General features: G+C 64.5%; 43 protein-coding genes and 2 pseudogenes. 27 read left to right on the forward strand and 18 right to left on the reverse strand.

Translation table 11 applies throughout. From position 1 onward, the window contains the following. The 3 genes from DIE22_RS34365 to DIE22_RS34375 all read right to left on the reverse strand — a co-directional run. The coding region (locus DIE22_RS34365; RefSeq protein WP_124492242.1) for a GntR family transcriptional regulator at positions 1–155 on the reverse strand (155 nt) is incomplete at its 3' end. A gap of 667 nt (positions 156–822) precedes the next feature. Beyond that, the gene (locus tag DIE22_RS34370) at positions 823–1,275 is read right to left on the reverse strand and encodes a phosphate-starvation-inducible protein PsiE (protein WP_124501654.1); all 453 of its coding nucleotides are present in this window, start codon (positions 1,273–1,275) and stop codon (positions 823–825) included. Further along, complete coding sequence (locus tag DIE22_RS34375; RefSeq protein ID WP_124607203.1) at positions 1,272–1,643, reverse strand: LysR family transcriptional regulator; 372 nt, start codon at positions 1,641–1,643, stop codon at positions 1,272–1,274. The genes DIE22_RS34370 and DIE22_RS34375 overlap by 4 nt, the downstream gene beginning before the upstream one ends. A gap of 439 nt (positions 1,644–2,082) precedes the next feature. Here DIE22_RS34375 and DIE22_RS34385 point away from each other — a divergent pair, with 439 nt between their 5' ends. From DIE22_RS34385 to DIE22_RS34405, 5 genes are all read left to right on the forward strand, one after another. Continuing rightward, the gene (locus tag DIE22_RS34385; RefSeq protein ID WP_124607177.1) at positions 2,083–3,147 is read left to right on the forward strand and encodes a Dyp-type peroxidase; all 1,065 of its coding nucleotides are present in this window, start codon (positions 2,083–2,085) and stop codon (positions 3,145–3,147) included. Continuing rightward, entirely contained in the window at positions 3,140–3,955 is an 816-nt protein-coding gene (locus tag DIE22_RS34390; protein WP_124501652.1) for a family 1 encapsulin nanocompartment shell protein, read from the forward strand. Before DIE22_RS34385 ends, DIE22_RS34390 begins: the two co-directional genes overlap by 8 nt. Before the next feature lie 96 nt (positions 3,956–4,051). Next, positions 4,052–4,321 (forward strand): hypothetical protein, encoded by a 270-nt coding sequence (locus tag DIE22_RS34395; protein ID WP_124607178.1) that lies wholly within the window; start codon positions 4,052–4,054, stop codon positions 4,319–4,321. Between the two features lie 613 nt (positions 4,322–4,934). Beyond that, positions 4,935–7,766 (forward strand): ATP-dependent Clp protease ATP-binding subunit, encoded by a 2,832-nt coding sequence (locus tag DIE22_RS34400; protein WP_124607179.1) that lies wholly within the window; start codon positions 4,935–4,937, stop codon positions 7,764–7,766. A gap of 132 nt (positions 7,767–7,898) precedes the next feature. Beyond that, positions 7,899–10,178: an FdhF/YdeP family oxidoreductase gene (locus tag DIE22_RS34405; protein WP_124607180.1), complete on the forward strand. Its 2,280-nt coding sequence runs from the start codon at positions 7,899–7,901 to the stop codon at positions 10,176–10,178. 139 nt (positions 10,179–10,317) lie between these two features. On the opposite strand, the gene DIE22_RS34410 is transcribed toward DIE22_RS34405, so the two are convergent. Further along, the gene (locus DIE22_RS34410) at positions 10,318–11,739 is read right to left on the reverse strand and encodes a cytosine permease (protein ID WP_124607181.1); all 1,422 of its coding nucleotides are present in this window, start codon (positions 11,737–11,739) and stop codon (positions 10,318–10,320) included. 391 nt (positions 11,740–12,130) lie between these two features. Between DIE22_RS34410 and DIE22_RS34415 the strand changes: the two genes are divergently transcribed. Continuing rightward, positions 12,131–13,054 (forward strand): LysR family transcriptional regulator, encoded by a 924-nt coding sequence (locus DIE22_RS34415; protein WP_124607182.1) that lies wholly within the window; start codon positions 12,131–12,133, stop codon positions 13,052–13,054. Positions 13,055–13,115: 61 nt separating this feature from the next. Here DIE22_RS34415 and argE read toward each other — a convergent pair whose 3' ends face one another. The 4 genes from argE to DIE22_RS34435 all read right to left on the reverse strand — a co-directional run bounded on the left by argE (position 13,116) and on the right by DIE22_RS34435 (position 16,830). Continuing rightward, complete coding sequence (argE, locus tag DIE22_RS34420; RefSeq protein WP_124607183.1) at positions 13,116–14,279, reverse strand: acetylornithine deacetylase; 1,164 nt, start codon at positions 14,277–14,279, stop codon at positions 13,116–13,118. Continuing rightward, positions 14,272–14,949: a DUF1028 domain-containing protein gene (locus tag DIE22_RS34425; protein ID WP_124501644.1), complete on the reverse strand. Its 678-nt coding sequence runs from the start codon at positions 14,947–14,949 to the stop codon at positions 14,272–14,274. The genes argE and DIE22_RS34425 overlap by 8 nt, the downstream gene beginning before the upstream one ends. An 8-nt stretch (positions 14,950–14,957) precedes the next feature. After that, a complete protein-coding gene (locus DIE22_RS34430; RefSeq protein ID WP_124501643.1) occupies positions 14,958–15,395 on the reverse strand; it encodes a RidA family protein in 438 nt (145 codons plus the stop codon). 97 nt (positions 15,396–15,492) lie between these two features. After that, positions 15,493–16,830 carry an NAD(P)/FAD-dependent oxidoreductase gene (locus DIE22_RS34435; RefSeq protein WP_124607184.1) on the reverse strand — a complete coding sequence of 446 codons (1,338 nt, stop codon included), beginning with the start codon at positions 16,828–16,830 and terminating at the stop codon, positions 15,493–15,495. A 559-nt stretch (positions 16,831–17,389) separates the two neighbouring features. On the opposite strand from DIE22_RS34435, the gene DIE22_RS38420 reads away from it, so the two are divergent. Then, positions 17,390–17,545, forward strand: a complete 156-nt coding sequence (locus tag DIE22_RS38420; protein ID WP_162840566.1) for a hypothetical protein — start codon at positions 17,390–17,392, stop codon at positions 17,543–17,545. Between the two features lie 207 nt (positions 17,546–17,752). Then, positions 17,753–18,766 carry a tryptophan--tRNA ligase gene (gene trpS / locus DIE22_RS34440; RefSeq protein WP_124501641.1) on the forward strand — a complete coding sequence of 338 codons (1,014 nt, stop codon included), beginning with the start codon at positions 17,753–17,755 and terminating at the stop codon, positions 18,764–18,766. A gap of 119 nt (positions 18,767–18,885) precedes the next feature. On the opposite strand, the gene DIE22_RS34445 is transcribed toward trpS, so the two are convergent. From DIE22_RS34445 to DIE22_RS34465, 5 genes are all read right to left on the reverse strand, one after another. Then, the gene (locus DIE22_RS34445; RefSeq protein ID WP_124607185.1) at positions 18,886–19,299 is read right to left on the reverse strand and encodes a VOC family protein; all 414 of its coding nucleotides are present in this window, start codon (positions 19,297–19,299) and stop codon (positions 18,886–18,888) included. Between the two features lie 114 nt (positions 19,300–19,413). Then, on the reverse strand, positions 19,414–19,800 hold the full coding sequence (locus DIE22_RS34450; protein WP_124501639.1) for a VOC family protein: 387 nt from the start codon (positions 19,798–19,800) through the stop codon (positions 19,414–19,416). A gap of 28 nt (positions 19,801–19,828) precedes the next feature. Then, entirely contained in the window at positions 19,829–20,749 is a 921-nt protein-coding gene (locus DIE22_RS34455) for a bestrophin family protein (RefSeq protein WP_124501638.1), read from the reverse strand. Between the two features lie 169 nt (positions 20,750–20,918). Continuing rightward, the gene (cydB, locus tag DIE22_RS34460) at positions 20,919–21,926 is read right to left on the reverse strand and encodes a cytochrome d ubiquinol oxidase subunit II (protein ID WP_124501637.1); all 1,008 of its coding nucleotides are present in this window, start codon (positions 21,924–21,926) and stop codon (positions 20,919–20,921) included. A gap of 3 nt (positions 21,927–21,929) precedes the next feature. After that, on the reverse strand, positions 21,930–23,330 hold the full coding sequence (locus DIE22_RS34465; RefSeq protein WP_124501636.1) for a cytochrome ubiquinol oxidase subunit I: 1,401 nt from the start codon (positions 23,328–23,330) through the stop codon (positions 21,930–21,932). A gap of 408 nt (positions 23,331–23,738) precedes the next feature. Here DIE22_RS34465 and fdhD point away from each other — a divergent pair, with 408 nt between their 5' ends. From fdhD to DIE22_RS34525, 10 genes are all read left to right on the forward strand, one after another. After that, positions 23,739–24,608, forward strand: a complete 870-nt coding sequence (gene fdhD / locus DIE22_RS34475; protein ID WP_124607186.1) for a formate dehydrogenase accessory sulfurtransferase FdhD — start codon at positions 23,739–23,741, stop codon at positions 24,606–24,608. Beyond that, complete coding sequence (gene glp / locus DIE22_RS34480) at positions 24,608–25,822, forward strand: gephyrin-like molybdotransferase Glp (RefSeq protein WP_124607187.1); 1,215 nt, start codon at positions 24,608–24,610, stop codon at positions 25,820–25,822. Before fdhD ends, glp begins: the two co-directional genes overlap by 1 nt. A 184-nt stretch (positions 25,823–26,006) precedes the next feature. After that, the gene (moaA, locus tag DIE22_RS34490; protein ID WP_124607188.1) at positions 26,007–27,128 is read left to right on the forward strand and encodes a GTP 3',8-cyclase MoaA; all 1,122 of its coding nucleotides are present in this window, start codon (positions 26,007–26,009) and stop codon (positions 27,126–27,128) included. Positions 27,129–27,173: 45 nt separating this feature from the next. Next, a complete protein-coding gene (locus DIE22_RS34495) occupies positions 27,174–27,737 on the forward strand; it encodes a molybdenum cofactor biosynthesis protein MoaE (RefSeq protein ID WP_124607189.1) in 564 nt (187 codons plus the stop codon). A 61-nt stretch (positions 27,738–27,798) separates the two neighbouring features. Further along, complete coding sequence (gene moaD / locus DIE22_RS34500; protein ID WP_124501631.1) at positions 27,799–28,056, forward strand: molybdopterin converting factor subunit 1; 258 nt, start codon at positions 27,799–27,801, stop codon at positions 28,054–28,056. Positions 28,057–28,393: 337 nt separating this feature from the next. Continuing rightward, positions 28,394–29,002, forward strand: a complete 609-nt coding sequence (locus tag DIE22_RS34505; protein ID WP_124607190.1) for a glutathione S-transferase family protein — start codon at positions 28,394–28,396, stop codon at positions 29,000–29,002. A 153-nt stretch (positions 29,003–29,155) separates the two neighbouring features. Beyond that, on the forward strand, positions 29,156–30,037 hold the full coding sequence (locus DIE22_RS34510) for an NmrA family NAD(P)-binding protein (protein WP_124501629.1): 882 nt from the start codon (positions 29,156–29,158) through the stop codon (positions 30,035–30,037). 46 nt (positions 30,038–30,083) lie between these two features. Beyond that, entirely contained in the window at positions 30,084–30,542 is a 459-nt protein-coding gene (locus DIE22_RS34515) for a MarR family winged helix-turn-helix transcriptional regulator (RefSeq protein WP_124607191.1), read from the forward strand. Between the two features lie 525 nt (positions 30,543–31,067). Continuing rightward, positions 31,068–33,653 (forward strand): bifunctional aconitate hydratase 2/2-methylisocitrate dehydratase, encoded by a 2,586-nt coding sequence (acnB, locus tag DIE22_RS34520; RefSeq protein ID WP_124501627.1) that lies wholly within the window; start codon positions 31,068–31,070, stop codon positions 33,651–33,653. A gap of 305 nt (positions 33,654–33,958) precedes the next feature. After that, positions 33,959–35,308 (forward strand): IS4 family transposase, encoded by a 1,350-nt coding sequence (locus tag DIE22_RS34525; RefSeq protein WP_124607192.1) that lies wholly within the window; start codon positions 33,959–33,961, stop codon positions 35,306–35,308. Between the two features lie 224 nt (positions 35,309–35,532). Here DIE22_RS34525 and DIE22_RS34530 read toward each other — a convergent pair whose 3' ends face one another. Both DIE22_RS34530 and DIE22_RS34535 read right to left on the reverse strand, forming a co-directional pair. Then, complete coding sequence (locus tag DIE22_RS34530) at positions 35,533–37,089, reverse strand: ATP-dependent endonuclease (protein ID WP_260426841.1); 1,557 nt, start codon at positions 37,087–37,089, stop codon at positions 35,533–35,535. A 652-nt stretch (positions 37,090–37,741) separates the two neighbouring features. Beyond that, positions 37,742–38,329 (reverse strand): J domain-containing protein, encoded by a 588-nt coding sequence (locus DIE22_RS34535; protein ID WP_185640759.1) that lies wholly within the window; start codon positions 38,327–38,329, stop codon positions 37,742–37,744. Between the two features lie 663 nt (positions 38,330–38,992). Here DIE22_RS34535 and DIE22_RS34540 point away from each other — a divergent pair. Next, the gene (locus DIE22_RS34540) at positions 38,993–40,321 is read left to right on the forward strand and encodes an ImmA/IrrE family metallo-endopeptidase (RefSeq protein ID WP_124607194.1); all 1,329 of its coding nucleotides are present in this window, start codon (positions 38,993–38,995) and stop codon (positions 40,319–40,321) included. A 406-nt stretch (positions 40,322–40,727) separates the two neighbouring features. Here DIE22_RS34540 and DIE22_RS34545 read toward each other — a convergent pair whose 3' ends face one another. Further along, on the reverse strand, positions 40,728–41,531 hold the full coding sequence (locus DIE22_RS34545; protein WP_124501623.1) for a hypothetical protein: 804 nt from the start codon (positions 41,529–41,531) through the stop codon (positions 40,728–40,730). 380 nt (positions 41,532–41,911) lie between these two features. Between DIE22_RS34545 and DIE22_RS34550 the strand changes: the two are divergent. The 6 genes and pseudogenes from DIE22_RS34550 to DIE22_RS34575 all read left to right on the forward strand — a co-directional run. Then, positions 41,912–42,362, forward strand: a pseudogene (locus DIE22_RS34550) (transposase); the annotation flags it as partial. 345 nt (positions 42,363–42,707) lie between these two features. Next, entirely contained in the window at positions 42,708–43,025 is a 318-nt protein-coding gene (locus DIE22_RS34555; protein ID WP_124607195.1) for a hypothetical protein, read from the forward strand. A gap of 64 nt (positions 43,026–43,089) precedes the next feature. Further along, entirely contained in the window at positions 43,090–43,341 is a 252-nt protein-coding gene (locus DIE22_RS34560) for a DUF1488 domain-containing protein (protein WP_124607196.1), read from the forward strand. A gap of 594 nt (positions 43,342–43,935) precedes the next feature. Next, a complete protein-coding gene (locus tag DIE22_RS38425) occupies positions 43,936–44,091 on the forward strand; it encodes a hypothetical protein (RefSeq protein ID WP_185640760.1) in 156 nt (51 codons plus the stop codon). A gap of 196 nt (positions 44,092–44,287) precedes the next feature. Further along, a pseudogene (locus DIE22_RS34570) lies at positions 44,288–44,551 on the forward strand (DUF1488 domain-containing protein); the annotation flags it as partial. 106 nt (positions 44,552–44,657) lie between these two features. Next, positions 44,658–46,256 (forward strand): SagB/ThcOx family dehydrogenase, encoded by a 1,599-nt coding sequence (locus tag DIE22_RS34575; protein WP_124607199.1) that lies wholly within the window; start codon positions 44,658–44,660, stop codon positions 46,254–46,256. 304 nt (positions 46,257–46,560) lie between these two features. Here DIE22_RS34575 and DIE22_RS34580 read toward each other — a convergent pair whose 3' ends face one another. Beyond that, a complete protein-coding gene (locus DIE22_RS34580) occupies positions 46,561–47,484 on the reverse strand; it encodes a LysR family transcriptional regulator (RefSeq protein WP_124607200.1) in 924 nt (307 codons plus the stop codon). Positions 47,485–47,551: 67 nt separating this feature from the next. Here DIE22_RS34580 and DIE22_RS34585 point away from each other — a divergent pair, with 67 nt between their 5' ends. Further along, positions 47,552–48,169 carry a LysE family translocator gene (locus DIE22_RS34585; protein WP_124607201.1) on the forward strand — a complete coding sequence of 206 codons (618 nt, stop codon included), beginning with the start codon at positions 47,552–47,554 and terminating at the stop codon, positions 48,167–48,169. Between the two features lie 215 nt (positions 48,170–48,384). Continuing rightward, positions 48,385–49,509 (forward strand): aminotransferase, encoded by a 1,125-nt coding sequence (locus DIE22_RS34590; protein ID WP_124607202.1) that lies wholly within the window; start codon positions 48,385–48,387, stop codon positions 49,507–49,509. 88 nt (positions 49,510–49,597) lie between these two features. Here DIE22_RS34590 and DIE22_RS34595 read toward each other — a convergent pair. Beyond that, on the reverse strand, positions 49,598–50,293 hold a 696-nt coding region (locus tag DIE22_RS34595; RefSeq protein ID WP_148093206.1), incomplete at its 5' end, for a PLP-dependent aminotransferase family protein.

A 50,293-nucleotide genomic window follows, 5' to 3' on the forward strand; every position in this document is an offset into this window, starting at 1 on the left:
CTTTCGAGCAACAGGTATGCATGCAGCACGGTCGTGATGCTGATCCGGTGCTGCTGGCTCGCCTGCCGCACCGACGGCACACGATCGCCATGTCGATACACGCGTTGCCGGATGAGCCTCTCGATGTCGTTCGCGAATTTCTCGTAGAGCTTCATCCGCCTCGCCCCGCCAGCGGTGAACCAGGCTGCGACGCGTGCATGCGCGTGCCGCGCCGCTGCGCGAAGCCGGATAGCCGTGCGCGGCCGCGGGCATCCCGGTGCGAGCGTCGTCCGTTACCGAAATTGAAGGCGGATAGCAATGCGGAACCCATCGTGACAAGGATCGGCATCCTACTGCGTCAATTCGGTGAATGTAAGTGACAGTTTGGCGATCGAACGCCAAATCGCGCGGGTGTGGTGAACAGATGGAAAATCAGCGGCACGCCAGCATCCCGTGCCTTCCGTATCGCCGCGCGGATGCCGGGCACACACGGCCGGCGGCACGCAGGTCGGCACCCCGGCGCGGCACGTGCAATCGCACGGCAACGATTTGCCCCCTGCCCTACAGGCACCGACGCTCGGTATTCCCGACGGCCTTCGGGCCGCGACGGCGGCATGCATGTCGGCGGTTTCACACAGCGCGGCGTGGCGCGGCGCGATGCGTCATCAACACGGCGACGATCAGTTGCCGAGGCGTTGGACACCTCTCGTGTCGCTGATCCACGCGACCGCCGCCAGCCGACGATCGTCCGCGGAAGGTTCGGACCGCGAGCACGCGACGGCCGATATCCCGATGTTCGACATGCGTGCCCGTCGCTGCGTCACACGCAGTGCGAGCCGCGCGTTATCGCCGCGCGTGCGCATCCTCCTCGACATCGTCGACTTCCGCCGGAAAGCGATGCTGGCCGAAGCTCAGGATCAACACGCCCACCGCGAGCAGCACGATCCCGAACGTGGTCATCAGCATCCGCTCGGGACTATCCGTCGCGCCGCGCAGAATAAGGTCGCGCGCGAGCGACGTCATCGCGATGAACAGCGGAAAGCGCACCGGCAGCCGGCCGAGCCGCAGGTACCGCACGTCCATCGCGAGCACCTCGAGATACAAGAACATCAGCAGCAGGTCGGTGAGCGACACCTCGCCCGCGAGCACGACCTTCCACGCTTCCTGCGCCATCGCGAACGCGGTCGCGAGACCGATCACGATCAGCCCGGCCAGCTCGGCCGCATGGAGGAAGTATCCGAAGCGGCGGCGGATGCGCTCGGCGGCCGTATCGGCGGAAGCAGTGGACGTGTTCAAGGCGATGACCGGTGCAATGACGTAGGTGCCGCGCTCGACGCTGCGTCGACGCGGCGGACGGTATCGGACAGCGGGAAGCCCGCGACGCGCGCATCGGAACCGGTTGCGCACGCACCGGCTGTGCTGGCGGACTGCGCGACCGCGGACAGCGTCCGCCGGCAGCACTGGGCGAATGCGACACCGGCATCGGTGCACGCCACGCCGTCGCTCGCGCGATCCAGCAACAGCCGGCAGCCGAGATACCGTTCGAGGGCGTCGAGGCGCTCGCTCACCTGCGCATCGCCGAGCTTCAGCTCGGACGCCGCGCCGGACAGCCCGCCATGCTCGACCACCGCGACAAAAATGCGCATCGCTTCCAGCAGGTTCATCATGACGGTCCTCTTCGGCGGGCAGGGCGAACCTAATCTACTGCACGCGTCACGCACGCTCAAGAGCACAGCGCCGCGGGCTTCAGGAGTACAGCTGCACGCACGCGACGCAAAATCGGACCCCGATCAACCCATTCGAATGACAGATCGTCGATACGTGTTCCAAAGACCCGCCGAAGCTGCTAGATTGCAGGCTCGACGACGTTACGCGGTGCGGACAGGTCACGCGCCGGGCGAACGCGCGGCCTTCCCGCCCGCCTCCCCTTGCGCGCCCGGGCGGCAGGCGCCGCCGCCGCGGCCCGTTGCGCGATGCCCGCGCAACGTCCTTCATCCGCATGTCACAAAGAGAACAGCCGCATGACACAGTCCAACCGTTCGTCTTCGCGCGCCGCGGCATCCGCGGCCCGTCCGTCCCGACACGACTGACCGGCAGGCCGCGATGCAAACCCGTCCCCCGCTTTCCCAGGCCGTTCACAGCCCGATCACGCGCAGCGCGATCTTCCTCGTCGCAACCGTCAACCCCGGCGCCGACCGCGCCGACACGATCCGTTCGTGGTGCGGCGACATCGCCGCGCTCGTGCGCTCGGTCGGCAAGCGCGTGCCGGGCGGCAACCTGTCCTGCGTATGCGGTTTCGGCGCCGGCGCATGGGATGCGCTGTTCGGCGATCCGCGTCCCGCGTCGCTGCATCCGTTCCGCGAATTCGGCGCCGGCCAGCGCGTCGCGGTCGCGACGCCGGGCGACATCCTGCTGCACATCCGCGCCGACGCGATGGACCTGTGCTTCGAACTTGCAACGCAACTGCTCGGCGCGCTCGGCGATGCGGTCACGGTCGTCGACGAGGTGCACGGCTTCCGCAACTTCGACCAGCGCGCGATGATCGGCTTCGTCGACGGCACGGAGAACCCGGAAGGCCGCGAGGCGGTCGACTTCACGGTGATCGGCGACGAAGACGCGGAATTCGCGGGTGGCAGCTACGTGATCGTGCAGAAGTACCTGCACGACATGGCCGGCTGGAACGCGCTCGCGGTGGAGACGCAGGAGCGCATCATCGGGCGCACCAAGCTGTCCGACATCGAACTCGCGCCGGACGTGAAGCCATCGTGCTCGCACAGCGCGCTGACCACGCTCGACGAAAACGGCCAGGAAGTGAAGATCCTGCGCGACAACATGCCGTTCGGGCGCCCCGGTTACGGCGAATTCGGCACCTATTTCATCGGCTACGCGCGTTCGCCGGCCCCGATCGAGCAGATGCTCGAGAACATGTTCGTCGGCCGCCCGCCCGGCAACTACGACCGGCTGCTCGACTACAGTCGCGCGGTCACCGGCTCGCTGTTCTTCGTGCCGTCGGCCGACCTGCTCGAAGCACTCGCCGATCGCGCCGCACCGGCCGACGCCGCCGCCACCACCGCCACCGCCGCGCAGCCGGCACCCGCATCGCCCGAGTCGCGTCGTGACGGCTCACTGAACATCGGATCGCTGAAAGGAGCCAAAGCCCATGAATAACCTGCATCGCGAACTCGCGCCGATTTCGTCGTCCGCCTGGGAGCAGATCGAGGAAGAAGTCGCACGCACCTTCAAGCGCTCGGTGGCCGGGCGCCGCGTGGTCGACGTCGAAGGCCCCGCCGGCCCCGAGCTGTCGGCCGTCGGCACCGGGCATCTGCGCGAGGTCGCCGCGCCGCGCGAGCTGGTGGGCGCACGGCTGCGCGAAGTCCGCACGATCGTCGAGCTGACGGTGCCGTTCGAGCTGAGCCGCGATGCGATCGACAGCGTCGAGCGCGGCGCACGCGACGCCGACTGGCAGCCGGCGAAGGACGCCGCGCAGCGCCTCGCATTCGCCGAAGACGGCGCGATCTTCGACGGCTATCAGGCCGCGGACATCGTGGGCATCCGCGAAGGCACGTCGAACCGCAAGCTCACGCTGCCGGCCGACGTCAGCGCGTATCCGGACGCGATCAGCGACGCGCTCGAAGCGCTGCGGCTCGCCGGCGTCGACGGCCCGTACTCGGTCGTGCTCGGCTCGGACGCCTACACGGCGCTCAGCGAAGCGCGCGACCAGGGCTATCCGGTGCTCGGCCACATCAAGCGCATCGTCAGCGGCGAGATCATCTGGGCGCCGGCGATCAGCGGCGGCTGCGTGCTGTCCACCCGCGGCGGCGACTACGAGCTGCACCTCGGTGAAGACGTGTCGATCGGCTACACGAGCCATACCGACAAGGTCGTTCGCCTGTACCTGCGCGAAACGTTCACGTTCCTGATGCTGACGAGCGAGGCATCGGTGGCCGTGGCGCCGCAGGGCAGCGCGGCGACCTGACGTCCCGCGCGCGATGCCTGCCGGGCGTCGCGCGCACTGGCCGCATTGCCGGCCGCACGTTCGTCGCCTTCCGAACCCTCCTGCATGGAGCGTGAAATGAGCGATTCGAATGAAGCATTGCAGGCGCTGCAAGCGTCGGTCGACGGGCTGAAGCAGGCCATCGACGCGAACGCGAGCCGCCAGGTCGGCGACACCGCCGTACTGTTCACCGTCGTGTCGCTGATGCTGGCCGAACTGCCGCCCGACACCCGCAACCTGATCGAGGATTCGTTCTCCGTCTGGGCCAATGATCTGCAGGATGCGGCGCTATCCACCGACGTGAAGCAGATCGCACGGCAGCGGCTCGCGATGAAACGCTCCGACTGACGCCGGTGCGCCATGGTTGCGCCAGGTCCGGCCGGCACCGTGCAACCCTCCTTCTTCGTCATCGGCCCCGCGCGACGCACCGGGTGCGGTGCGCACGGGCCCCGGCGTACCCCACCCGAGCACGCCGCCGCGCCGCGTAATCGCACCGATGCGCTTGCGCGGCCGCGTTTCACTTCGCGCGCCCTTCCGTTTGCTCTCCACCGGCGCCCTGCGCGCCGATGTCGCACCGCGCTTCGCGCGCGTCGCGCGCCGTCACGTTTCTGCGTCCCGCACGCCGCGCCCGCATGCACGCTCGCCTGTACTCCTTGCAACGCGCGCACGTGCGCATGTGAGGGTGCAATTCCCGGCCTGGCCGATGCGGAACTGTGTCTTGGAGGCCCTGGGCCGATTCGCTATTTTGAACGCAGTCGAAGTGATGCCGCGGACGCCGCGAAGCGCCGGTGTTGCCGGCGTCGAGCGCGGGCGGCGGCCGCGCCGGCTTGCGCTGCGCTGCGCGATGGCGCCGGCGCGGCGCGCGCGCGGCCGGTCGCGTCGTGCGGCGAGCACACCCCGGCGCCGTATCGCATCGGGACTTCCCTTTCGATCTACGTTCATTGACAGGAGCCAGACCACCATGCCCGCACTTTGCGATATCTGTCACGCCCGGCCGGCCGTCGCGCGCGCCACCGTGATGCAGGACGGCGAGCGCAAGACGATCTCGATCTGCGACTATCACTTCCGTCAGCTGATGCGGCATCAGAGCATGCTGAATCCGTTCGATTCGCTGCTGGGCGGCGGTGCGTCCTCGCTGTTCGGCGCGTCCGGCGACGCATCGCCGCTGGCCGCCGAGATTCCGCGCGAATCGGTCGACCCGACCGACGCATTCAGCGAGCAGACGCTCGAACTGCTGCAGCACGCGGCCGAGAAGGCGCACGAACTGCGCCGCAGCGAACTCGACACCGAACATCTGCTGTACGCGCTCGCGGATACCGACGTGTGCGCGGCACTGCTCAAGGAACTGAAGCTGTCGCCGCAGGACCTGAAGGCCTACATCGACGAGCATGCCCAGACCGGCACCGCCTCCCCCGACGCGTCGCTCGACAAGCTGTCGATCTCGCCGCGCGTGAAGAAGGCCGTGCAGTACGCATTCCAGGCCTCGCGCGATCTCGGCCACTCGTACCTCGGTCCCGAGCACCTGCTGATCGGTCTCGCGGCGGTGCCGGACAGCATCGCCGGCACGCTGCTGAAGAAATACGGCGTAACGCCGGAAGCGCTGCGCCAGAAGGTCGTGAAGGTCGTCGGCAAGGGCGCGGAAGACGGCCGCGTCGACGCGCCGACCGGCACGCCGAATCTCGACAAGTTCGGCCGCGACCTCACCGCGATCGCGCGCCAGGGCAAGCTCGACCCGGTGCTCGGCCGCGCGCAGGAAATCGAGAGCACGATCGAGGTGCTCGCGCGCCGCAAGAAGAACAACCCGGTGCTGATCGGCGAGCCCGGCGTCGGCAAGACCGCGATCGTCGAGGGCCTCGCGCAGCGGATTGTGAACGGCGACGTGCCCGAGGTGCTGCGCGGCAAGCGGCTCGTCGAGGTCAACATCAACTCGATGGTGGCCGGCGCAAAGTATCGCGGCGAATTCGAGGAACGCGCGAAGCAGCTGATCGACGAAGTGACGGCCAAGCATGACGAGCTGATCCTCTTCATCGACGAGCTGCATACGATCGTAGGCGCGGGCCAGGGCGGCGGCGAAGGCGGGCTCGACATCGCGAACGTGCTGAAGCCGGCGCTGGCGCGCGGCGAGCTGAGCCTGATCGGCGCGACCACGCTCAACGAATACCAGAAGCACATCGAAAAGGACGCGGCGCTGGAGCGGCGCTTCCAGCCGGTGTTCGTGCCGGAGCCGAGCGTCGAGCAGACGATCGTGATCCTGCGCGGGCTGCGCGACAGCCTCGAGGCGCACCACCAGGTCACGTTCGCCGACGACGCGTTCGTCGCGGCCGCCGAGTTCGCCGACCGCTACATCACCGCGCGCTTCCTGCCCGACAAGGCAATCGACCTGATCGACCAGGCCGCCGCGCGCGTGCGGATCGGCGCGACGTCGCGCCCCGTCGACATCCAGGAAGACGAAGCGCAGATCGCGCAACTGAAGCGCGAGCAGGACTACGCGACGTCGCGCAAGCGCTTCGACGAAGCGAAGCAGTTCGAGGAGCAGATCGGCGCGAAGCAGAAGTCGCTCGATGAAAAGATGGAGGCGTGGCAGCGCAAGACCGGTTCCGAGACGCTGGAAGTGACCGTCGAATCGGTTGCCGAGGTCGTGTCGCGGCTGACCGGCATTCCGGTGTCCGAGCTCACGCAGGAAGAGCGCCAGAAGCTGCTGAAGATGGAGGAGCAGCTGCGCGAGCGCGTGGTCGGTCAGCACGACGCGGTCGTCGCCGTCAGCGACGCGGTGCGGCTGTCGCGCGCCGGGCTCGGCCAGACGCACCGGCCGATCGCGACGTTCCTGTTCCTCGGGCCGACCGGCGTCGGCAAGACCGAGCTCGCGAAGGCGCTGGCCGAGACCGTGTTCGGCGACGAGCAGGCGATCATCCGCATCGACATGTCCGAGTACATGGAACGGCACGCGGTCGCGCGGCTGATCGGCGCGCCGCCCGGCTACGTCGGCTACGACGAAGGCGGCCAGCTCACCGAGCGCGTGCGGCGCCGCCCGTACAGCGTGATCCTGCTCGACGAGATCGAGAAGGCGCATCCGGACGTCTACAACGTGCTGCTGCAGGTGTTCGACGACGGCCGCCTGACCGACGGCAAGGGCCGCGTGGTCGACTTCAGCAACACGATCATCATCGCGACGAGCAACCTCGGCGCCGCGATCATCATGGACAACCTCACGCAGCCGGAGGCCGCGCGCAAGACCGACAAGGCGATCCGCGAGCAGCTGATGCAGGTGCTGAAGGGTCATTTCCGCCCCGAGTTCCTGAACCGGATCGACGAGGTGATCGTGTTCCATGCGCTGTCGAAGGAGAACATCCGCTCGATCGTGCAGATCCAGCTCGACCGTGTGGTGCGCACCGCCGCCGCGCAGGACATCACGCTCGTGATGGGCGAGTCGCTGGTCGAACACCTGACCGAAGCCGGCTACCAGCCGGAATTCGGCGCGCGCGAACTGAAGCGGCAGGTGCGCCAGATCATCGAGACGAAGCTCGCGAAGGAGATCCTGGCAGACAAGCTGACGTCCGGCGATCGCGTCGAAGTCGATTACGACAAGGCCAGCGACGAAGTGACGTTCAACAAGCTCGCGTCGCCTGAAGCCGGGGACGCGAAGAAGGACGCAGACGGCGAGGCGAAGCCGAACGGCAAGGCGGCGAAGGCGTCGACGGATGAAAAGGATGACGAAGCGAAGGCCGAAACGTCCCCGCCGGTCGCGAAGGCATCCGGAAAGAAGTCGTCCGGCGCGAAGAAGCACGCGCCCTGAATCACCGATACCACGCGGGCCCGCATGCACGGGTCCGCATGACCGGCGCCGTCCGCCCGACGGCGCCGCCCCACGCCGCGACGCGGCGCAACCCGAGCCGCCCCGCAGCGGGCGCGGCCCATGGAGATTCACATGACAAATCGACGCGACGTGCCAGGCATCAGGAAGTACGATGGGCCCGCCGGCGGTTGGGGCGCGCTTCGCGCGACAGCCGATGCCGTGCGCACGCAGATGGAAACCATCGAGGCGCCGATCGTGCTGATGCGGACCAACCAGCCCGACGGTTTCGACTGCCCCGGCTGCGCATGGCCCGACAAGGAACACAAGTCGACGTTCCAGTTCTGCGAGAACGGCGCGAAGGCCGTCACGTGGGAAGCGACGACCAAGCGCGTGACGCCCGAGTTCTTCGCGGCGAACCCGGTGTCGTCGCTGTTGCGGATGTCCGACTACGAGCTGGAGAACATGGGCCGGCTCACGCATCCGCTCGTCTACGATCGCGCGACCGACACGTTCCGCGCGGTCGAATGGGACGACGCGTTCGCGCGCATCGGCGAGGTGCTGCGCGCGCTGCCGCCCGAGCAGGTCGAGTTCTACACGTCGGGCCGCGCGTCGAACGAAGCCGCGTACCTGTATCAACTCTTCGCGCGCGAGCTCGGCACCAACAACTTCCCCGACTGCTCGAACATGTGCCACGAGCCGACCAGCGTCGGCCTGCCGCAGTCGATCGGGATCGGCAAGGGCACGGTGTCGCTGGAGGATTTCGACCACTGCGAGCTGATCATCTCGATCGGCCACAACCCCGGCACCAACCATCCGCGGATGATGGGCACGCTGCACGAGTGCTCGCGCCGCAACGTGCCGATCATCGTGTTCAATCCGCTGCGCGAGCGCGCGCTCGAACGCTTCGCGGATCCGCAGGACATGATCGAGATGGCGTCGTTCGGCTCGACGCGCATCGCGTCGACGTACTACCAGGTCGACGCGGGCGGCGACGCGGCCGCGCTGAAGGGCATCATGAAGGCGCTGCTGCGGCTCGAGGCCGAGCGCGGCGACGTGCTCGACCGCGACTTCATCGCGCAGCACACGAGCGGCTTCGACGCGTTCTCCGCCGACCTGGAGGCCACGTCGTGGGACGACATCGAGCGCGCGAGCGGCCTGAGCCAGGCGCAGCTCGAACAGGTCGCGCTCGCGTATGCGAAGTCGAACGCGACGATCGTCACGTACGGGATGGGCGTCACGCAGCACAACAAGGGCACCGCCACCGTGCGCCTGATCGCCGACCTGCTGCTGATGCGCGGCAACTTCGGCAAGCCCGGCGCGGGCGTGTGCCCGCTGCGCGGCCACTCGAACGTGCAGGGCAACCGCACGGTCGGCATCACCGAGAAGCCGTCGGCCGAGTTCCTGCAGAAGATCGAGGACATGTGCGGCTTCAAGCCGCCCGCGCAGCACGGGCACGATGCCGTACAGGCAATGCAGGCGATGGTCGACGGCCAGGCCAAGGCGCTGCTGTGCCTCGGCGGCAATTTCGCGGTCGCGCTGCCCGATCCCGAGCTGTCGTTCCCCGCGATGGCGAAGCTCGATCTCAGCGTCCATCTCGGCACGAAGCTGAACCGCTCGCATCTGCTGGTCGGCAAGGAAACCTACATCCTGCCCGTGCTCGGCCGCACCGAGCTCGACGTGCAGGCGTCCGGCCCACAATCGATCACCGTCGAGGATTCGATGTCGATGGTGCACGCGTCGGCCGGCAAGCTCAAGCCTGCTTCCGACCAGTTGCGTTCGGAACCCGCGATCGTGGCCGGCATTGCACATGCGACACTGCCGGCCAGCAAGGTCGCGTGGCTCGACCTGATCGCCGACTACGACCGCATCCGCGACCTGATCGACAAGACGGTGTCCGGCTTCGAGGCGTTCAACGCGCGCATCCGCACGCCGGGCGGCTTCCGCCTGCCGCTGCCGCCGACCGAGCGCGTGTGGCCCACGCCGACCGGCAAGGCGATGTTCTCGGTCTACAAGGGCGTGAAGGAAGACGCGGACGTACTCGGCGCCGCGCAGGTGCTGCGGCTGATCACGCTGCGCAGCCACGATCAGTACAACACGACGATCTACGGGCTCGACGATCGCTATCGCGGCGTGTTCGGGCGACGCGACGTGCTGTTCATGAACCCGGCCGATCTCGCGAAGTACGGGCTCGAGCACGGCGATCTCGTCGACATCGAGACGATCACCGCGTCGGGCCGCACGCTGCGCCTCGAGAAGATCACCGCGATCGAGTACGACATCGCGCCGGGGTCGGTCGGCGCGTACTACCCGGAGGCGAACGTGCTCGTGCCGCTCGACTACATCGACAAGGAAAGCGGCACGCCGTCGTACAAGTCGGTGCCGGTGCACGTCACACGCTCGGCGGTCGCCTGATCCGCGGGCAGGCAGGGTCGCGACGCACGGCCCGCCGCGCCATGCCGCGAACCTGAACCGGCTCTTTCCCCTCTCCCGGCCGCCGCATCGCATCCGATGCAGCGGCCGCTTTCGTTGATCGCGTCGAACGACGGCCGGCTTACCGCGCCGCCGACGACGGCAGATGCGCGCCCGCCTGCCGGCGCCTGTACGCGCTGTCGCGCGTCGCGAGCCAGTAGTACAGCGGCGACGTCAGCAGCAGCCCGACGAGCCACGACAGGTCGGCACCGCCGAGATGCGCGGGAATCGGCCCCGCATACATCGGCGTGTTCATGAACGGAATCTGCACGGCGATCCCGATCGCATACGCGAGCAGCGCCTGCGGATTGAAGCGGCCGTACACGCCGCCGTCCGCCATGAAGATCGACTGGATGTCGTACTTGCCCTTGTGGATCACGTAGAAGTCGATCAGGTTGATCGCCGTCCACGGCACCAGCACGACGAGCAGCGCGAGCACCAGATCGACGAGATTGCCGACGAAGTTCGTCGACGCGCCGATCGCCGCATAGCAGCACGCGACGAAGATCACCACCGACACCACCGCGCGCGTCTTCGCGGTCGGAATCCACTTGTACGCGAAGGTCTGCACCGACGTGATCACCGCGAGCACCGCGCCGTACAGGTTCAGCGCGTTGTGGCTGATCACGCTCAACAGGAACAGCACCAGCATCAACGGGCCGAGCGGGCCCGTCGCCTGCTTGACCGCGTCCATCGTATCCGCGCCGGCCGGCACCGCGAGCACCGCGACCGCGCCGAAGATGAACGCGAGCGTCGAGCCGATCGTGCAGCCGAGATAGGTCGCCCAGAACGTCGACGCGACGCCGACGTCTTCCGGCAGGTAGCGCGAATAATCCGACACGTACGGCGCGAACGCGATCTCCCACAGCGCGGACAGCGACACCGTCGCCAGCCACCCTGCGAAGTCGAAACCGCCGCGCGTGAGGAAATCGGCGGTGCTCACGTGCGACAGGATCATCCAGAAGCCGACCAGGATGCCGATGCCGAGCACCCACGTGCCGATCCGGTTCAGGATGTGGATGAACCGGTAGCCGACGATCCCGATCAGCCCCGAGCCCACCGCGCCGATCACGATGCCGACGGGCACCGGCACCGACGACGCGATCCCGTGCACCGACTTGCCGGCCAGCACGATGTTCGATGCGAAGAAGCCGACGTACATCACCGCCGCGATCAACGTGACCAGCAGCGCGCCCCACGAGCCGAACTGCGCGCGGCTCTGGATCATCTGCGGGATGCCCATCTGCGGCCCCTGCGCCGAATGCAGCGCCATCAGCACGCCGCCGACCGCCTGGCCGACGACGATCGCGACGATGCCCCACATCAGGTTCAGGTGGAAGATCTGCACGCCGAGCGCGCCGGTCACGATCGGCAGCGGCGCGATGTTGCCGCCGAACCAGAGCGTGAACAGGTCGCGCACCTTGCCGTGGCGTTCTGCGGGCGGCACGTAGCCGATCGTGTGTTTCTCTATCATGGGGGACGCGTTGCGGTCCGCGGTCGTCATGGCGATGTCTCCTGTGCTGCGCGGCGATGCGCGCGTGCCGTTTCAGCCGGCGCGCGACGGTGCGTGCGCCTGCAATCGGGTCCGGATACGCGGGCAACGGTTCGCCGCGTGCAGGCACGACGACATCGATCGAAGCGCCGGCGCGCATTGCGTGCGGGGACGGATGACATGCCCCGCCGGCACGTGCGCGCTTTGGTCGCGATCCGGATTGCAGACGATGGTGCGCCACGCATGCGGCGACCGGAAAATACTAAAAATATTTCCGGGACATACGAAAAAGCTCTGCAGCGGAAATGCCGGCGCCGGGCTTCTTCGGGTAAGGTGCTACGCAAAATACTGGACAGAATGGGCCCCGCGGCCGCACGCGCCGGGGCCGGTATCAGAGGTGCTCGTGGCTCACTACACTTTGCGGCAACTGAAGTATTTCGTGACGACGGTGGAATCCGGCAGCGTCGCCGAGGCGTCGCGCCAGCTCTTCATCGCGCAGCCGTCGATCTCCAGCGCGATCAAGGGGCTCGAGGAAAGCTTCGGCGTGAAGCTGTTCATCCGCCATCACGCGCAGGGCGTGTCGCTGACGCCGAGCGGCACGCGTTTCTACCGGAAGGCGCAGGAGCTGCTGCGCATCGCGCACGAATTCGAACAGAACGCGCTCGCCGACAACGACGTGATCAGCGGGCAGATCGACATCGGCTGCTTCGAGACCGTCGCGCCGCTCTACCTGCCACAGCTGATCGCGGGCTTTCGAGAGCGCTACCCGGGCGTCAACATCCGGCTGCGCGACGGCGACCAGCAGGAGCTCGTGCAGGGCCTGACGGCCGGCACCTTCGATCTCGCGTTTCTCTACGACCACGATCTCGACGGCACGATCGAGACCGACCCGCTGATGCCGGCGCAGCAGCCGTACGTGCTGCTGCCGGAGAACCACCGGTTCGCGGGTCAGTCGCATGTATCGCTGCGCGACCTCAGCGTCGAGCCGATGATCCTGCTCGACGTGCTGCCGAGCCGCACCTACTTCGTCAGCCTGTTTCACGAGTTGGGGCTCACGCCGAACATCGTGTTCGCTTCGCCGTCGATCGAGATGGTGCGCGGGATGGTCGGCCAGGGCTTCGGTTTCTCGCTGCTCGTCACGCGCCCGCATTCCGAATACACCTATGACGGCCGGCGCGTCGTGACGATCGGCCTCAGCGAAACGGTGAGCCCGTCGGGGCTCGTGAGCGCGCGGCTCAAGCGCGGGCAGCTGACGAAGCAGGCGCAGTCGTTCGTCGAGTTCTGCCGCGAGCGGCTCGCACAGATCGTCGCCGAATCCGCGCAATAGCAAGGAACGAACCGCACGCGCCGCCGAACGGCGGCGTGCGGCATGCAGTCGGACGGCCGGATCAGCCGGACGAAGCGAGATGCGTGAGGAGACGGCCGAGCATCGCGTCGCATCCGTGCAGCTGCTCGAGCGTGACGAACTCGTCGGGCTTGTGCCCCTGGTCCATGCTGCCCGGCCCGCACACCACGGTCGGTATGCCGGCCTGCCCGAACAGCCCGCCCTCGGTGCCGAATGCGACGGTGCCGAACGCGTCGGAACCGCTCAGCATCGCGAGCAGCCGCGCGGCTTCGCTGTCCGGCGACGTCGCAAGCCCCGGATATGCGCCGAGCGATTGCAGACGGATGTCCGTATCGGGCTGCACCGCGCGCATCCTCGGCAGCAGTTCGGATTCCGCATAATCCTGCAGCCTCCTCGTCACGTCGTGCGCATCGAACGCCGGCAGCGCCCGCACCTCGAAATCGAACTCGCATTCGGCCGGCACGATGTTCAGCGCGCGGCCGCCCTTGATCAAGCCGGCCTGCACGGTGGAGAACGGCGGATCGAAGCGGCTGTCGTGATGCTCGGGCCGCGCGAGCGACGCACCGATCTCGCCGAGGCGGCCGATCAGCTTCGCCGCGTAGTCGATCGCGTTGACGCCGAGCGGCGCGTACGCCGAGTGGCACGCAGCGCCCTTCACGTGGCAGCGCATCGCGAGCTTGCCCTTGTGACCGAGCACCGGCTTCAACGCCGTCGGCTCGCCGATCAGGCACAGGCGCGGCCGGTGCTCGCGAGCAGCCAGTGCGTCGAGCATCGGCCGCACGCCGAGACAGCCGACTTCCTCGTCGTACGAGAACGCGATATGCACGGGCAGGTTCAACGGCCGTGAGACGAACGCCGGCACGGCCGCGAGCACCGACGCGATGAAGCCCTTCATGTCGGCCGTGCCGCGCCCGTATAGCCGGCCGTCGCGCTCGGTCAGCCGGAACGGCTCGACCGTCCACGCCTGCCCGTCGACCGGCACCACGTCGGTATGGCCCGACAGCGCGACGCCGCCGCGATCGCGCGGCCCGATCGTCGCGTACAGGCTCGCCTTCGTGCGTTCCGCGTTGTAGAACAGCTCGCTCGAGACACCAAAGCCGTCGAGATAGTCGCGGATGAAGTCGATCATCGCGAGGTTCGAGTCGCGGCTGACCGTCGCGAAGCCGATCAGACGCTCGAGCAGTGCGCGGCTCGACGTGTCACTCATCGCCCGGCACTCCGTAGCTCGGCGCGGCGGTCGGGTTCAGCGCGCGCGTCTGGTAATCCTGCATCTGCGGGCGATACGCGTGCCACAGCGCGTCCAGCTGCCCGATCGGATCGGCGTCGGCCCAGTCGACGCGCAGGTCGACGAGCGGCCAGGTCACGTCGCCGGCCACCTTGAGCGCGGCCGAATGCACCGGCCCGGCCTCACCGCCCGCCGCCATTGCCGCGTGCATCGCGGCCAGCAGGCGATCGGCGAGCAGCCCGGGCGCCTGCCCGAACGCGCGCGCCATCGCATCGATCACGGCCGGCGCGGCCAGCAGATTGCCGGCCGCCACGCATTGCTCGCCCTGCACCGCGTGGTGCGTGCCGAGCGCCTCCTTGCCGGTGAAGCACGCCGTCTGCCCCTGCCCGTCGATCACCGTGACCTGCCGGAACTGGCTCCAGCCGTTCGCGCTGAGCGCGCGATCGAGCGCGGCGGCTGGCGCGAGCTGCTCGTGCTCGATCAGATCGAGGATCTGCGGGCCGAGCGCCGGCAGCGTGATGTTCTGCGTCGCGACCGCGCCGACGCCCGCGCGCACCCACGGGCAGCGCGCGCCCACCGCGATGCTCGACGAGCTGATCGCGATGCCGAGCTGGCCCGTTTCCGGGCAGCGCCCGACGATGGAGAAAGTCATGCCGCCTCCTATGCGCGGTTCGGCTGCCAGTTGTCGGGGATCACCGCGATCACGTCGATCTCCATCAGCCACTGCGGCTGGCCGAGCGCCGAGACGACGAGCCCCGTCGAGATCGGGTAGACGCCCTTCAGCCACTTGCCGACTTCCCGGTACACCGGCTCGCGATAGCGCGGGTCGATCAGGTAGGTCGTCGTCTTCACGATGTGCGTGATGTCGCTGCCGGCTTCATCCAGCAGCTGCTTCACGTTCTTCATCGCCTGCTCGGCCTGCGCGCGCGGATCGCCGAGGCCGACCAGGTTGCCGTCGAAATCGGTGCCGACCTGGCCGCGCACGTAGACGGTGTTGCCGGCGCGTACGGCCTGGCACAGGTCGTTGTCGAGCGTCTGGTTCGGATAGGTATCCTTCGTGTTGAACATGCGGATACGGGTGTGGGTGGGCTGGCTCATCGAGGTCCTTCGATTGTCGGTGTATGCGCCCGCCGCGCCGGAAGCGGGCGCGGTGCGGCGGGGTTCTCGTTGGTACGGATCGCAGCGTGACTGCGTATCAGCCGATCGCGTCGACCAGCGGGCGCGCATCGGTCCGCGCGGTGTCGCCGTGTTGGGTGCGCGTTTGTGCGCGACGTTGCGATGCGTCGCGATAGTCGAGGTACTTGCGCTGCGTGACGATGTGGTCGGCGATGTGCTTCGCGTCGTGCCACACGCCCCAGATGAAGCTGGAGCCGCGTCGTGACAGCCACGGCAGTCCGAGGAAATAGAGGCCCGGCTCCCTCGACACGCCGCGCTGATGCTGCGGCTTGCCGTTCGCGGCGAACGCGTCGACGTTCAGCCAGCCGTAGTCGACCGCGTAGCCCGTCGCCCACACGATCGACGTGACGCCGGCGCCGGCCAGGTCGAGTGCGAGAATCGGCTCCGTGACGCACTCAGGATCCGGCAGGATGCGGCGTGCTTCCGGCTTCTCGGGCAGGTCGAGGCCGTTGCGCGCCGCATAGGCGTCTGCGGCGTCGAGCAGCGACAGGTAGTTCTCGTCGCCGCGGGCGAGATTGGCCGCGAGATCGCGTTCGAACACCGCGACGCCGCCGTCGAACGACTTCGTCAGCCCGACGAGCGTCACGCCCTGGTGCGCGAGTGCGCGGAAATCGACCGTATGGCCGCCGCGCGCGCCGCTCACGGCAATCGTCACGTGTTCGCGGCCGGGTGTCGCGACTTCCTTGTCCCATTCGCCGAGCACGCCGAGCCACCAGCAGAAGTCGCGGCCGCGATACGCGCGCGGCGGACGGTCATGCGGGCCGACCGACAGGTAGACCTGCCGGCCCGCGCGCTGCAGTTCGTCGGCGATCTGCACGCCCGAGGACCCCGCACCGACCACCAGCACCGCGCCGTCCGGCAATTGCGCCGGGTTGCGATAGTCGGCGGAATGGATCTGCACGAGACCGGCGTCGTCCGGTGCGATCGGCGGGATGACCGGGCGCTGGAACGGCCCCGTCGCGACGACCACGCGCGCCGCCTCGATCGTGCCGCCGGAAGTTTCGACGACGAAACCCGGCTTGCCTGCGTTGCGCACGACGCTTTTCACTTCGACGCCGGTGCGGATCGGCGCGTCGAACTTGCGCGCATACGCTTCGAAGTAGTCGGCGACCTGCTCCTTCGTTGCAAACGCATCGGGATCGAGGCCGTCGAATTCGAGCCCCGGAAAGCGGTCGTGCCACGCGGGGCCGTTCGCGACCAGCGAATCCCAGCGCCCGGTGCGCCAGCGCTCGGCGATGCGATCGCGCTCCAGCACGAGATGCGGCACGCCGAGCTTGCCCAGGTGCTCGCTCATGGCCACGCCGGCCTGCCCGGCCCCGACGACCAGCGTATCGATTGAGGTTGTTTCCACTGCCACGGCTGTCTCCTTGAAGTGCGGCTCGCTGCGATGCTCGTGTCGTCGCGCGAGTGGGAATGGAGACATTCTGCTGACAGGGTGGCTAGGGCGAAACGATCATTTTTGTCGTTGTTGACGAGAAAAAAGCTGGGGATATCGAGGACGGCCAGTGGACCGGGCATACAGCGCAACGCCGCATCCGGTCCATGCGGTCCAGGGCGATCCCTGCGTGTGCGCGTGGTCGACGCGACGCGCAGGCGGTGTCGGAGGCATGGCCGAATCCGACATCACCGGCTTCGCCGCGTCGACCAACGTCTGGTGCGTTATGTCCCTTTAAGCAGGCCATTGCCCGACAATTCTTGACTGTGCGCGCGCCCTCGAACTGATACGATGCGCGTCGCCTCGCACGACGCGATGCGCACACGGGACGCGTGACCGTTCCCTTTTTCGATCCGCGCGCGTGAACCCCCTACCGCGCCGGGCCGCCGGCCCGCCCCCTCGTTGAACCCCGTAGCATCTCGGCGCCTCACCCGGCCCCGTTGCAGCAACCGTTGGAGTGGCGCACGTTGCGCCTGCAAGCATGAAGAAACTGAAGCAGCACATCCGCACCCTGAGCGAGAAGGACCGTACGCCCGTGGTGCGCGCCTGCGCGCTGCTGTTGATGGCCGGCCTGCTGTACCTGCTGTGGCCGTCCGCGGAAGTCGCGCGCCTCGCGATGGAATCGATGGTGCGCTGACGCACCGTCCGCCCGCCGCTGCGCTATACTTGCGCGATGGAAACCCAACCTGCCTCGCCGAACGTGCATCGCTGGTGGCGCGCCTGACCCAGGCGGCCCGTTTCCTTTTGCATGTCCCGAACGTGATGCCGCCAGCCATGGCGGCATTGTCGTTTCTGCGCCCACGTCATGGCTGGTGGCTTCGATAACCCGGAGCCAACCCAAACCATGACGCACCCGACTCGACCGACCATCCTCACCGGCGACCGCACGACCGGCCCGCTGCATCTCGGCCACTACATCGGCTCGCTGCGCGCACGCGTGCAGATGCAGCACGAGGCGACGCAATTCCTGCTGCTCGCCGACACGCAGGCGCTGACCGACAACATGGGCCGCCGCCAGCGCGTCACCGAGAACGTGATCGAGGTCGCGCTCGACTACCTGGCCGTCGGCATCGACCCGGCGATCTCGACGATCGTCGTCCAGTCGCAGGTGCCCGAGCTCGCCGAGCTGTCGCAATACCTGCTCAACCTCGTCACGGTCGCGCGCCTCGAGCGCAACCCGACCATCAAGGAAGAGATCCGCCTGCGCGGCTTCGAGCGCGACATCCCGGCCGGCTTCCTCACCTACCCCGTCAGCCAGGCGGCCGACATCACCGCGTTCAAGGCGACCCACGTGCCCGTCGGCGACGACCAGTTGCCGATGATCGAGCAGACCAACGAACTCGTGCGCCGCTTCAACGCGACGGTCGACAAGCCGGTGCTGGTGGAATGCGAGGCCGTGCTGTCGGCGGTCACGCGGCTGCCGGGCATCGACGGCAAGGCGAAGATGAGCAAATCGCTCGGCAACGCGATCACGCTCGGCTCGACGCCCGACGAGATCGCTCAAGCCGTGAAGGACATGTACACGGACCCGAACCACCTGCGCGTGAGCGACCCCGGCCAGGTCGAGGGCAACGTCGTGTTCACGTTCCTCGACGCGTTCGAGCCCGACGTGCGGAAGGTCGACGAACTGAAGGCGCACTATCGCCGCGGCGGCCTCGGCGACAGCGTCGTGAAGCGCGTGCTGAACGAGCGGCTGCAGGCGCTGATCGAGCCGATCCGTGCGCGCCGCCGCGAATTCGAGGCGGACAAGGCGGAGGTGATGGCGATCCTGAAGCGCGGCACGCTGCATGCGCGCGAGGTAGCCGGTGCGACGCTGGCGGAGGTGAAAGGCGCGATGGGGCTCACGTATTTCGATTGAGCGGTGCGCGCAGCACACGCGCCCCGGCGACGATGCGCGGCGCAATACCGGAGCCGCGCGTGTCCGATGCCCAACGGCACAACGCCATTCGGCGGGTGGTCAATCGTCGGCGAGCGCCGTCATGACCGCGCGTGCTCCAGCGGAGCCGCGTGGCACACAGCCTCGATCCGGTTGCCGGCAGGGTCGATCAGAAAGGCCGCGTAGTAGTCGCCGTGATAGTGCGGCCTCAATCCGGGGTCGCCGTCAGACTGGCCGCCCGCGGACAGGCCGGCCTCGAAAAACGCATGCACCTGCGCGCGGGAAGCGGCCTTGAAGCACCAGTGCCGCTTGCTCGCCCCGACTTCGGCGGAATCCAGATAAACCGCCAGACAGGTCGATGCGATGTCGTTCGCATTGCAGCGTTCGCCATAGCCGAGCGCGGTGGGCCGGTCGTAGACCTTGGCTGCGCCCAGTGCGGCCATGACGCCATCGTAGAACGGGCGGGCCCGGTCGAGATCCGGAACGGCGATGGACACGTGGTCGAGAAGTTGCATGATGTCGGCTCCATTGAACGAGCACGAGTCTACACAAACGTGACGCACGAGCGATCGCAATCCTTTCGCGCCGCTGGTCCACGCCGCCGACGCCGCAACCGCGCGCGCGGCGCGTCACTTCATCTGCATCAGCTGCACGAGGTTGCCGCACGTGTCGTCGAGCACCGCGACCCGCACCGGCCCCGCGTCCATCGGCGCCAGCGTGAAGCGCACGCCGAGCGCGTCGAGCCGCGCGAACTCCGCGTCGAGATCGTCGACCTGGAACGACGCCGCCGGAATACCGTCCTCGTAAAGCGCCTGACGGTAAGGCCCGACCGCGCGATGCTGGCTCGGTTCGAGCATCAGTTCGGTGCCGTCGAGCTGGTCCTTCGACACGACCGTCAGCCAGCGGTACTCGCCCACCGGCACGTTGTTCTTCAGCCGGAAACCAAGGACGTCGGTATAAAACGCGAGCGCCTTGTCCTGATCGTCGACAAAAATACTCGTCACGTAGATACGCATGTGATGTTCTCCTGATCGTGCGTGCCGCTTACGTGATCTGGTACGTCGACGCCGGCACGAATTCCTCCGGCATCGCGCGATCGCCCAGCTCCAGCACCGACCGTTCGATCGTGCGCGCCATCGCATCGAGCGCCAGCGCGTTCGGCGCGAGGCCGAACGGCTCGGCGACCTCGTTCGCGATCGCCTCGAGCGCGATCAGCGTGTACGAGATGAATACGCAAATCAGCGGCGTGAAGAATTCCGTCGAATCGACGAGGCCGAACGGCAGCAGCACGCAATAAGCATAGACGGTGCGATGCAGCAGCACGCTGTACGAGAACGGAATCGGCGTCGTCAGGATCCGCTCGCAGCCGCCCACCGCCCGGCCCAGCTCGACCAGTTGCGCATCGAACATCCAGCACGTCGCTTCGCTGCCGGGCGCGCGGCCCAGCGCGCGGACGATCCCGCCGCGCAGGTCATCGAGAATCGCGACGGGCCGGTAGCACTTGTGCGCGAACGCGGCGGCACGCTCCGCGCCAAGGATGCGTTGCAGGTCTTGCGCCGGGTCGGTGTGACGCAGCTGATGCTTCAGCGCATACGTAAACGCGATCAGCAGGTCGGCGAGCCGATTGCGCTCCGCGTCGCCGACGCCGTCGGGCAGGTAGCGCCGCAGTTGCGACGTGACGGTGCGCGCCGCGATCAGCAGGTTGCCCCACAGAAGCCGTGCCTCCTTGAAGCGCTCGAAGCTCGCGTTGTTGCGAAACGCGAGAAAGATCGCAAGCGCGAGCCCGAACAGCGTGAACGGCGCGGTGTTCAGCGGAATCTTCTCGCCGAAGATGCGCCCGTTCGTGAAGACCGCCAGCGTGCTGACGATCGCCATGAACACGAGTTGCGGAATGATCGACTGCAGCACGGAGCCGTTCCATACGAACAGCATCCTGAGCCAGTTTTGTCGTGGTCTGACGATCATGGTGTTGTTTCGCCTGCCAGGGAAATACGCAATGCCGGCCGCCCGCGCCCGATGTGCAACGGCCCGCGCGTGGCGGGCCGCTGTCGGTTCGATACCGGGCCGGACGACGCGCCGCGCTGCACGTGATGATACGCCCGCACACGCCGCGCCCCGTCACCGGGCCCGCCGGTCAGTGATAGCCGATGTCGCCCTCGCGCACCTTGCCGCGGAACACGCGGTACTGCATCGCGTTGTACACGAGGATGATCGGCAGCACGATCACGGTGCCGACGAGCGCGAACAGCTGGCTCGAATGGCTCGACGACGCGTCCCAGATCGTCAGCGACGGCGGCACGATGTTCGGCCAGATGCTGATCACGAGCCCCGTGTAGCCGAGGAACACGAGCGCGAGCGTCAGCAGGAACGGCGTCGCCTCGTGCCGGCGCTTCACCGTGTGGAAGATGCCCCACACGCACGCGACGACGAGGATCGGCACCGGCAGGAACCAGCCGAGGTTGCCGCTGCCGAACCACCGATGCGCAACCGCCGGCAGCCCGACCACGGTCCACAGGCTGACCACGCCCATCACGGCGAGCAGCACGCCCGCGAGCGGCTTCATCAGCACGCGCATCTTGCGCTGCAGTTCGCCGTCGACCTTCAGGATCAGCCAGCCGCAGCCGAGCGTCGCATAGGTGACGAGCACGCCGATCCCGCAGAACAGGCTGAACGGCGACAGCCAGTCGAACGGCCCGCCCGCGAACTGGTTGTTCACGATCCGGATGCCCTGCAGCAGCGAACCGAGCACGATCCCCTGGCAGAACGCGGCAAGCGCGGAGCCGCCGATGAATGCGAGATCCCACAGGTGTTGCGTGCGGTTCGCCTTGGCGCGCAACTCGAACGCCGCGCCGCGGAAGATCAGCCCGACCACCATCAGGATCAACGGCAGGTAGTTGGCCGGCAGCAGCGTCGAGTAGACGACCGGGAAGGCGCCGTACAGGCCCGCGCCGCCGAGCACGAGAAAGGTCTCGTTGCCGTCCCACACCGGCGCGACGGTGTCGAGCATCACCTGCCGCTCGGCCTTCGCGTCGAAGAATGGAAACAGCAGGCCGATGCCGAGGTCGAAGCCATCCAGCATCACGTAGATGAACACGCCGAGGCCGATGATCGCGGCCCATACGACAGGAAGATCGATTTGCATGGCTTACTCCGCTTCGGTGACGTTCAGCGGCGTGGACAGCGCGCTCTTGCGCAGCCCCGGATGCCGGTGCAGCTCGATATACCCGGCCTGTGCCGCCGGCCCGCGCTTCATCAGCTGCATCATGTAATAGATCCCTGTTCCGAACACCAGGAAATACACGACCACGAAGATCAGCAGCGACACGCCGACCTGCTGCGCGCTGAGCGGCGCGACCGAATCGACCGTGCGCAGCACGCCGTACACGGTCCAGGGCTGCCGCCCGACCTCGGTCGTGATCCAGCCGGCCAGCAGCGCGACGATGCCCGACGGCCCCATGCACACGACGAACCACTGGAACCAGCGCGTCTCATACAGGCGCCCGCCCTTGCGCAGCAGCAAGCCGAGCACCGCGGTGAGCAGCATCAGCATCCCGAGGCCGGCCATGATCCGGAAGGTCCAGAACACGATCGGCGAATACGGACGGTCCTGCGGCGGGAATTCCTTCAGCCCGCGAATCTCGCCGTCCCAGCTGTGCGTGAGGATCAGGCTGCCGAGGTGCGGCACCTGGATCGCATAGCGCGTCGTCTCGGCCTGCATGTCGGGCAGCCCGACGAGGTTCAGCGCGGTGCCGCCCTTCTCCGTTTCCCACAGCCCCTCGATCGCCGCGATCTTCGCCGGCTGGTATTCGCGCGTGTTCAGCCCGTGCGCATCGCCGACGACGATCTGGATCGGCGCGAGCAGCAGCAGCATCCACAGCGCCATCGAGAAGCTGCGCTTCACCGGCTCGTCGCGGCGCCCCTTCAGCAGGTGCCATGCGCCGCACGCGGCGACGATGAAGCCCGCGACGATGAACGCCGCGATCGTCATGTGCACGAGACGATACGGGAACGACGGATTGAAGATGACCTTGAACCAGTCGACCGGCACGACGAGGCCGTTCTCGATCCGGTAGCCCTGCGGCGTCTGCATGAAGCTGTTCGACGCGAGGATCCAGAACGTCGAGATCAGCGTGCCGACGGCGACCATCAGTGTCGCGAAGAAGTGCGCACGCGGGCTGACGCGCTGCCAGCCGAACAGCATCACGCCGAGAAAGCCGGCTTCGAGGAAGAAGGCCGTCAGGACTTCGTAAGTGAGCAGCGGGCCGGTGATGTTGCCCGCGACGCGCGAGAAGCCCGCCCAGTTCGTGCCGAACTCGTAGGCCATCACGACGCCGGAGACGACGCCCATCCCGAAGCCGATCGCGAAGATCTTCGACCAGAACTGGAACATGGATTTGTAGGCCGCGTCGCCGGTGACGAGATACCGCCATTCCAGCACCGCCAGGAAGCTCGCCATGCCGATGCTGATCGCCGGAAACACGATGTGGAACGACACCGTGAACGCGAATTGCAATCGGGCGAGATGGAACGCATCGAAGATTTCCATGACCGTAATTTGCTCGTGGTTGTGAGGACGTCAGCTCGAAGCAGGAAATCGCGCGACGGCTTCGCGGCGGCACGTGCAAACATGGAAGGATCGCAGTGCACGGCAACGAAGCGTGAATGACGATATCGCGTTTCGGACGATACTCGCAATCGCGCGAACGTGCGCTGAAACTGTGCTTTCCCCGGGCCCGAAGATGTGTGCACGGAAAACCCGTTTCGGGGCCGCGAGGCCGTCAGCTGTACTGCTCCGCGCACTGCAACGCTGTGCATCCGCGGCACGGCCGAATGCCCGTACCATCGGCTCGAAGCCTGCCCGTGGCGAGCCGGCGCGACGCCGCGCACCGCCCCTCGCAGAATCCGTTTCCGTCGCCCGGCGCCCGCGCCGGCCGATCTCCCTGGAGAAACCCGCATGGACCCCAGCGACCGCCCCGACGATCCGGCCGGCAGCCACGCGTGTCGTGTGATGCGTCATCGTGCCGGCGACGCGCGGGACACCGTCGATCGTGTGGTCGACGAAACGCCGGTTGCACTCGTGTTCAACGGCATCGCGCACACGGTGATGATGGCGACGCCGATCGACCTCGACGCATTCGGCCTCGGCTTCGCGCTGAGCGAGGGGATCGTCGAGCGCGCGTCCGACGTCTTCGATATCGAAACCGAATGCCGGCCCGGCAGCGCCGAGGTGCGGCTCACGGTGTCGCAACAGGCGTTCATGGCGCTGAAGGCGCACCGGCGCGCGCTGGCCGGCCGCACCGGCTGCGGCGTCTGCGGGATCGAAAGCATCGCGCAGCTCGACCTGCATCCGCCGCGCATCGCGGCCGCGGGCGCGGCGGCCGGCATCGACGCCGACGCCGTCGCGCGCGCCGCCCGCGCGTTGCCGCAGCGGCAGCCGCTGATGCGTGCGACCGGCGGTATCCATGCGGCTGCGTGGTGCGACCGCGACGGCACCGTGCTGGACGCCTTCGAAGACGTCGGCCGCCACAACGCGCTCGACAAGCTGATCGGCCGGCTCGCGCGGCGTCGCACCGACCTGCGCGCGGGCTTCGTGTTCCTGTCGAGCCGCGCGAGCTACGAGCTCGTGCGCAAGGCCGCCCGCGTCGGCATCCCGATGATCGCGACGATCTCCGCGCCGACGTCGCTCGCGATCGACGTCGCCCGTGAAGCCGGTGTGCGGCTGCTCGGCTTCTGCCGCGACGACGGCTTCGTCGAATACGTGTCGCCCGACGCGCTCCCGTTACCCGAACCGGCGCGTGCGCAACCGCGCGCGCTTACCGCCTGATGACACCCCTGACCGATTTCGACGCCGCCCAACGGCAATTCGCCGGCGCGTTCGCACCGCCGCATGCGACCGCCTTGATTCCGGTCGCGCAAGCGGCCGGCCGCGTGCTCGCCACGCCGCTCGCCGCCGTGCTCGACCAGCCGCCCGCCGACCAGAGCGCGATGGACGGCTACGCGGTCCGTTACGCGGACCTCGCACACGGCGAGCCGCTGCGCGTCGCGCAGCGCTGCTACGCGGGCGACGCGCCGTCGCCGCTCGCACCGCGCACGGCCGCGCGGATCTTCACCGGCAGCCTGATTCCACCCGGTGCCGAAACCGTCGTGATGCAGGAGCACGCGCGCGAGCAGGACGGCTGGGTCGCATTCGACGCACCGCAGCGCGCCGGATCGCATATCCGCCGCCGCGGCGAGGAAGTGCGCGCGGGCGACCGGCTGATGCCTGCCGGCGCGCGGCTCGGTGCGATGCACGTCGGCGTCGCCGCCGCGCAGGGTTGCGCACACATCGACGTGCGGCCGCCGCTGCGGGTCGGCATCCTCACGACCGGCGACGAGCTCGTCCCGTGCGGCCAGCCGCGTGCGCCGCAGCAGATCTACAACAGCAACGCGCCGATGCTCGCCGCGCTGGTGTCGGGAACCGGTGCCGTCGTCGCTGCGAGCGCGCATGCGGCCGACACCGCGACCGCCGTCGATCAGGCGCTGCGCACGATGGCCGCGCGCTGCGATCTGGTCGTCTGTGTCGGCGGCGCATCGGTCGGCGACAAGGACCTGCTGCGCCCCGCGCTGAGCGCGCTCGGCGCATCGTTCGTGGTGTCGGGCGTGCGGATGAAACCCGGCAAGCCCGTCGCGCTCGCGCGGCTCGACGAACGGCCCGTCGTGCTGCTGCCGGGCAATCCGGGCGCCGCGATGATCGCGTTCGCGCTGTTCGTCGCGCCGCTGATCCGCCACCTGCAGGGGCGCGACGACTGCCTGCCGGCCGTACCGTCGCTGCCGATCGATATCGACTTCGAGCCGGATGCGCAGCGCGAACGCTTCGTGCGCGTGCGCCGCGCCATCGACGCCAATGGCGCGCCCGTACTCGATACGCTGCGGCAGCAAGGCGCCGGCACGCTGCAATCGCTCATGCAGGCGAGCGGGCTCGCGCGGCTGCCGGCCGGTCGACGCATCGCGCGCGGCGACGCGGTGCCGTATTACGATTTCGCGCACTGGCTCGCGTGAGCATGCGCGCGACGCCCGCCTTTCGTGCAAGCAGGAGGACGAACTGTATTCCTGCATTTCGGGCGCGATTGTGCCTCTGCCGGGAAAATCCGGCGGACTATCCTCACGATGACGCACGCCACGACCTGCGCGCCGACACGTCGGCGCATACGCGGCCGATCGGCGACGCCGTTCCGCTCATTTCATGCAGGCCGACGAACCGATCGTGAATGCCATCGTTTCCGCCGCGCCGGCCGCCGCCGCGTCCCGTGGCGCATCGCCCGGCGCCTTCTCCCGCCCGCTCGACACGCTCGCGCGGCCGCTGCGCGATTTGCGGCTGTCCGTCATCGACCAGTGCAATTTCCGCTGCGGCTACTGCATGCCGCGCGACAGCTTCGGGCCCGACTATGCGTTCATGCCGTCGTCCGAGCGGCTGTCGTTCGCGCAACTCGAGAAGATTGCCCGCGCGTTCATCGCGCTCGGCGTCGAAAAGATCCGACTCACCGGCGGCGAGCCGCTGCTGCGCCGCAACCTCGAAGCGCTGATCGAACGGCTCGCGACGCTGACGACCGTCGATGGCAAGCCCGTCGAAATCGCGCTGACCACCAACGGTTCACTGCTCGCCGCAAAGGCACGCTCGCTGCGCGAGGCGGGCCTGTCGCGCGTGACCGTGAGCCTCGATGCGCTCGACGATGCCGTGTTCCGCCGGATGACCGACACCGACGTGCCCGTCGCGCGCGTGCTGGCCGGCATCGAGGCCGCGCACGCGGCCGGGCTCGCGCCCGTGAAGGTCAACGCGGTGATCGAGCGCGGCGCGAACGACGACCAGATCCTGCCGCTCGTGCGCCACTTCCGGCATAGCGGCGTGGCGGTACGCTTCATCGAATACATGGACGTCGGCGGCGCGAGCGCGTGGTCCGGCGACAAGGTCGTACCGGCCAAGCGGATGCGCGAGTTGATCGAAGCAAGCTATCCGCTCGTGCTCGTCGGCGAACCGGGACACGATGCCACTGCAATCCGCTGCCGGCACATCGACGGCGCGGGCGAAGTCGGCTTCATCGCGAGCGTGTCGCATCCGTTTTGCGGCACGTGCTCGCGCGCCCGCGTGTCGGCGGACGGCCAGCTTTATACGTGCCTGTTCGCAACGCAGGGCACCGACCTGCGGCCGTGGCTCGACGATCGCGCATCGATCGACCACCTCGCCGACGCCGTGCGCGATCGATGGACGCGGCGCGACGACCGCTATTCCGAGCGGCGGGCCACGCGTGCGGCCCGGCCGTCGGGCAAGACCTATCCGACCGTGCGCATGTCGCTCGTCGGCGGCTGACGGCTGCCGCGCGAAGCGGCCCGCACCGCTTACTGGAGAACCGTCATGACGACTTCCACCGAATCCCGTGCCGCGCCACCCGACGATCCGCCGCGGGACGGCAGCCATCCCGAACCTGCCGCCCCGCACGGCGTACCGCCGCCGGCGATTGCCGCCGGCTTCGAGGTGCGTGTGCAATACGCGGCGATCGACGCCGGTGCCGAGATCGCGCCGATCGCTCGCAATCCGAATGTCGGCGCGGTCGTGAATTTTCTCGGTGTCGTGCGCAACGAAGGCGACGTCGACGACGTGATCGCGCTCGAAGTCGAGCACTATCCGACGATGACCGAGCAGGCGCTATGGAGCATCGTCGAGGAAGCCAGCGCGCGCTGGCGGCTCGAAGCGGTCAGGATCGTGCATCGCGTCGGGCGCATTCCGCTCGGCCACGCGGTCGTGATCGTCGTGGTGGCCGCCGCGCATCGCGCGTCGGCGTTCGATGCGTGCGAATTCATCATGGACTTCCTGAAGACGCATGCGCCGTTCTGGAAGAAGGAGATCCGGCACGACGGCGCGTCCGGCTGGGTCGAACCGAAGGCGCATGACGATCAGGCGATGCGGCGATGGGGATGAACGTGCCGGCCAATGCCTTGCCGATTCCGCCGATTCCGCCGATTCCGCCCGGGACCTCACGATGAAACTGACGATCAAATACTTTGCGAGCATTCGCGAACAGTTGCATACCGACGAGGAAGTCGTCGAGATCGATGCGCATGAGGTCACCGTCGACGCGCTGCGCGGCACGCTCGCCGCGCGCGACGTGCGCAGTGGAGAAGCGCTGCGGATGGACCGGCCCGTGCGGGCGGCCGTGAACCTCGAGATGGTGACGGGCGGGTTCGTCGTGCGGGAGGATAGCGAGGTGGCGTTCTTTCCGCCGGTGACGGGCGGGTGACGGGCAGGCATCGGACGGCGCGCGCGACCGGCAAACGGCTTGCAGCCGCGCGTTTGCGACGTACCTTGCAAGCGTGATCTGCAGTTTTCCCGCTGAAACATCCGCGGCAACGTCCTGAACGTCCCGACGCCGATCGAGGCCCTGGCAGCCCGTATTTCGATCGCAAGATCCCGATGCAGGCGCTCGCCGATCCACCTGCACCCCGCGCCGAGACTTGAATCGTTCACGCACTGCGACTGACGTGCGAAACTGAGCTGCGCCTGTCCGCCGTGGCGACACGTCCGCACGGTTCGCACGGCGCCCCGGCCCGCCCTGAAGATCAACCGGAGACCCGCTCATGGCAACCCGTCTTTATGGAGCACGAACAGGCAACTGCCGAAGGGCAGCCATTGCGCTGGCGGAGGCCGGCATTGCGTATTCGGTGAGCCAGGTGGACCTGAGGGCGGGCGAGCACAAGTCCGCCGCGTTCCGGGCACTCAACCCGCGCGGCCTCGTGCCCGTCATGGTGGAAGACGGCAATACAGGCCCCGACCTGGTCCTCACCCAATCGAACGCGATCATGTTCCATGCGGCCAGGCGCTCCCGGGAGCGCCTGGCGCCCGATCAAGGCCGGCAGTCAGCCGTGTTCCTCGATCGCCTGTTCTATTTCGTCACGGAAGTGATCGCGGCCAACGGCAGCGCGTTCGCGCTCGCGCAGCAAGGCGACGAGCCAGGCGCCCGGTTGCTGGCCGGCCGCTCGCTCGACGCGCTCGTTCAGGCCGAGCGATTCCTGACCGACAGCCCGTATATCGCCGGCGATACGTTCACGCTCGCGGACATCGCCGCATACACGAGCGTCTTCGCGGTGACGCAGGATCTCGACTGGTCCGCGCTGCCCCTCCTCCACGCGTGGTACGCGAGGATCGGTGCGCGGCCCGGCGTCGTCCGGGGCATGGCGGCGTTTTAGCCGGCGCACGGCTCCAGGCCCCGCAACGCGCCGACACGTTTCGACCATCACCGTACTGGTATCGCCCCGAATAAAAAACTTGCACATAGGAGCATATGCTCCTATCCTGACTGACAGGAGCATATGCTCTTAATTTCACGGAGGGATTCAGCCATGAACGAAACATCGATTCTTGTCAGCGGCGCAACCGGCCGCACCGGCGGTGCAGCCATCGACGAACTGCTGCGGATGGGCAAGCGCGTCCGCGCATATGTGCGCTCGGACGACGACCGCGCGGCCGCGCTGCGCGCACGCGGCGTCGACATCGCCGTCGGCGATTTCACCGACATCGATGCGATCCGCGCCGCGATGGAGGGCGTCAGCGCCGCCTACTTCCTGCATCCGATCGCACCGGGCATTCTCGGCGCCGCGGCCTATTTCGCGCAGGCCGCGAAGGAAGCCGGCGTCGGCGCGATCGTCAACATGTCGCAGATTTCGGCACGGCGGGAATCGACCAGCCACGCGGCGCAGGATCACTGGGTGTCGGAGCGCGTGTTCGACTGGTCGGGCGTCCCGACGACGCACCTGCGCCCCACCTTCTTCGCGGACTGGCTCGTGTATCCGCACTTCGCCAAGGAAATCCGGGCCACGCAGAAGATCGAGTTTCCGTTCGAGGACGGACGCCACGCGCCGATCAGCTCGGACGACCAGGGCCGCGTCATCGCACACCTGCTGGCGAACCCGGCCGGCCACGGCGGCCAGACCTACACGCTTCACGGCCCGGTCGAACTGAACCACACGGAGATCGCCGCGATGATCAGCGAAGTGCTCGGCATCAAGATCGAATATGCGCCGACTTCGATCGAGGTGTTCAAGCAAAAGATGGAGCAACTGTACAAGTTCCCTCCGTTCCTCGTGCAGCATCTCGTCGAAGTCGCCCAGCACTATCGGGAAGGCGTGTTCCGGGGCACCAACGATGTCGTCGAGAAGATCACGGGCACCCCCGCGCTGTCGGTGCCGGCCTTCATCGAGAAGTACCGCGGCGCTTTTGCGTGACAATGCGCATGAAGCCGGCAATCGGCCAACGTCAAGGAGAAGGGAAATGCGGGCGAAAAGCCAACCCATCGGTGTGGATCAATGCAATTGCTTTACCGTGAGGAAGGCCGCCCGTCAGATCTCGCGTCTTTACGATGCGCATCTCCAGCCGTCCGGCCTGCGCATCACGCAGTTCCTGATCCTCGCAACGTTGAACGAGAGTGAGAGCGCATCGGTCAATGCGCTGGCCGAGCACCTCGACATCGAGCGCACGGCGATGGGAAAGATGGTCGGCGTTCTGGAACGGGACGGCTTCGTCACGATGCGGCCGTCCCCGGAAGACGGTCGCATTCGCATCGTCGAACTCACGCCGGAAGGAACCACGCTCTTCGAACGTGCCGCACCGCTGTGGCGTGAAGCGCAACATCGGTTCAGCACACTGAACGGCGCGGAAAACGTGGATGCGCTGCGTCACAGTCTCGTGGAGATGAAAGTCGGCACCGATGCTCCGTCCATTCCGGAGTGACGGGCTTTCAGGGGGCTCCGACCATTGGGTCGCCCCCGTCTCGAGCACCGAAAACGCCCGCGCACATCGATCACGAGGTTCGCGCCCCCTGCCCGCATGAACCGAATGCCGCTCGCGATCGCGCCGAACAGGCGGCGCAGGCCATTGGGGGCCCGCGCCCGCCTTTTCGCATGGCGGAATCCCGACCCGGCAGGGCCTGGGCTACGTTGACAGGCGCCGCGGGTCCCGGCCGAGGCAGCTTGCCGCACCAGCTTCCCGCCCCCCCATCAGTTGCCGGCGTCCCCCGCGCAGCTCGCCGCGCCCAGGCTCCCGCACACACGACCGCGTTCAGCCCGCCGGTTGCGCCGCCCGCGCAACCCGCCATCCGATACCGCATCAGCAACTCTTATATAAGACATAAGACATTTGACGCCTGACCATATTGCGATTAGAATCCCGTCCAAGCAGTGAAGCAGTGTCCGGAACAGCAGCCTCGGCGTGCCTGGAAAGCCCTTCCCCTGAAACGCAATCTCAGCAGGTCCCCCCATGCTTGAAAACTTTCGTGCTCACGTGGCCGCCCGCGCCGCGCTCGGTATTCCCCCCCTGCCGCTGACGGCTCAGCAAACCGCCGAACTGGTGGAACTGCTGACGAACCCGCCCGCAGGCGAAGAGCAGACGCTGCTCGACCTGATCACCCACCGCGTGCCCGCCGGTGTCGACGAAGCCGCCCGCGTGAAGGCCGGCTTCCTGGCCGCCGTCGCGAAGGGCGAGACGGCCTGCGCGCTGATCTCGCGCGAACGCGCGACCGAACTGCTCGGCACGATGCTCGGCGGCTACAACATCCAGCCGCTGATCGAGCTGCTGTCGGACGACGCCGTCGCGGCCGTCGCCGCCGACGCACTGAAGAAAACCCTGCTGATGTTCGACCAGTTCCATGACGTGAAGGAACTCGCCGACAAGGGCAATGCGCACGCGAAGGCCGTGCTGCAGAGCTGGGCCGACGCCGAATGGTTCACGAGCCGTCCGGAAGTGCCGGAAAGCCTGACCATCACCGTGTTCAAGGTCACGGGCGAAACCAACACCGACGACCTGTCGCCTGCGCCGGACGCCACCACCCGCCCGGACATCCCGATGCACGCGCTGGCGATGCTGAAGAACGCGCGCCCCGGCATCACGCCGGAAGAAGACGGCAAGCGCGGCCCGGTCAAGTTCATCGAATCGCTGAAGGAAAAGGGCCACCTGGTCGCCTACGTGGGCGACGTGGTCGGCACCGGCTCCTCGCGCAAGTCGGCCACCAACTCGGTGCTGTGGTTCACCGGCGAAGACATCCCGTTCGTCCCGAACAAGCGCTTCGGCGGCGTGTGCCTCGGCGGCAAGATCGCCCCGATCTTCTACAACACGATGGAAGATGCCGGCGCGCTGCCGATCGAACTCGACGTGTCGCAGATGGAAATGGGCGACGTGGTCGAACTGCGCCCGTACGAAGGCAAGGCGCTGAAGGACGGCAACGTGATCGCCGAATTCCAGGTCAAGTCCGACGTGCTGTTCGACGAAGTGCGCGCCGGCGGCCGCATTCCGCTGATCATCGGCCGCGGCCTGACCGCGAAGGCGCGTGAAGCGCTGGGCCTCGCTCCGTCGACGCTGTTCCGCCTGCCGCACCAGCCGGCCGACAGCGGCAAGGGCTTCTCGCTCGCGCAGAAGATGGTCGGCCGCGCATGCGGTCTGCCGGAAGGCCAGGGCGTGCGTCCGGGCACGTACTGCGAACCGAAGATGACCTCGGTCGGCTCGCAGGACACCACGGGCCCGATGACCCGCGACGAACTGAAGGACCTGGCGTGCCTCGGCTTCTCGGCCGACCTCGTGATGCAGTCGTTCTGCCACACCGCCGCCTATCCGAAGCCCGTCGACGTGAAGACGCACCAGACGCTGCCGAACTTCATCAGCACGCGTGGCGGCATCGCGCTGCGCCCGGGCGACGGCGTGATCCACTCGTGGCTGAACCGCATGCTGCTGCCCGACACCGTCGGCACCGGCGGCGACTCGCACACGCGCTTCCCGATCGGCATCAGCTTCCCGGCAGGCTCGGGCCTCGTCGCATTCGCGGCCGCCACCGGCACGATGCCGCTGGACATGCCGGAATCGGTGCTGGTTCGCTTCAAGGGCAAGATGCAGCCGGGCGTCACGCTGCGTGACCTGGTCAACGCGATTCCGCTGTACGCGATCAAGCAAGGCATGCTGACGGTCGCCAAGCAAGGCAAGAAGAACATCTTCTCGGGCCGCATCCTCGAAATCGAAGGCCTGCCCGACCTGAAGGTCGAGCAAGCGTTCGAGCTGTCGGATGCGTCGGCCGAGCGTTCGGCCGCCGGTTGCACGGTGCACCTGAACAAGGAACCGATCATCGAGTACCTGAACAGCAACGTCACGCTGCTGAAGTGGATGATCGCGCAGGGCTACCAGGATCCGCGCAGCCTGCAGCGCCGTATCGCGGCGATGGAGCAGTGGCTGGCCGACCCGCAGCTGCTGTCGCCGGATGCCGACGCCGAATACGCGGCCGTCATCGAGATCGACCTGGCCGACATCCATGAGCCGATCGTTGCGTGCCCGAATGACCCGGACGACGTGAAGACGCTGTCCGACGTCGCCGGTGCGAAGATCGACGAAGTGTTCATCGGCTCGTGCATGACCAACATCGGTCACTTCCGTGCCGCGTCGAAGCTGCTGGAAGGCAAGCGCGACATTCCGGTCAAGCTGTGGGTCGCGCCGCCGACCAAGATGGACCAGAAGCAGTTGACGGAAGAAGGTCACTACGGCGTGTTCGGCACGGCCGGCGCCCGCACCGAAATGCCGGGCTGCTCGCTGTGCATGGGCAACCAGGCACAGGTGCGCGAAGGCGCGACGGTGATGTCGACGTCGACCCGCAACTTCCCGAACCGCCTGGGCAAGAACACGAACGTGTACCTCGGCTCGGCGGAACTGGCGGCGATCTGCTCGCGTCTCGGCAAGATCCCGACCAAGGACGAGTACATGGCCGACATGGGCGTGCTCAATGCGAACGGCGACAAGATCTACCAGTACATGAACTTCGACCAGATCGAAGACTTCAAGGAAGTCGCCGACACCGTGCAGATCTAAGCATGCGGTCGAGCTGTGGCGGGTTGCACCCGTCGTAGCGACACGCGATGGCGCCGCGGGCTGAATGCCTGCGGCGCCATTTTTTTGGTTCTTCGTGAATTTCCGTGGACGTCGCTTGCCGATCCTCGGCGGCCATTCACCCGACGAGCACGGCCGACCGCTTCCGAACGGTAAGCGCATGCCGTTATACACATCGTGACCAGCGAATCGCGGCCGCGAAAGAACACGCTTACTTTCAATGACGTAGAGCAGCGCTTGTAAACTGTCGGCGGATGGCGTCTACTCTCCGCTTTTGAGCGGATGCCTTGGTCACCGAATCGACGCGCTGGACACAAACGGAATTCGAGCAACTGGACCTTGGCGACGCGCGCCTGAACAAGCGAGCGAGGCTTTTGATGGAAAGAATGGCGGCCGATCCGACGGCCAGTGTGCCGCAGGCATGTCATGGCTGGGGCGAGACGATAGCTGCGTACCGCTTCTTCGACAACGACAAGGTCCAGTGGCATGCGATTCTGGAGCCACATTGGCAGCAGACGCAAAAGCGGATGCAAGCGCATCAGGTCGTGCTCTGTCTGCAAGACACCACCGAGCTTGATTTCAACGGTCAGGGGGCGATCGGACTGGGGCCGTTGACCTATGAGGCGCAGCGCGGGATGTTTGTTCACCCGACCTATGCGGTGACGCCGCAGCGCGAGCCGTTGGGTATTCTGGACGCGTGGATGTGGGCCCGCGAGAAGAAGGACGAATCCGGCCAGCGTGACGGCCCCAAGGAAAGTTTGCGTTGGATCGAAGGCTACGAGCGCATCGCCGAGATGGCGCCGGACATGCCATCGACCCGCCTGGTGTATGTGGCCGACCGTGAAGCGGATCTGATGGCGTTGATGGAGCGCGCCGATGCGCTGGGCAACCCGGCCGACTGGCTGGTACGTGCCGTGCATAACCGCTGTCTGCCTGAAGGCGATAAGTTGTGGGAGCGCGCCACGCGCGGCGAAGCGGTGGGCGAAATCACCTTCACGATGGCCGCGCGCCAAGGCGTGAAAGCGCGCACGGTGCGCCAGCGCCTATGGCTGCAGCGCGTGGCGTTGCCCGCGAGCAAGGGCAAAAGCATCGCAGCAACGTGCCTGGTCGCGCGCGAGTTTGACGCGCCTGCTGGCGTCAAACCGATCGAATGGCGCTTGCTGACTAACCGTGCGGCTGCCACGCTGGATGAAGCGATCGAATTGATCGAGTGGTATCGGGCGAGATGGGAAATCGAGATCCTGTTCAACGTCCTGAAAAACGGCTGTCAGGTCGAAGAGCTGCAGTTGGGCACGATCGAACGAGTCGAGCGTGCGTTGGCGCTGTTTCTTGTGGTGGCTTGGCGTGTGACCTATCTGATGAGGCTGGGCCGGACCTGTCCTGATTTGGACGCGCATCTGTTCTTCGATCCCGATGAAATCCGGGCCGCCCACTTGCTCACGAAATCGCGTAGGCCAGCGCAACCCAAGCTCAACGACGTGTTGCGCTTGGTCGCACGCCTCGGTGGTTTCCTCGCTCGCAAGGGCGATGGCGAACCCGGCGCAGAGACCATCTGGAAGGGACTCACGAAAGTTCATATCGCCGCGGAAACCATCCGCCTATTGCGCGACGACGGCGGTGACGAGACTTGCGTATAACGAGATGCGGTAAGCGAACGTCCACGACTGCATCATTGCCGGCTAGGTGCCTCAAGCGGTTCGGTTACCGGGTAGGAGCGACGGACGCTGCGCGCAAGCGCGACAGGTTATCGCGCATCCAGCCTTCAATCCCGCAGGGACGGATATCAATCAAACTGCTCCCGCTCCTTGCCCGCGATCCAGTTAGGATGTTTTCCACTCTATATTTCATGGGCATCAATCGCTCATGAAAGCTGATCCTCGACCAGTTTTATGAGCGGTGCAAAATCAGCTGGAAACGCCGCACAAATAGTCGCGGTGAGGCGTTCTAGGCACTGTTGCTTCGACAATCCAACGTGTTGCGAAATCTCATAGAATTCATTGTGTTTTCCCGCTTGCAGCCCATATTCAAGAATTCCCTTAATCGCATCAGGGTCCACCGCAAGAGCTAGCGCGGAAAGCGCGCTTACTTCGATGGCTTTTTGCACGATCCACGCCTCCGGCCAAGTTTCCCCTGGCAGATAGCCTTTTCGTCCATCGTACCAAGTTTTGAATTCGACTCCTGGCTTTTCCGTCATACTTTTTGCGTGACCAAAATTGTCCTTCTCTTTCGCGCGCTGATCGCCGTCAAAAATTGCGAGCGTCGGGTGATCATCTTTTCTAACGTACAATGCGGCGAGTTGGCGAGCGATTGCGGTCGCGGAGCCGATGACTTTGATCGTGACTCTTGTCCTAACGTGCGCTGCGAGCGCGGCTTGCAGCATTGATTGCGCGACCTCGTCCTCCACAAAAATATCAAGTTCCATTCCACCACGTGCGCCCATCTTGGCGAACGCAAATTCTGGTGAAATACCCGCCGTTAGCTTGGTCTTGCCTCCAACTGTCTCGACAAAAAACCGAGCGTCATCGGGCAAGCATTCGAAGATTTCGCGGGAATGTGTCGTGCAAATTACCTGCGTTCCTGTTTCTTTGCATACTTCTTTGAGTTTTCGCATGAACAGCTTCTGCGCCTTTGCATGTAGGCCCAACTCTATCTCGTCCATGACCAACAGTGCTTTCTCTCCACATGAATAAATTGTAGAGAAAATTTCGAATAAGGCGTTTTCGCCAGCTCCCATATTGAAGCCAGAATACGTCAGCCCACCGACTTTAACGAGGGGCAGGCTATATCGTGAGTGCTCCAGATAACGAAAGTCATCATACTTTTTACCAAGAATATAACCTACGGCGTCGCGAACCTTTTCCTCCCACCCCTTGGCTTTCACATCAGCAAAAGACTTTGAGTATGATCGCGACTGACTTCGCTCGTTATGCGGCACAATTCGCTCGATACCGAGAAAAACAACGGTTTTCCGAATGCGACTTGCATAGTCATTCCATTTGCCACCTTTATTCTTGCGGCGGATTTGGTAGCCAAGCCCCTTTCCGTCGGGATTTTGCTCTGATTTTTTAAAGCTGTCGAGGGCAAATGTATAATATATTTCAATGCCATCAGGGGCTTGTTCTTCTCGATGTTGGATAAAAAAATCGGAAAACGTGTAGTATGGATATTTACGCCTAGGCAATTTGAACGCCGTTTTATTGGCATGATACGCGCAACAAGTCAACGCAAGAATGGTTGATTTACCGGCCCCATTCACTCCCGCAAAGGCGGTAATCGGATAAGTGAATTCGATGTCGAGCGAGCTAATGCCGCGCAGATTTCCTTTTTCTATACGGATTTTACGCAAAAGCACTTTGGACATGTCGCTACCGAACCACTGCCTAAGTTCTTTGTCTATTTGGCTTTCACGATATTTCATGCCTATCCCCAGTATATCTCGTTGGTCTGATTTCTGAACGGCCTTGGGTAATTATTACCTGTAGGCACTAGATTGGGCAACACTGTCTTTCCGCGCCCTCGTCCTGCGGCAGCATTACCGGTACACGGGCGCTCGTACGACTTTCGCCTTAGAGTGGGCCGACCTTGTGACCAAGTTGCTCGCTCACATATATGGCGAACTTCGAAAATCTCTAAAGACCTAGCAACCGTCGCAGTCCCTAGTTTGACCGGCGCGGAGCTATTCGCTGAAAAATCAGTTGCTTACGATCGCCGCATAAAGCAATTGTGGGGTATCCACGTCCGCCGTAAACGCCGGAGCTCCTTCCCCAGTGAAAACCCTGATCGAGCTTCGAATGTCCATTTCGCATCGACGGACAGTTCGAAAACTGCTGCGCGCGTATCGAGGCGCTGTAGCGCAGTTCGGGGATCGCCGCCGCCAAAACGAAGTCAGCTCAACGGCAGCTCTACGTTCGAATCCGGTCGTTTGACGCGGGCGTTTGAACGGCAGTTCTTGGCCGAATACTGCCCAATTAGCCGTCAATTCATGAAGCAGTCGATCGAAGAACCTCCCCCGAAGATGGCACCGATCGCGGTTGAGTTCCGCGCTCGCAAAACCGGTCACCCACCAGGACTCACGGGCGCAGCCCGAATACGCCGTGCCACAGAGCGCTGAAAAAGTCACTATGCACGTGTTCGTCACTCCTTCGCGCGTCGCTCTTTGGCGCCTGTGTCGCCCTCTTCTCGCATTGCGGCATCTGCTCATCACGCTGCCCGTCCCGCGATGCGCTCGGCTGGCGCGACGCATGCAGTTCGACCACGCTGCCGGCAATGCGCTCGGCGAGTTGAACATCGCAATCACGGCCGAGCAGAACACCGAACACGACGTCGCGGTTGTGCCCTTGTTCGGCGAAGCGCATCGCCCATGCCACGAACCGCGCATATTCCGCTTCGCGCTCCGCCTTCAAGCGCTCCTCTTCTTCGCGAAGCCGTGCGTGACGGAGCATTTCCTCTGCGTAAACGGTGTCATAGACGCGGCGCAGCTCCGGGTTCGAGAGAATCGCGTATGCCTCCTTGATCTCCTGAAATCGCGCATGCGCGTCCGCTTCGCACCCGACGTTGCGGTCGGGATGCGCTTTCATCGCTGCCTTTCGGTAGCTGCGCTTGATTTCCTCGTTGGTGGCGTTCTCGCACACACCGAGCAATTCATACATTGTCGTCATTGTGCGTCGGGATGAAAGTCGGATCGCGTTGATCGTAGCATGTCGCCGCCGCGCCAATCCGTCGGGTTGAGAATTCACCACGTTCTGAACACCCTGAGTGCAGGTCAGGGGCGCTTTGGCAGATGACGAAATCCGAATCATTCTCATCGGCACGGCCGTTTGCCGACTGGAACGGCCATTTGCGCGGTCTCCCCACTGGCAAGTTCTCGGCCTGACCCGTCATTCGGTATCGACGTTGGTCAGGCTGCGACTGACCGCTTTCCTGTATCGAAACGATCATCCAACCACCATTTCATTTGCCAGCTGTGACAAGAAGTCGGCGGTCGCAAAGGCTATTCAAGGGGCCAAATACAATCATTGATTTTCGGCAAATACCATGCCTGCTCGGCCAAAGAGGCTGAGCCAAGGCATTCAGCGAAGGCCTAGACAGATACACCGAGAAACCAAGTGACGCCGTCCATATCGTTATCGTCGCCACGGACATCTGCATGTCCGATATCTCATCCACGCGCACTGAAGAGTTCCCTCGTGTATCACCGATGTTCATGGCCAAAGACATACGATTTGCCGACGCGTGAGAGAATCGCTAAAGTTGCATCTAGACTTCGAATCGCCGCGCCGAACCAGACTGTGGCGGCCCCACCTATCTTCGGATTCCGTTAGATGAGCACACTGCAAAATACAACACGGATTGGCGACGAATTCGAGAGACGTATTTTTGAGCTGTTTCGAACAGAAATAGACGCTGAGCGCCTTCCGTTTAAAAGAGAATGCTGCAAGCTTTTTTCAAAAAAAGGCTACCATTCGCGCGATCGCTGTTCGGAAATTGTCTTTGATATTGCAATCGAACTGTACTTTCCCGGGGCGCAGGAATATTCAATGCTGCTCCTCATTGAGTGTAAGCGATACTCACACGCTGTACCGGTTGATGATGTCGAAGAATTCTTCGCAAAGGTTCAACAAGTCGGAGCCGCGAACACAAAGGCTGTGGTGGTCAGTACAGCGGCATTTCAAAGGGGTGCGCTTGAGTTTGCAAAGGCCAAGGGAATTGGCCTTGCACGCTATTTCGGGCCAGAAAATTTTAAATGGGAATTGAGGCGCTCACCGTCAACGACAGTTCGAAGAAACGCTGATTCCAATGAGAATATTGAACTGGGACTTTCCGAGGAAACGTTCAAGAGCTCATCGTTCGATTTCTATTTTCAATCGCCTAGGCGGCTGACTAACTCGCTGTGGGAATTTATTGATGATGCTTTTTCTGACCTTACATCGGCGCCGGGCGTAGCCATAGGAGAATTGAAGAACCTGCGACGCGACTTGGAAGAAGTCGCTTTCGTGGAAAAAGGAGCAATTGAAGAGATGGGTGCATCCGTCCTATCGAGAATCGGCTACGCCGACGGTGAAGTCGCGCTTCAAGAAATCTGCAGGCTGGAGGCTGAACGAACTGGACTCCAGTTGCGACTGAACCACCCAGTGGTCAATTCGGGCGCAGGGCAGGATGCACTAGGACGCATCACGTTTGATCCACCCATCATCGATGTCTACGCGCAACAGGAGCCAAACCGAGGCCGAGAACGGTTCACATTGGCCCACGAGATGGCGCACTACTTCCTTGATCACGGTCGATATCTGGTAAGCGAATCTTGTGATAACGACGACTTCGTTCTACACCGTGCTGGTCTGAATGACGCGGCAATTTCACGCCTCGAATTTCAAGCTAATTACATGGCTTCAAGCATACTCTTGCCGCGCGCCCAAGTTATTGCCGATTTTAACAACCTCCTTCAGACAATCGGGTTATCGGATAAAGGATTCGGCTCGCTGTACGTGGACGATCAGCCGTGCAACATACAAAATTACGATTTTATAACGGGGCGATTGATGCAAAAGTACGGTGTATCTCGTAGTGCGGTTCGAATCAGGCTGGAGACTCTTGACTTGTTGCGAGACAATCGACGCCAAGTCGCTGTGGGAAAAATGTTGCACCGATAGCAGGCCCTCCGAATCTGCAGCGAGTGACTGCTTGCGGACCACGAGATCGGCGAGACGAAGGTCGCAATGGGTCGCGAGCGTGAGTCTGCTCATGCGAGAAGCTCACCGACGGCGATTTGCCGCATTGCTGACGCGAACCCCAGTCTTCGGCAACGTCGGCTTTGGCCAACAAGCGCGTCGCGCATTGGGCGGGTTTCGAAGTGAACCAGCCGTTCAAGTGACCACTGCACGGCTCAGGCGAGAGGCAGAAATTGGCCGCATGGCGACGTTACCGCATTGCAAGGTACGGCAAAACCGGGAAACCAGGTGATCCGTCGATATTTGTAGGCAGTAACCGCCCGACGAGGCAACGGACTACCGCTCATAACTCAGCCACCGCCGACAATCTGCTTAAGGTCAACTTCGGTCAGGGCTTCACATTCCCTTGCCTGGAGCCGATGGCCGCGGCAATGCGGCTTTGCGCAGCGACGAGTTGGTCATCCGTGGTCGCCACCAGCCACAGACGTGCCTGCTCCTCGATTTGGCGGTTGTGGTCCTTCAACGGGCCCATCGCGGCAGCGGCCTTCCAGACCACCGGGGCGATTCGGCTTTTCCTGCCTGACGGCGCGCCTACCAGCAGGCAGTAAGGTCCCAGCGGGAGCGATACAAACGGAAGTGCCGGACTGGCACGCACGCGCCAGTCGATGAAGGGCGTGTCGCCGATAAGCAGCGGCATGGGCAAGCTGTGGAGCACACTGAAATCGTACAGCGCCAGTTGCTCCCGCATGCCGGCGTAAATACGCCGGATGTCGTCGACAACCGCCGCGCGGATCTCGTCATCGAACATGGGTTCCTGCGCGTATCGGGCAAACGCCTTTCGAGCCTCCCATTGATATGCGCTGAACAGGCCAATCTCCACGCAGTCCTGCACTGCGCGCTGGACATCCGCTACAGAACCGGCTTCCTCCGGCGTACTCAACTGCGCGGCCCGCAAAAACCGGGCAAGTCCAGCCTCCTGGATCGCAGGACCCTCCGCAGATGCATCGTCTTCAGCGCCCTTGCCAAGGGGCACATAGATATATTTCTCGGCCGCGAAATGCGACTTCTTGCCCTCGTCAAACCTGATTTCGCCATCAACGCAGTCCAGATAGCGAGTCCCGATTCGACCATGCTCCCAAACCCAATTTTTCAGGAGCGGACGTAGTGGATGCAGTCTGTCGTGATCGGTCATGGAAGCCTCCAGGTTGCCCAGTATAGTTCCAAGTTGTCGATTGTTTCGTGGAGGACATGGCGATCAATCGAACCACTACCGCCATTGGAACCCGCGCAGCCTCAACGGCTGTTTAACCGGATATCAGTGGCCCCGTGCCTACGCGCTGAGCGGCAAGTGCTCGGCCTTTGCAGGCGTTCACGTGTCGGCCGCGGTAGGTCGACTTGACGCTACCTTGCGGACGTTCGGCTGATCATCTGCACCGAACGTCTGCTGTCAGGCTCAGCGAATAGGCACTTTCGACCCGTTTGAGACGTCCAACGCGATGCGCCGGAACGGCTGTTCGGGCCGGGAAAGAGGCCATCGCAAACTCTGCTCGGAAGGCCGTTCTCGGCCCGGGAGCGACGTCCATTCGTGCGGTGGGGTCGGGTCAAAACACGACCCCACCCCCACCGATCGTGCGCGACCAGTACAAAGCGCCACCTCCTGACGGATGCGCACGGCATTCTACTGTCACTGATCCTGACTGGCGCCAACCGCAACGCGACGTCACCCAACTGCTGCCGCTGATCGAGGGGTGATTCCTCCGATCCGTGGCAAACGTGGTCGTCCCCTATCCAAGCCCAGCATCGTGCAGAGTGATCGCGGATACGACCACGACAAACACCCCCCTACACGCCGTCGGCATCGCCACGGAGGTCGCCCGCCCGGGGCCAGCCGCACCGCAGCGGCCTTGGCAAGACCCGAACGATCGCCTGGTTGCACAATTTCAAGCGACAGCGAGTTGGCTTCGAGAGACTGGCCATCATTCACGAAGCCTTCCTGAAAATCGCTTGCTGCATCATATGCTGACGCCATCTCATAAAAGTCATGAAAGTCATTTTGTTAGGGCTCTAAGCGCGTATGCTGGGAATGCCGCCTTGGCACGCAACGCACCAGGAGCAACACCATGGCCAAGAGTCAACTACGCAGCACTCGCGAAGCGAAAAAGCCCAAGCAGCCCACGAAGCCGTCAGTGCCGGCAACCCCGTTCAGCACGGTTCATCCGCGGGTTGGGAACGAAGGTGTCGCCAAGAAGAAGACGTAAATCGGTTGGCCGCGGACACGCGGCACGGTGGTCACACGCAACTTGTAACGCTCACCGCAGGAAATTGATATCTCCACATTGAAAGCGCAGACCGCTTCGGGAGGCGCATCATGATCCATCACAACTCAGACCCCACTTTTCGCGGTCTTCCGCTCACGGCCGAGCAAGACTCGGAAATTCGTCACTACCTGAGCAGGAAGGCCAAGCTGGGCAAGCCATGGAATACCCCCGAGCTGCGCGGGATGCTTGAGGACATGCTGCTGCCGCCAAGTACGGAGGACGACAGCCAGAGCGACATCCCGGGCGACGCGTTGACCGCCGCAGAGCGCGCAGCCGCGTTCGTCGATCAGGACATGGAGCCAATCGAGGCGTATGAGGAATTGCATGCCGCGATGGAAGCCGAGAGCATGAAAGGCAATACGCACTAGCGGCTCCGAGCTGGTAGTGAGCGTGCAACCCGGTCCATCAAAGGCGTAGAACGAAGGACGACACATGGCACTCAGTTTTTCCAACCCCAGCCGCAGCTATGATGGGACCAGGCATGGCGTGTGGTTCTGGGGTTACGACAACACACGCGAGATTACCTTCTTTGTGGAAGACCGCGTACTGATGAATTTCGATTCCGCTCTCGGTTCTGACGAAGCCGGGGTGCTGGCCTCCTTCGACCGGCATCGCAATGAGATCCTGAAGATCGCCATGACGCTCTATGCCAAGGGGCCGCAGACTCTCTACACGCTGCACTAAGAAGCTCTTATGCGCGTCGCCATTCCGGTCCATGACACATGGCGGCACGCGCTGGATAGAGAGTGTTGGTAAAGCGTCAATGTTGCGAGGCGTTGCCAAATGGCATCGCGAACAGACGATGTAATGTTTTTATTGGGGGCGACCGATGGGAATCGGAATAGAGATCCTCATCGGCGTTACCAAAACAATCCAAAATTGAGAACAAATGCGACGCAAGCATCGAATCAGCGGCACGCACAGCAAGTTGAGCGCGGCAAGCGCAAGCAAGTCGAAGCTCGAAGCGACGGCGCCCATCATCAATTTAATACGCGCAATGCGACTCAAATCACGGGATAGTGCGTCTGATAAGCGTCAGTCGCGAGACTGCTGAAGAGCAGTCACCAGAAGCCGGCCAGGCGCCGGCTTTTCTTGTCTGGCGTGATAGAAATTGGTCGGAACCCAAGCGGAGTGGACAGACTCTATTCGACCACCGGGCTGGGGGAAACGCTGATTTGTTCCCGGTTCCCGCGGTACATGGGGCGGGCGCGATGCCGGCTTCCGTGAGCGCATCACCTATAATTGAAAAGGTGGTTGCGACCCAGCAAGGAGGCTGCCATGACTCAGTCAATGATTGCCTTTGTGGTCGGCCTGGCGGTCATATTGGTCGTCGCGTTCATGCTGGCGCAACGATACATGCGCGACTACAAGGGCGACGCGATGGTTCAGTGGCTCGATGCACATCACATGGGTTGGATGCACCGTAAGCATTGACGGCGCGGTAACGATGCGGTTCCGATCCCGCTCTTGCAAAGCAGTGGCTACGGTTGCGCGCCCCGCTGAACAAGCCGCCGCGCGCGCCTTGGCACTGAAGCTCGCGGACAGCGAGCGCGCCCAGAAGCAGCGCGAAAGTGACGCTCGTGTCAATGTCAACGCGAGCAAGTGGCGTTATATCTGTCAGGAGGGTTAGATCGGAAAAAGTGACGTGACACTCAACTTTCCTAATCCCAGTCGCACCTACGACGCTTCCAGACACTGTGTGTGCTTCTGGGGCTACGACGATTCTCGCGAGGTTACCTTTCTGGTCGACGATGCGATGCTGACGAAACTGAACCCCAACATGGGTTCTGGCGAACCCGCCTTGCTTGCGGCCTTCGACCGCAACCGCGACCGGATTCTGGGACTCGCCAGAGACCTTCATCAGGGTGGTCCCCAGAACCGGTACACGATCTCGCGAGAGGGGCCCCCCTTTGCGCGGGCATTGCACGTACGCCTTCTGTCTGACCTGCACTAGCTGTAGGTTGTCTGCTCGCGTCCGGACCCGCTAACCTGAGGGGGACATGGATCGCTTAAAGCATGCGTTGCTTGAATATCACGAACGCAGCAAGCACCGTCTCGACTTCTACGCTCCTGGCCCCGGGGGGCTTGACTGGACAACCCAGCCGGACCCATTCCGGGAGTTTCACGGCGCACCGCGCGTTGGTCTGCCGTTAGCTGCGGACACCCTGGCCACGCGCTACAACGAGTTACGCTGCGGCGCTCTGCCGCCCGCGCACAGATTCGATGTATCCAATCTGGCAATCCTGTTCGAACTCTCGCTCGGCTTGTCGGCGTGGAAATCCTATGGCGCCCAGCGGTGGGCACTGCGCTGCAACCCTTCGAGCGGAAATCTGCATCCGACCGAGGGCTATCTTCTGTGTCCAGCTCTGCCCGGCATGTCCGCAGGCATCTACCACTACCTGAGCCGGGATCACGCGCTTGAATATCGCGCTGCGGTGGACGAGTCGCAATGGACTGAGGCGTTTTCGGAGAATGGTGTCCTGGTCGGCATAAGCTCGATCCACTGGCGCGAAGCGTGGAAATACGGCATGCGCGCCTGGCGCTATTGCCAACAGGATTGCGGCCACGTCATAGCCGCGATGAGTTACGCAGCAGCAGCGCTCGGCTGGCAGACGCGGTTGATGGAGGCGGCTGCGGATGATGCCGTGGCCGACTTGCTTGGAGTGGACCGCCGCGAAGATTTCAGAGAAGCCGAAGCGGAGGCGCCGGATCTTTTGCTCTGGATTGGCAACCCTGAGACGCGGCCCGATCTCGAGAGCATGCTGACCGCTTTGGATCGGGCACAGTGGCACGGACGTGCGAATCAGCTGAGTTCGGGACATGTGAAGTGGCCGGACATCGATTCGATTCATCGCGCAACCTACAAGCCCCGTACTCGTGAAGCACCCTCGCCGAATCCGGAGCCGTATTCGTCGCCAGCGGCGCCAGCCCTCGATCTCAGCTTCGCCCGGATCGCCAGACAGCGTCGCAGCGCGGTGAATTTCGATGGCACGACGCGCATCAGCGACTCGGCCTTTTTCGGCATGCTGGCGTGCCTGTTGCCACATCCCGACACGCCGCCGTGGAATGCGCTGATGTCTCCTACCGCAGTGCATGCGGCGCTGTTGGTGCACCGTGTCGACGGCCTGGAGCCGGGCCTCTATATGCTCGTGAGAACTTTGGGAGCGCTGTCGGATCTCAAGCGGTCTCTGCGTCCAGAATGGCTGTGGCAAAAGATCGGGCCGGACCATCTGCCGCTCTATCTTCTACTGCCTTACGATTTGCGCGCGGCGGCAAAGTTGATCTGCTGCCACCAGGATATCGGCGCTGATTCCTGCTTTGCGCTGGGGATGATCGCGAGATTCGAAATAGCCTTGAAACAACCATGGCGATATCGCTATCTTTTCTGGGAATGCGGCATTCTCGGCCAGACGCTCTATCTCGAAGCTGAGGCCGCCGGAGTTCGCGCCACGGGGATCGGCTGTTTTTTTGACGATGAAATGCACACGCTACTCGGAGTGAAGGATCACAGCTGGCAAAGCCTGTATCACTTCACCGTCGGTGGCGCCCTGGACGATCAACGCCTGTCCGCAGTTCCGTCGTATGAGGTTCAGCCTTGAGGGGAGAGCCCCACATCTCCTTGGCCGATCGCCGCCTCAAAGCACTAACGCTCGAAAGCGGTCGTTCGTTGCCGTTGACGATTTGCCGGGAATGACCGCAAAGGCCGATGACGCAGCATTCGCTATCGTGAACCGAATGGCCGCTTCCTGAGGTGGAACTGACGCCTGAATGTCCGAGTGAAGGTGCGGGCGAATGACGCTTCATGGCCGAACGCCGACGTTCCTCCCCGGGTGTTCCCCCGGAAATCCGCGATGAACCATTTTTTCGGTATCGCCGGCGTCGCGCAACGATCCGGCTCACACGTCAGACCATCGTCCTCAACCAGTCGAGCAGATCCGACTGCGCGCTGCCGTCCTTCACAGGCTCCGGCGTCAGCAGACAATAGTGCGAGCCGTCTTCGACGAAACCCATCGGCGCGACCAGGACACCGCTTTCGAGATCGTCGCGCACGAGATGCCACGGACCGATCGCGACACCCAGCCCCGCAACAGCCGCCTGAAGGCTGAAATAGAAATGGTCGAACACCTGCCCGCGTCCGCCGCCCGCCGGCTGATGCGCGGCCGCCGCCCACGCCTTCCATGCGTCCGGCCGCGTCCGGGTATGCAGTCGCGGTGCGCCCCGCTTCAACGCGCGACCGTCGCGACTGCCGGAAAACCACGTATCCACGTTATCCGGCCGGCACACCGGACCAACTCTTTCCGTGAACAGCTGCTCGGCGTGATAACCGTCGGGCCACGCAAAGTCGTTGCGGCGGATCGCCATGTCGATACCGTGGTCGAACGAGAACGGGCCGCCCGCCGCGGCGAGATGGATATCGACGCCCGGATAGGTCGCCTGGAAGTCCGGCCAGCGCGGAATCAGCCAGCGCATCAGCAGCGTGGGCTCGCACGACAGCACCCAATGCTGCGCACGGGCCGCCTCGGTCCGTAACTCGTTTGCGGCCTGTCTCATCAGATGCAGACCGTCATGGACGGCCTGCGCCAGCTTGCGGCCCGCATCGGTCAGGAAGACACGACGACTGCGCCGCTCGAACAACGCCACCCCCAGATCGTCTTCGAGCAGACGCACCGCCCGACTGACGGCGCCGTGCGTCACATGCAGTTCATCGGCGGCACGGCTGAAATGCTCATGGCGCGCCGCCGCTTCGAAGCAGCGCAGGGCCATCAACGACGGCAGATTGGCGCGAACCTCATGTGAGTCAGACTCACCATTCTGGTCAGAAATCATCGTTTTTCCTGATGAACCTTGATCCCTAATATTGACGCATCACGATGAACTTCAAAAGGACGATGCAATGACGGAATGGATAGTCGTATTCACCATCACTTTGCTGGCCGTCATCAGCCCGGGGCCGGATTTCGCGATGGTCACGCGCAACAGCCTGATGCTGTCGCGCCGGTCGGGCTTGCTCACCGCGTGGGGGATCGGACTGGGCGTGACGGTACACGTGAGCTACACGCTGCTCGGCGTGGGCCTGCTGATCCGTCAATCCCTGTGGCTCTTCGATGCCGTCAAGCTCGTCGGCGCGATCTACCTGATCTACCTCGGCGCGAAGATGCTCGCGGCCAAACCCGCTGACGGTCGGCCCGCGACGCAGGCCGCGCCGCTGTCGGATCTCGCGGCGCTGCGCACCGGTTTCCTGACCAACGCGCTGAATCCGAAAACCACCGTGTTCATCGTCAGCCTGTTCATGCAGGCCGTCCGCCCCGGCACGCCATTGTTCGTGCAGATCGGCTACGGCCTGTTCATCGCGCTGGCGCACGCGGGCTGGTTCAGTCTGGTGGCCGTCTGTTTCTCGGCCGAGGCTGTCCGTGATCGTTTGCTGTCCTTACGTCACTGGATCGACCGCACCTTTGGCGTCCTGCTGGTCGGCTTCGGGGTAATGCTCGCCGTTGCGCGCGGCAGTCGCTGATCGACGCGTGGCCGGTCAACGTCAATCCGGCAGCAACGCCCCGCTCGCCCGTCCCGGTATCGCATCGCGGCCGGCAATCATCGCCATGCGCTGCCTGGCTTTCTCGGCTCACACCATCCAGATATATAGATTTTTAGTCTACTATGGACAATTCATTCTTAAAGGCAGATACTTGGCAGCATCGCTTTCAAGGCCAACCCGAGAAAGGAACAACCATGAAGATCAAGGAATTCGGTGTCGAACGCTGGATGGACCTGCACGAGAACCACTGTACGTACAACCTCGCGGAAACGTGCGTCGAATCGCTGACCGTCGATCAGCTGCTGACGATGACCGACAAGCAGGACACGCTGCTCGACGAGCTGCGTCCGATGAAGCTCACGTACGGCGCGATCGAAGGCACGCTGCGTCTGCGCGAAGCGATCGCATCGACCTACGCGCGCCAGTCGGCGTCCAACGTGATCGTCACGCACGGCGCGATCGGCGGCAACGCGCTCATCTATGAAACGCTGGTGGAGCCGGGCGACACGGTCGTGTCGGTGTTGCCGACCTACCAGCAGCACTACTCGATTCCGGAAAGCTACGGCGCGAACGTGAAGGTGCTGAAGCTGCGCGAGGAAAACGGGTTCCTGCCGGATCTCGACGCGCTCGCGCCCCTCGTCGACGACAAGACGCGCCTGATCGCGATCAACAACCCGAACAACCCGACCGGCTCGCTGATGGACGAAGCGCTGCTCGGCAGGATCGTCGAGATCGCGAAGCGCCGCGGCGCGTATGTGCTGTGCGACGAAGTCTATCGCGGCACCGATCAGGCCGGCAGCGGCTACAGTGCATCGATCGCCGACCTGTACGAGCGCGGCATCAGCACGGCGAGCATGTCGAAGACGTATTCGCTTGCCGGGCTGCGCCTTGGCTGGATCGCCGGGCCGGTCGAGCTGATCCACGCGGTGAGCGTCCATCGCGACTACAACACGATCAGCGTCGGGATGATCGACGACTACCTCGCGACACTCGCGCTCGAGCACCGCGACGTGATCATGCAGCGCAATCACGACATCGTGCGCACCAACCTCGCGATTCTCGATGCATGGGTCGAGCGCGAGCCGGCGATTTCGTGGGTCAAGCCGAAGTCGGGCACGACGGCGCTGCTGAAGTACGCGTTCGACATGCCGTCGCGCGCGTTCTGCACGGAACTGATCGAGGCAACCGGCGTGATGTTCACGCCGGGCAGCGCGCTCGACATGGAAGGCTATGTGCGGATCGGCTATGCCAACAGCCGGACGGTGCTCGAGCAAGGGCTCGCGCGCGTGTCGGCGTTCCTGCGCACGAAGGCCGGCTGATCGCCGCGCGCCGATATCCGGGCCCGCGGTTCGGCCCGGATATCGGCATCAAACAGGCCGGTGCATGCGACGCGCACCGGCCTTCGTTTCACCGCATGCACGATGCCGCCAGCTTCCCCACCGCGATCACCGCCTGCTCGATCTCCGGCGACCACGGGCTGCTGTAGTTCAGCCGGATGAAGTTCCGGTAGTTGTCGGTGATCGAGAACATGTAGCCCGGCCCGATCGTGATCCCCTGCTCCAGCGCGAGCTGGTACAGCCGCATCGCATCGACCTGCGCCGGCAACTCGACCCACAGCACGTAGCCACCCGCCGGGCTCGAGATGCGCGTGCCCTCCGGGAAGAACCGCGACACCATCGCACGCATCAGGTTCGCCTGCTGCGCATACGCCTTGCGCAAGCGCCGCAGGTGATGCTCGTAACCGTCGCGTTCGAGAAACTCGGCGATCGCGAGCTGCGGCAGCGACGGCGTCGCCAGCGTGTTCAGGAACTTCAGCTTCTCGACCTGATCGCGATACCGGCCCGGCAACGCCCAGCCGATCCGGTAGGCCGCCGTCAGGCTCTTCGAGAACGACGCGCAGTGCAGCACGATCCCGCTGCGGTCATAGGACTTCAGCGTGCTCGGATGCGACTCGCCGAAATACAGTTCGTTATACACACCGTTCTCGATGATCGGCATGTCCGCTTTAGTTGCGAACTCAACCAGTTCGCGCTTGCGCTCGTCGGGCATCTGGAAGCCGAGCGGGTTCTGGAAGTTCGGCATCACCATGCATGCGGCGATCGG

Source organism: Burkholderia sp. Bp9142 (genome assembly GCF_003853415.1).
Taxonomy (GTDB): Bacteria; Pseudomonadota; Gammaproteobacteria; order Burkholderiales; family Burkholderiaceae; genus Burkholderia.

Excerpts from the sequence above, each read along its gene's own strand:
- DIE22_RS34375 (WP_124607203.1), bottom strand. The coding sequence starts at position 1,643 with ATGAACCTGCTGGAAGCGATGCGCATTTTTGTCGCGGTGGTCGAGCAT.
- DIE22_RS34385 (WP_124607177.1), top strand. The coding sequence starts at position 2,083 with ATGCAAACCCGTCCCCCGCTTTCCCAGGCCGTTCACAGCCCGATCACG.
- DIE22_RS34390 (WP_124501652.1), top strand. The coding sequence starts at position 3,140 with ATGAATAACCTGCATCGCGAACTCGCGCCGATTTCGTCGTCCGCCTGG.
- DIE22_RS34395 (WP_124607178.1), top strand. The coding sequence starts at position 4,052 with ATGAGCGATTCGAATGAAGCATTGCAGGCGCTGCAAGCGTCGGTCGAC.
- DIE22_RS34400 (WP_124607179.1), top strand. The coding sequence starts at position 4,935 with ATGCCCGCACTTTGCGATATCTGTCACGCCCGGCCGGCCGTCGCGCGC.
- DIE22_RS34405 (WP_124607180.1), top strand. The coding sequence starts at position 7,899 with ATGACAAATCGACGCGACGTGCCAGGCATCAGGAAGTACGATGGGCCC.
- DIE22_RS34410 (WP_124607181.1), bottom strand. The coding sequence starts at position 11,739 with ATGACGACCGCGGACCGCAACGCGTCCCCCATGATAGAGAAACACACG.
- argE (WP_124607183.1), bottom strand. The coding sequence starts at position 14,279 with ATGAGTGACACGTCGAGCCGCGCACTGCTCGAGCGTCTGATCGGCTTC.
- DIE22_RS34425 (WP_124501644.1), bottom strand. The coding sequence starts at position 14,949 with ATGACTTTCTCCATCGTCGGGCGCTGCCCGGAAACGGGCCAGCTCGGC.
- DIE22_RS34430 (WP_124501643.1), bottom strand. The coding sequence starts at position 15,395 with ATGAGCCAGCCCACCCACACCCGTATCCGCATGTTCAACACGAAGGAT.
- DIE22_RS38420 (WP_162840566.1), top strand. The coding sequence starts at position 17,390 with ATGAAGAAACTGAAGCAGCACATCCGCACCCTGAGCGAGAAGGACCGT.
- trpS (WP_124501641.1), top strand. The coding sequence starts at position 17,753 with ATGACGCACCCGACTCGACCGACCATCCTCACCGGCGACCGCACGACC.
- DIE22_RS34445 (WP_124607185.1), bottom strand. The coding sequence starts at position 19,299 with ATGCAACTTCTCGACCACGTGTCCATCGCCGTTCCGGATCTCGACCGG.
- DIE22_RS34450 (WP_124501639.1), bottom strand. The coding sequence starts at position 19,800 with ATGCGTATCTACGTGACGAGTATTTTTGTCGACGATCAGGACAAGGCG.
- DIE22_RS34455 (WP_124501638.1), bottom strand. The coding sequence starts at position 20,749 with ATGATCGTCAGACCACGACAAAACTGGCTCAGGATGCTGTTCGTATGG.
- cydB (WP_124501637.1), bottom strand. The coding sequence starts at position 21,926 with ATGCAAATCGATCTTCCTGTCGTATGGGCCGCGATCATCGGCCTCGGC.
- DIE22_RS34465 (WP_124501636.1), bottom strand. The coding sequence starts at position 23,330 with ATGGAAATCTTCGATGCGTTCCATCTCGCCCGATTGCAATTCGCGTTC.
- fdhD (WP_124607186.1), top strand. The coding sequence starts at position 23,739 with ATGGACCCCAGCGACCGCCCCGACGATCCGGCCGGCAGCCACGCGTGT.
- glp (WP_124607187.1), top strand. The coding sequence starts at position 24,608 with ATGACACCCCTGACCGATTTCGACGCCGCCCAACGGCAATTCGCCGGC.
- moaA (WP_124607188.1), top strand. The coding sequence starts at position 26,007 with ATGCAGGCCGACGAACCGATCGTGAATGCCATCGTTTCCGCCGCGCCG.
- DIE22_RS34495 (WP_124607189.1), top strand. The coding sequence starts at position 27,174 with ATGACGACTTCCACCGAATCCCGTGCCGCGCCACCCGACGATCCGCCG.
- moaD (WP_124501631.1), top strand. The coding sequence starts at position 27,799 with ATGAAACTGACGATCAAATACTTTGCGAGCATTCGCGAACAGTTGCAT.
- DIE22_RS34505 (WP_124607190.1), top strand. The coding sequence starts at position 28,394 with ATGGCAACCCGTCTTTATGGAGCACGAACAGGCAACTGCCGAAGGGCA.
- DIE22_RS34510 (WP_124501629.1), top strand. The coding sequence starts at position 29,156 with ATGAACGAAACATCGATTCTTGTCAGCGGCGCAACCGGCCGCACCGGC.
- DIE22_RS34515 (WP_124607191.1), top strand. The coding sequence starts at position 30,084 with ATGCGGGCGAAAAGCCAACCCATCGGTGTGGATCAATGCAATTGCTTT.
- acnB (WP_124501627.1), top strand. The coding sequence starts at position 31,068 with ATGCTTGAAAACTTTCGTGCTCACGTGGCCGCCCGCGCCGCGCTCGGT.
- DIE22_RS34530 (WP_260426841.1), bottom strand. The coding sequence starts at position 37,089 with ATGAAATATCGTGAAAGCCAAATAGACAAAGAACTTAGGCAGTGGTTC.
- DIE22_RS34535 (WP_185640759.1), bottom strand. The coding sequence starts at position 38,329 with ATGACGACAATGTATGAATTGCTCGGTGTGTGCGAGAACGCCACCAAC.
- DIE22_RS34540 (WP_124607194.1), top strand. The coding sequence starts at position 38,993 with ATGAGCACACTGCAAAATACAACACGGATTGGCGACGAATTCGAGAGA.
- DIE22_RS34545 (WP_124501623.1), bottom strand. The coding sequence starts at position 41,531 with ATGACCGATCACGACAGACTGCATCCACTACGTCCGCTCCTGAAAAAT.
- DIE22_RS34555 (WP_124607195.1), top strand. The coding sequence starts at position 42,708 with ATGATCCATCACAACTCAGACCCCACTTTTCGCGGTCTTCCGCTCACG.
- DIE22_RS34560 (WP_124607196.1), top strand. The coding sequence starts at position 43,090 with ATGGCACTCAGTTTTTCCAACCCCAGCCGCAGCTATGATGGGACCAGG.
- DIE22_RS38425 (WP_185640760.1), top strand. The coding sequence starts at position 43,936 with ATGACTCAGTCAATGATTGCCTTTGTGGTCGGCCTGGCGGTCATATTG.
- DIE22_RS34575 (WP_124607199.1), top strand. The coding sequence starts at position 44,658 with ATGGATCGCTTAAAGCATGCGTTGCTTGAATATCACGAACGCAGCAAG.
- DIE22_RS34580 (WP_124607200.1), bottom strand. The coding sequence starts at position 47,484 with ATGATTTCTGACCAGAATGGTGAGTCTGACTCACATGAGGTTCGCGCC.
- DIE22_RS34585 (WP_124607201.1), top strand. The coding sequence starts at position 47,552 with ATGACGGAATGGATAGTCGTATTCACCATCACTTTGCTGGCCGTCATC.
- DIE22_RS34590 (WP_124607202.1), top strand. The coding sequence starts at position 48,385 with ATGAAGATCAAGGAATTCGGTGTCGAACGCTGGATGGACCTGCACGAG.